The 56,709-nt window shown below is 49.3% G+C and carries 57 protein-coding genes and 1 pseudogene (2 of these 58 running past the window's edge); 20 read left to right on the forward strand and 38 right to left on the reverse strand.

Translation table 11 applies throughout. The annotated features are described in order from the left end of the window. A protein-coding gene (locus BLQ32_RS01955) for a DUF6241 domain-containing protein (RefSeq protein WP_074508889.1) crosses the window boundary here: on the forward strand, window positions 1–163 show its final stretch. Its footprint begins 344 nt before the window's first position; 163 of the gene's 507 nt are visible here — the last part of the coding sequence; its start codon lies off the left edge, out of view; its stop codon occupies window positions 161–163. Window positions 164–232: 69 nt separating this feature from the next. On the opposite strand, the gene BLQ32_RS01960 is transcribed toward BLQ32_RS01955, so the two are convergent. From BLQ32_RS01960 to BLQ32_RS01980, 5 genes are all read right to left on the reverse strand, one after another. Beyond that, a complete protein-coding gene (locus BLQ32_RS01960; RefSeq protein WP_074508890.1) occupies window positions 233–529 on the reverse strand; it encodes an antibiotic biosynthesis monooxygenase family protein in 297 nt (98 codons plus the stop codon). A gap of 140 nt (window positions 530–669) precedes the next feature. After that, complete coding sequence (locus BLQ32_RS01965) at window positions 670–1,497, reverse strand: alpha/beta fold hydrolase (protein ID WP_074508891.1); 828 nt, start codon at window positions 1,495–1,497, stop codon at window positions 670–672. Between the two features lie 98 nt (window positions 1,498–1,595). Next, window positions 1,596–2,573, reverse strand: a complete 978-nt coding sequence (locus BLQ32_RS01970; protein ID WP_074508892.1) for a catechol 2,3-dioxygenase — start codon at window positions 2,571–2,573, stop codon at window positions 1,596–1,598. Window positions 2,574–2,596: 23 nt separating this feature from the next. Beyond that, entirely contained in the window at window positions 2,597–3,805 is a 1,209-nt protein-coding gene (locus BLQ32_RS01975) for an acyl-CoA dehydrogenase family protein (RefSeq protein ID WP_074508893.1), read from the reverse strand. Between the two features lie 374 nt (window positions 3,806–4,179). Then, on the reverse strand, window positions 4,180–6,000 hold the full coding sequence (locus tag BLQ32_RS01980) for a XylR N-terminal domain-containing protein (RefSeq protein WP_083335244.1): 1,821 nt from the start codon (window positions 5,998–6,000) through the stop codon (window positions 4,180–4,182). A 419-nt stretch (window positions 6,001–6,419) separates the two neighbouring features. Between BLQ32_RS01980 and BLQ32_RS01985 the strand changes: the two genes are divergently transcribed. From BLQ32_RS01985 to BLQ32_RS02005, 5 genes are read left to right on the forward strand one after another with little or no spacing between them, the layout of a single operon-like run. Then, window positions 6,420–6,893 (forward strand): flavin reductase family protein, encoded by a 474-nt coding sequence (locus BLQ32_RS01985; protein WP_074508895.1) that lies wholly within the window; start codon window positions 6,420–6,422, stop codon window positions 6,891–6,893. 12 nt (window positions 6,894–6,905) lie between these two features. Further along, window positions 6,906–7,697, forward strand: a complete 792-nt coding sequence (locus tag BLQ32_RS01990) for a 2-keto-4-pentenoate hydratase (protein WP_074508896.1) — start codon at window positions 6,906–6,908, stop codon at window positions 7,695–7,697. Continuing rightward, window positions 7,694–8,575, forward strand: coding sequence for an acetaldehyde dehydrogenase (acetylating) (locus tag BLQ32_RS01995; RefSeq protein WP_053166488.1), 882 nt, complete (start codon window positions 7,694–7,696; stop codon window positions 8,573–8,575). Before BLQ32_RS01990 ends, BLQ32_RS01995 begins: the two co-directional genes overlap by 4 nt. Before the next feature lie 12 nt (window positions 8,576–8,587). Continuing rightward, window positions 8,588–9,595 carry a 4-hydroxy-2-oxovalerate aldolase gene (gene dmpG, locus BLQ32_RS02000; protein WP_053166489.1) on the forward strand — a complete coding sequence of 336 codons (1,008 nt, stop codon included), beginning with the start codon at window positions 8,588–8,590 and terminating at the stop codon, window positions 9,593–9,595. Window positions 9,596–9,615: 20 nt separating this feature from the next. Further along, window positions 9,616–10,398, forward strand: a complete 783-nt coding sequence (locus BLQ32_RS02005; RefSeq protein ID WP_074508897.1) for an FAD synthetase family protein — start codon at window positions 9,616–9,618, stop codon at window positions 10,396–10,398. Window positions 10,399–10,460: 62 nt separating this feature from the next. Here the strand turns inward: BLQ32_RS02005 and BLQ32_RS02010 are convergent, their stop codons facing one another. The 3 genes from BLQ32_RS02010 to BLQ32_RS02020 all read right to left on the reverse strand — a co-directional run bounded on the left by BLQ32_RS02010 (window position 10,461) and on the right by BLQ32_RS02020 (window position 13,089). Then, on the reverse strand, window positions 10,461–11,669 hold the full coding sequence (locus BLQ32_RS02010; RefSeq protein ID WP_074508898.1) for an ABC transporter permease: 1,209 nt from the start codon (window positions 11,667–11,669) through the stop codon (window positions 10,461–10,463). Window positions 11,670–11,671: 2 nt separating this feature from the next. After that, entirely contained in the window at window positions 11,672–12,556 is an 885-nt protein-coding gene (locus BLQ32_RS02015) for an ABC transporter ATP-binding protein (RefSeq protein WP_074508899.1), read from the reverse strand. 107 nt (window positions 12,557–12,663) lie between these two features. Continuing rightward, window positions 12,664–13,089 carry a hypothetical protein gene (locus BLQ32_RS02020; RefSeq protein ID WP_074508900.1) on the reverse strand — a complete coding sequence of 142 codons (426 nt, stop codon included), beginning with the start codon at window positions 13,087–13,089 and terminating at the stop codon, window positions 12,664–12,666. Window positions 13,090–13,346: 257 nt separating this feature from the next. Between BLQ32_RS02020 and BLQ32_RS02025 the strand changes: the two genes are divergently transcribed. Then, window positions 13,347–14,603: a helix-turn-helix domain-containing protein gene (locus BLQ32_RS02025; protein ID WP_074508901.1), complete on the forward strand. Its 1,257-nt coding sequence runs from the start codon at window positions 13,347–13,349 to the stop codon at window positions 14,601–14,603. Between the two features lie 110 nt (window positions 14,604–14,713). Here BLQ32_RS02025 and BLQ32_RS02030 read toward each other — a convergent pair whose 3' ends face one another. Both BLQ32_RS02030 and BLQ32_RS02035 read right to left on the reverse strand, forming a co-directional pair. Beyond that, window positions 14,714–15,286: an MEDS domain-containing protein gene (locus tag BLQ32_RS02030; RefSeq protein WP_074508902.1), complete on the reverse strand. Its 573-nt coding sequence runs from the start codon at window positions 15,284–15,286 to the stop codon at window positions 14,714–14,716. 296 nt (window positions 15,287–15,582) lie between these two features. Next, window positions 15,583–16,590 carry a GNAT family N-acetyltransferase gene (locus BLQ32_RS02035; protein WP_074508903.1) on the reverse strand — a complete coding sequence of 336 codons (1,008 nt, stop codon included), beginning with the start codon at window positions 16,588–16,590 and terminating at the stop codon, window positions 15,583–15,585. A gap of 402 nt (window positions 16,591–16,992) precedes the next feature. Here BLQ32_RS02035 and BLQ32_RS02040 point away from each other — a divergent pair, with 402 nt between their 5' ends. After that, entirely contained in the window at window positions 16,993–17,316 is a 324-nt protein-coding gene (locus tag BLQ32_RS02040) for a hypothetical protein (RefSeq protein ID WP_074508904.1), read from the forward strand. 141 nt (window positions 17,317–17,457) lie between these two features. Here the strand turns inward: BLQ32_RS02040 and BLQ32_RS02045 are convergent, their stop codons facing one another. After that, window positions 17,458–18,000 carry a dihydrofolate reductase family protein gene (locus tag BLQ32_RS02045; RefSeq protein ID WP_074508905.1) on the reverse strand — a complete coding sequence of 181 codons (543 nt, stop codon included), beginning with the start codon at window positions 17,998–18,000 and terminating at the stop codon, window positions 17,458–17,460. A 331-nt stretch (window positions 18,001–18,331) separates the two neighbouring features. Here BLQ32_RS02045 and BLQ32_RS02050 point away from each other — a divergent pair, with 331 nt between their 5' ends. Beyond that, the gene (locus BLQ32_RS02050) at window positions 18,332–18,910 is read left to right on the forward strand and encodes an ArsR/SmtB family transcription factor (protein ID WP_074508906.1); all 579 of its coding nucleotides are present in this window, start codon (window positions 18,332–18,334) and stop codon (window positions 18,908–18,910) included. Further along, the gene (locus BLQ32_RS02055) at window positions 18,907–20,133 is read left to right on the forward strand and encodes an MFS transporter (protein WP_074508907.1); all 1,227 of its coding nucleotides are present in this window, start codon (window positions 18,907–18,909) and stop codon (window positions 20,131–20,133) included. Before BLQ32_RS02050 ends, BLQ32_RS02055 begins: the two co-directional genes overlap by 4 nt. A 100-nt stretch (window positions 20,134–20,233) precedes the next feature. On the opposite strand, the gene BLQ32_RS02060 is transcribed toward BLQ32_RS02055, so the two are convergent. From BLQ32_RS02060 to BLQ32_RS02110, 12 genes are all read right to left on the reverse strand, one after another. Beyond that, a complete protein-coding gene (locus BLQ32_RS02060) occupies window positions 20,234–20,578 on the reverse strand; it encodes a hypothetical protein (RefSeq protein ID WP_074508908.1) in 345 nt (114 codons plus the stop codon). Next, window positions 20,579–20,770, reverse strand: a complete 192-nt coding sequence (locus tag BLQ32_RS19985; protein ID WP_074508909.1) for a Fe3+ hydroxamate ABC transporter substrate-binding protein — start codon at window positions 20,768–20,770, stop codon at window positions 20,579–20,581. An 81-nt stretch (window positions 20,771–20,851) separates the two neighbouring features. Continuing rightward, entirely contained in the window at window positions 20,852–21,310 is a 459-nt protein-coding gene (locus BLQ32_RS02070; protein WP_074508910.1) for an HIT family protein, read from the reverse strand. Between the two features lie 64 nt (window positions 21,311–21,374). Next, entirely contained in the window at window positions 21,375–22,103 is a 729-nt protein-coding gene (locus BLQ32_RS02075) for a hypothetical protein (RefSeq protein ID WP_074508911.1), read from the reverse strand. A 107-nt stretch (window positions 22,104–22,210) separates the two neighbouring features. Then, complete coding sequence (locus BLQ32_RS02080) at window positions 22,211–22,702, reverse strand: hypothetical protein (RefSeq protein WP_074508912.1); 492 nt, start codon at window positions 22,700–22,702, stop codon at window positions 22,211–22,213. Between the two features lie 101 nt (window positions 22,703–22,803). Then, window positions 22,804–22,950, reverse strand: a complete 147-nt coding sequence (locus BLQ32_RS19765) for a hypothetical protein (protein ID WP_175557056.1) — start codon at window positions 22,948–22,950, stop codon at window positions 22,804–22,806. Between the two features lie 150 nt (window positions 22,951–23,100). After that, complete coding sequence (locus BLQ32_RS02085; RefSeq protein ID WP_074509099.1) at window positions 23,101–23,601, reverse strand: site-2 protease family protein; 501 nt, start codon at window positions 23,599–23,601, stop codon at window positions 23,101–23,103. Between the two features lie 253 nt (window positions 23,602–23,854). Beyond that, the gene (locus BLQ32_RS02090; RefSeq protein ID WP_074509100.1) at window positions 23,855–25,456 is read right to left on the reverse strand and encodes a sensor domain-containing diguanylate cyclase; all 1,602 of its coding nucleotides are present in this window, start codon (window positions 25,454–25,456) and stop codon (window positions 23,855–23,857) included. 176 nt (window positions 25,457–25,632) lie between these two features. Continuing rightward, entirely contained in the window at window positions 25,633–25,824 is a 192-nt protein-coding gene (locus BLQ32_RS02095) for a hypothetical protein (protein WP_036811521.1), read from the reverse strand. Between the two features lie 157 nt (window positions 25,825–25,981). Next, window positions 25,982–26,356 carry a YciI family protein gene (locus BLQ32_RS02100; protein WP_074508913.1) on the reverse strand — a complete coding sequence of 125 codons (375 nt, stop codon included), beginning with the start codon at window positions 26,354–26,356 and terminating at the stop codon, window positions 25,982–25,984. A 77-nt stretch (window positions 26,357–26,433) separates the two neighbouring features. Next, window positions 26,434–26,940: a DinB family protein gene (locus BLQ32_RS02105; RefSeq protein WP_074508914.1), complete on the reverse strand. Its 507-nt coding sequence runs from the start codon at window positions 26,938–26,940 to the stop codon at window positions 26,434–26,436. A 379-nt stretch (window positions 26,941–27,319) separates the two neighbouring features. After that, a complete protein-coding gene (locus tag BLQ32_RS02110) occupies window positions 27,320–28,390 on the reverse strand; it encodes an NAD(P)-dependent alcohol dehydrogenase (protein WP_074508915.1) in 1,071 nt (356 codons plus the stop codon). 548 nt (window positions 28,391–28,938) lie between these two features. Here BLQ32_RS02110 and BLQ32_RS02115 point away from each other — a divergent pair. After that, the gene (locus BLQ32_RS02115) at window positions 28,939–29,175 is read left to right on the forward strand and encodes a hypothetical protein (RefSeq protein WP_074508916.1); all 237 of its coding nucleotides are present in this window, start codon (window positions 28,939–28,941) and stop codon (window positions 29,173–29,175) included. Between the two features lie 197 nt (window positions 29,176–29,372). Here BLQ32_RS02115 and helD read toward each other — a convergent pair whose 3' ends face one another. The 4 genes from helD to fdhD all read right to left on the reverse strand — a co-directional run bounded on the left by helD (window position 29,373) and on the right by fdhD (window position 34,860). Continuing rightward, window positions 29,373–31,703 (reverse strand): RNA polymerase recycling motor HelD, encoded by a 2,331-nt coding sequence (gene helD / locus BLQ32_RS02120; RefSeq protein WP_074508917.1) that lies wholly within the window; start codon window positions 31,701–31,703, stop codon window positions 29,373–29,375. Window positions 31,704–31,822: 119 nt separating this feature from the next. Beyond that, window positions 31,823–32,671, reverse strand: a complete 849-nt coding sequence (locus tag BLQ32_RS02125; RefSeq protein WP_074508918.1) for an HpcH/HpaI aldolase/citrate lyase family protein — start codon at window positions 32,669–32,671, stop codon at window positions 31,823–31,825. A 12-nt stretch (window positions 32,672–32,683) separates the two neighbouring features. After that, on the reverse strand, window positions 32,684–33,886 hold the full coding sequence (locus BLQ32_RS02130) for a CaiB/BaiF CoA transferase family protein (RefSeq protein ID WP_074508919.1): 1,203 nt from the start codon (window positions 33,884–33,886) through the stop codon (window positions 32,684–32,686). A 167-nt stretch (window positions 33,887–34,053) separates the two neighbouring features. Further along, window positions 34,054–34,860 (reverse strand): formate dehydrogenase accessory sulfurtransferase FdhD, encoded by an 807-nt coding sequence (gene fdhD, locus BLQ32_RS02135; RefSeq protein ID WP_074508920.1) that lies wholly within the window; start codon window positions 34,858–34,860, stop codon window positions 34,054–34,056. A gap of 176 nt (window positions 34,861–35,036) precedes the next feature. Between fdhD and fdhF the strand changes: the two genes are divergently transcribed. Together fdhF and BLQ32_RS02145 are read left to right on the forward strand one after the other, a co-directional pair. Further along, window positions 35,037–37,973, forward strand: coding sequence for a formate dehydrogenase subunit alpha (gene fdhF, locus BLQ32_RS02140; protein WP_074508921.1), 2,937 nt, complete (start codon window positions 35,037–35,039; stop codon window positions 37,971–37,973). A 6-nt stretch (window positions 37,974–37,979) separates the two neighbouring features. After that, a complete protein-coding gene (locus BLQ32_RS02145) occupies window positions 37,980–38,462 on the forward strand; it encodes a helical membrane plugin domain-containing protein (protein WP_074508922.1) in 483 nt (160 codons plus the stop codon). A gap of 88 nt (window positions 38,463–38,550) precedes the next feature. Here BLQ32_RS02145 and BLQ32_RS02150 read toward each other — a convergent pair whose 3' ends face one another. The 4 genes from BLQ32_RS02150 to BLQ32_RS02165 all read right to left on the reverse strand — a co-directional run bounded on the left by BLQ32_RS02150 (window position 38,551) and on the right by BLQ32_RS02165 (window position 42,621). After that, window positions 38,551–39,519, reverse strand: a complete 969-nt coding sequence (locus BLQ32_RS02150; RefSeq protein ID WP_074508923.1) for an aldo/keto reductase — start codon at window positions 39,517–39,519, stop codon at window positions 38,551–38,553. Window positions 39,520–39,918: 399 nt separating this feature from the next. Then, on the reverse strand, window positions 39,919–41,175 hold the full coding sequence (locus tag BLQ32_RS02155; protein WP_074508924.1) for an MFS transporter: 1,257 nt from the start codon (window positions 41,173–41,175) through the stop codon (window positions 39,919–39,921). Window positions 41,176–41,339: 164 nt separating this feature from the next. After that, a complete protein-coding gene (locus tag BLQ32_RS02160; protein WP_036811440.1) occupies window positions 41,340–42,062 on the reverse strand; it encodes an anti-sigma factor in 723 nt (240 codons plus the stop codon). Further along, window positions 42,049–42,621, reverse strand: a complete 573-nt coding sequence (locus BLQ32_RS02165) for an RNA polymerase sigma factor (RefSeq protein WP_036811437.1) — start codon at window positions 42,619–42,621, stop codon at window positions 42,049–42,051. Before BLQ32_RS02165 ends, BLQ32_RS02160 begins: the two co-directional genes overlap by 14 nt. A gap of 322 nt (window positions 42,622–42,943) precedes the next feature. On the opposite strand from BLQ32_RS02165, the gene BLQ32_RS02170 reads away from it, so the two are divergent. Beyond that, window positions 42,944–43,771, forward strand: a complete 828-nt coding sequence (locus tag BLQ32_RS02170; RefSeq protein WP_074508925.1) for an alpha/beta fold hydrolase — start codon at window positions 42,944–42,946, stop codon at window positions 43,769–43,771. 167 nt (window positions 43,772–43,938) lie between these two features. Here the strand turns inward: BLQ32_RS02170 and BLQ32_RS02175 are convergent, their stop codons facing one another. Further along, window positions 43,939–44,424, reverse strand: coding sequence for a hypothetical protein (locus BLQ32_RS02175; RefSeq protein ID WP_131544308.1), 486 nt, complete (start codon window positions 44,422–44,424; stop codon window positions 43,939–43,941). Window positions 44,425–44,583: 159 nt separating this feature from the next. Here BLQ32_RS02175 and BLQ32_RS02180 point away from each other — a divergent pair, with 159 nt between their 5' ends. From BLQ32_RS02180 to BLQ32_RS02195, 4 genes are all read left to right on the forward strand, one after another. Then, entirely contained in the window at window positions 44,584–45,915 is a 1,332-nt protein-coding gene (locus BLQ32_RS02180; RefSeq protein WP_036811430.1) for a hypothetical protein, read from the forward strand. Between the two features lie 54 nt (window positions 45,916–45,969). Beyond that, entirely contained in the window at window positions 45,970–46,929 is a 960-nt protein-coding gene (locus tag BLQ32_RS02185) for a class F sortase (RefSeq protein WP_074508926.1), read from the forward strand. A 135-nt stretch (window positions 46,930–47,064) separates the two neighbouring features. Further along, entirely contained in the window at window positions 47,065–47,796 is a 732-nt protein-coding gene (locus BLQ32_RS02190; protein WP_074508927.1) for a hypothetical protein, read from the forward strand. A 198-nt stretch (window positions 47,797–47,994) separates the two neighbouring features. Continuing rightward, a complete protein-coding gene (locus BLQ32_RS02195) occupies window positions 47,995–49,164 on the forward strand; it encodes a MalY/PatB family protein (RefSeq protein ID WP_074508928.1) in 1,170 nt (389 codons plus the stop codon). A gap of 126 nt (window positions 49,165–49,290) precedes the next feature. On the opposite strand, the pseudogene BLQ32_RS02200 reads toward BLQ32_RS02195, so the two are convergent. Beyond that, a pseudogene (locus BLQ32_RS02200) lies at window positions 49,291–49,623 on the reverse strand (hypothetical protein); the annotation flags it as partial. Between the two features lie 15 nt (window positions 49,624–49,638). Continuing rightward, window positions 49,639–49,806: a hypothetical protein gene (locus BLQ32_RS19770; RefSeq protein ID WP_175557057.1), complete on the reverse strand. Its 168-nt coding sequence runs from the start codon at window positions 49,804–49,806 to the stop codon at window positions 49,639–49,641. A gap of 258 nt (window positions 49,807–50,064) precedes the next feature. On the opposite strand from BLQ32_RS19770, the gene BLQ32_RS02205 reads away from it, so the two are divergent. Further along, window positions 50,065–51,720, forward strand: a complete 1,656-nt coding sequence (locus BLQ32_RS02205) for an alkaline phosphatase (RefSeq protein WP_074508930.1) — start codon at window positions 50,065–50,067, stop codon at window positions 51,718–51,720. A gap of 258 nt (window positions 51,721–51,978) precedes the next feature. On the opposite strand, the gene BLQ32_RS02210 is transcribed toward BLQ32_RS02205, so the two are convergent. Both BLQ32_RS02210 and BLQ32_RS02215 read right to left on the reverse strand, forming a co-directional pair. Next, window positions 51,979–53,340, reverse strand: a complete 1,362-nt coding sequence (locus BLQ32_RS02210; RefSeq protein WP_074508931.1) for a copper amine oxidase — start codon at window positions 53,338–53,340, stop codon at window positions 51,979–51,981. 142 nt (window positions 53,341–53,482) lie between these two features. Continuing rightward, complete coding sequence (locus BLQ32_RS02215) at window positions 53,483–53,719, reverse strand: hypothetical protein (RefSeq protein ID WP_036811412.1); 237 nt, start codon at window positions 53,717–53,719, stop codon at window positions 53,483–53,485. Between the two features lie 172 nt (window positions 53,720–53,891). On the opposite strand from BLQ32_RS02215, the gene BLQ32_RS02220 reads away from it, so the two are divergent. Beyond that, window positions 53,892–54,251, forward strand: a complete 360-nt coding sequence (locus BLQ32_RS02220; RefSeq protein ID WP_051413912.1) for a hypothetical protein — start codon at window positions 53,892–53,894, stop codon at window positions 54,249–54,251. A gap of 46 nt (window positions 54,252–54,297) precedes the next feature. On the opposite strand, the gene BLQ32_RS02225 is transcribed toward BLQ32_RS02220, so the two are convergent. Beyond that, entirely contained in the window at window positions 54,298–55,803 is a 1,506-nt protein-coding gene (locus tag BLQ32_RS02225) for a sodium:solute symporter family transporter (RefSeq protein WP_074508932.1), read from the reverse strand. Between the two features lie 109 nt (window positions 55,804–55,912). Beyond that, a protein-coding gene (locus tag BLQ32_RS02230) for an LLM class flavin-dependent oxidoreductase (protein ID WP_074508933.1) crosses the window boundary here: on the reverse strand, window positions 55,913–56,709 show its 3' portion. Its footprint extends 595 nt past the window's final position; only the last 797 of its 1,392 coding nucleotides appear in the window; the start codon falls outside the window, past its right edge; its stop codon occupies window positions 55,913–55,915.

Below are 56,709 nucleotides of genomic sequence, written 5' to 3' on the forward strand. Positions count from 1 at the left end.
AACCTTTTACCAGAATACACTTGAAGATTGGCAGCGCGGCGACTTTTCGAATGCCGTGGAAGTTCATAACTCCATCTGGACCTGGCACGGCGGAACGGTCGGCAAAGCGACCCGGCTGATGACTGAAGAAGAAGAACAGGCATACACCCGTTCAAACTTCTAAGCCAAACCGCCCTCTATGAAAAAAGAAGATGCTTATAACGGCATCTTCTCTTCAAGCAATAATGAAATTTTATGTAAGATCGATTTTCTCAAAATGCTCCACAACCGGAAACGGTTCATAAAAGTGGTGCAATAATCGCTTCCATTCCTGGTATTCAGGAGATTGCCTGAACCCTACGGTATGGTCCTCTAACCTTTCCCATTCCACTAGCAGCAAATACTTCCCTTTCACTTCCATGCACCGCTGCAATTCGTGGGACAAGTAGCCGTTCATCGAAGAAATAATTGCAGATGCTTGCCGAAAAGCCCCTTCGTACTCTTTCTCCATGCCCGGTTTTACATAAAGCACTGCAGCTTCCAAAACCATGTGAACCCTCCTTCGCCAATTCGGCCATTATAAAAACTATGACTTCTTTTATTGATTCCCCTTAAAATTCCCGATTCCTTCTTTTCCAAACAGAAAGGGAAGACGCCTAGAACCGGCGTCTTCCCTTTCTTGTGCTACGATCACTTGATGAACGTCAAAATATGCTCGACGAACGGTTCGGTTTTTTCGATCTGCGTCCAGTGGCCGCATTCGTTGAAGACGTGCAGCTCGGCGTGCGGCAGGAGTTCGATCAAGCGGTAGCTTGTACGCTCAATCGGAATGACCTGGTCGTTCAGGCCGTGGAACAGCAGCGCCGGAATCTGGATCTGTCGGAGTTCGTCGTCCGTCAGCGCCAGTTCATCGAGTTTGTTTTGGCGCGGTTCCGGGAACATCGCTTCGAACGACTGCTTGACGTCCGGGCGGATGCTCGCCTCGTAGCGCAGACGGACAAGTTCCTCGTTATTCGCCGCTTCCTGGTTGTACGAGAACAGCTTGATCAGTTCACGCATAGACTCCAGGCTTGCTTCGTAGCCCCATACCCGTTCTAAGCCTTCTGAAATAGGGAATTGAATACCTGCACTGCCCATCAGTATGAGTTTTTTCACTAATTCCGGCCTTTGTAAAGCGACATGCAGTGACAGGGCGCCGCCCATCGAATTGCCCACCAGATAGACCGGCCCGTCCGATACCGCTTCGATAAAGCCGATGAGGTGCTCGACCCATAAATCCACGGGATAGTCATTGCTTTCGAGCTTATCCGTTTCACCGAAGCCGATGATGTCCGGGGCGAACACATGATACTTCTCGCTGAGTGTCGGAATAATCAAGCGCCAGTTGGCAAACGCGGAAACCCCCGGACCGGAGCCGTGGATCAGGATAATCGTCTCCTCACCCGTCCCTTCCTCGTGGTAATGCGTGTTGATGCCGTTCACTTCCATGAATTTTGACGCAATCGCTGTTGTTGTCATCATCATTCTCCTTTCATTCTAGTAAATAGGCCAGAAGAAACTATTGCCAGTTTCCTCCAGCCCCTTATTAGTCGATGCCGGGAAATTCATTTTATTTATTATGCATTTTCCACTGGTGCCTTTGTTCTGACCGGTGTCGCGTATTCGAAGAATTCTGCAGGCAGACTCGAACCGTGCCAGATAACCGAATGCTCAAGGTCCACACCTTTCCACTCGACCGTTTTCCAAGCCGGGTCAAAAATCTGGTAGCCTGAATCCCCGAATAACTCAACTCGGTTGCCGCCCGGTTCGATTACATAGAGGAAGTTTGCTTGCGTGACACCATGTTTTCCTGGACCGGATTCAATCTTAAATCCAGCTTCGATTAATAGATCGGCAACATCTGCTAAGTGCTGCGGGTAGCCGTACCAGTAGCAGATGTGGTGCAGACGCCCTTTTTCACCGAGGGCATCGCCCATGACGGCGATGTCGTGCACCAAGTTCGTGACACTCAGCCAAGCCGCGACGTCTTTATCGTCCCCGTCCATGATGCGCTCGCGCACTTTAAAGCCAAGCGCTTCTTCCAGGAACTCCACGTTTTTGTTCGTTTCGCTCGCTGATAAGTTGACATGATCAATGCGGCGGACCGGCACGCCTCTTGCCGGACGCTTTTGAGGACGGTTCAACAACGGTGTTTTCTGATCTTCCGGCGCCTGGTAATATTCCACATCCCACAGAATTTCCATCTTATGGCCATCCGGCAATGTGAACTGGTACGCACGCCCGTGCCCAATATCGCCGTCGATCCAGCCAAGGCCATAGCCTGTCGCTTCGATCGCCTGCACACGGCGTTCCAGCGCCTGCGGAGAAGTGGCACGCCAAGCAATATGCCCGAGTCCCGCTTCGTCATTGGCAGTGATGATCAACGTACTGTGGTAGAAGTCCTCATAAGCGCGCATGTAAACGGAATTGCCTTCGCGGTGGGATTCTTCCATCCCTAAAATTTCTCTGAAAAACTTAATGGATCCTTCAAGGTCCGTGCTGTAAATCTCCACGTGCGCCAGTTGTGCTACATCTAAAATCGGTTCTTTTGTCATTGTAGTTGCCTCCTCAGATTTTTTTACCACGTTGGGTTTCCTTTAAAGCCGAAAATGGATTTTCCGTATGCTGCCAGTGAATCTTCGTACAGATGCGTCGGGTGGACCGCCACAGTCATGATGTCGCGGACGAACATTTCGGTCGGATCGGTTTTGAAAATCGAGTTGCCGCCGAGTGTCAACAAGACGCGCAGCGCCATTTCCGCCGCGTTTTTCGAGACGTAGCCGCGGATGGCAAACAGTTTTTCGCGTTCTTCCTCGTCCAAAGTGGTCATGCTGTTTTCCTGATAATGCGTGAGCCGTTCCAGGTACTCGTTCGATAAGCCTTTCAGCGAGCTCAGCTGAATTTTCATTTCCGCCAGGACACGCTGGCTGCTCGCCGCTTCTTTTTCGTTCTGGCCGTGGTTAAAAATGCGGATGCGGTTTTCGGTCTTGTTCTGGAAAATATCCAAGAGCCGCTCGACGCCGCCGATCTGGATAAACTGGAAGCCCATCAGGAAAAACTGCATATACGGTACGTTGGCGATCTGGTATTCCGGTTCATAATTGTCTTTTCCGAGCCCTTGGCCGGCCATGACGCGGGCCATTTTAAACACCCGGTTCGGCGGAATGTAGACATTGTCGACAAGGACGCCGTTGCTTCCTGTTCCCCGGAGCCCCAAAGTGTCCCAGTTGTCGACGATTTCCACATCGCTCTTGTGGACGATGTACATGCTGTACTCCGGTGCATCGCCGTCTTTCAGCTTCGCCACCGCACCCAGTGCGATCCAGTCGCTCCAAAGCACACCGCTGCAGAAGTTCCACTGGCCGGACAGGCGGTACCCTTCGCCATCGTCGGTCACTTTTCCGACAGGAGCGAACACGTCCGCCATCAGTTCGCCGCTATTGAATAATTCGTCCCGGCTTTCTTTCGGCAAAAACGCCGGCCAGGTTTCGTGGATGACGAAGAAATAACTTAACCAGGCTGCCGGTACGCTGTGGTACGCAATCGTCCGGATCATTTCACCGAATGTGAAGTAATCCAGGTCCTGGCCGCCGTAGACTTTCGGCCGCAGCAATTTATGGAATTCCGCTTCTCTGATCTTTTCAATCACCACATCGGAAAGTTTGGCATTCTGTTCGGCTTCTGAAGCGTGTTTCTCAGCAATCAACCCGATCTGTCTCGCCTTCTCAATGAGTTCGTCCCGGTTGGCTGCCGTTTTTCGGACTGCTGTTTGTTGATTGAGCGTCATGAAAATTCCTCCTCTTGGTAAGCGCTTTCAAACCCCTTATAGCAGCGGTATGAATTAATCACATCATAACCGGCAGAAAAATCAGAAAATAGAGACGGAATCTTTGGAAAATCCGTGGTGTTTAAAACGTTTTTGTTTAAATGATTTTTTACAATAGATTTAAGGCTAATTTGATAAGAGGGAAAACCAGGTCGTTAGAAGCTTTCGAACTTTTTCCATGTTTATAAATATTTTTTGAATATAGTCGAAAGCATTTATTTTAAATCTGTTTTTTCCGCTTGCCGGCTGAAAAGCAACTCAACTTTACCTTTTGTTCTCTCCTTAAACGCACAAAAAAGCCTTGCTGCTGTAGATGCAACAAGGCTTTTTAAATTTTAGATTGTTATCGTCCCTTTTGATTTCAGGATGTTGATCGCCAGGTAGATGGAGAACAGCGCTTCGGTGTCGGCCAGGTCCTGGTTCAGGATTTCGCTGATTTTGGCAAGGCGGTAGCGCAGCCCGCTGATCGACATCGAGGTCTTTTTCGACGTCGCGTTGATGCTATTGCCATTGCAGATATAGGCATAAAGCGTCCGGATCAAATCAAATTCCTTGTCGATGGCGAGCAATTTGCCGATGTGCTGTTCAACAAAACGGTCGATCAGCACATCGTCTTGCACTTGGAACAGTACACTTTCAAGGCCGAGCTTCTTGAAATAAGAGACGTTCGTTTCTTCGTTCGTGGCGCGCAAAGCGGCCAAGGTTTCGTTGTACAGCACGTTGAGCTCCATAAAGTTCTGGATCACCGTCGAAACGCCGACGCAGAATTTATAGCCCGAAAAGCGCTTCAGGCAGTATGTGAACAGATGATTGATGAACTTGTCCTGCGTGATGTTCAAGTTCTCGAACGACGGGTATTCAATCAGGACGATGATCTTGTCGAGCTTCTGCGACACGATTGCATTGACGTTGCGTTCGTTCAGGAACAGGTTGATGTAGCGGATGAGTTCTTCATTAAAGGCGATTTCGTTTTCGGCGTTTTTGCAGTCGCGGCCGATCGTCAGCATCCAGTACGAAGAAGCGGAATTGAAGTTCAGGTAATAGGAGACTTTGTACATCTCCTCTTCTGTCAGCCGGTTCTCGAGCATGTCGTTCAGGAAACTGCGCTTGATGTTCTGTTCGGTGCTGATCCGGATGTTTTCGTTCAACAACAGGATCGCCGACGTCAAGCCCGCTTTTTCGATGATCATGTAATCGAGTTCGTTCGGCTCTTCCCCGGCCGGGTAGACGAACGAGCAGTAGCCTTTGACGTCCTGCTCATAGAAAATCGGCGCGCGCAGCAGCGAAAAGCCGTCGGAATAAGGGCTGAACGTTGTCTGCTTGGCGTTGAACTTGCGCAAATCGAGCGGCTCTTCCAAGTGGCCCGCCTTCACCAGCACCTGGTGGTGGTCGTTTTCGATGAACGCCGTCAAGCCGGTCGTTTCATACAAAATGTCGACAATTTTCTGGATGCCCTGTTTCGACAGCAGCTCTTCGATCAGCCGCTGGTGGATGTCGTTCGCTTTGGCGAGATGGTCGCGCTCGGTTTTCAGCTTGTCGGTTACTTCATCAAGTTCCTGGATGATGCTTGTACCCTGGTAATAGCGCTGCTCCCCGGCAATTTCCTCGCCCCATTTGTCGAGCGGCATGCAGATGCATTTGCATTCCGCGTGCCCCATGCCGCGGCATTCGATTTCCTTTACGAGGACCGGCTGCCCGAGAACGGTCGACAGGTAGCCGCTCGCATAGCCGCATAAAGTATGGCAGACGGGTTCTGCGCTCTTGTCATTCGCGAGCAGGTACTGGTCCGCTTCAAAGGTGTTGATCCACAGCACTTCGATGAATTCGAGCTGGTCTTTATCCGTCCCGATTTCCAGGATTTCCACTTTGTCGAGGTAGCCGTGCAGCTGGTGGAATTTCGGTCCGGCGTAGACCGCGTCCCAGACGCTATCCCATTCGAACTGCTTGGCTTTTTCGCCGTCGTTCACGCCGCAATGCCAGCCGTAGCGGGTAAAAACCCCTTTCGTGCGGTCTTTGCCGATAACTTTGACCAATTCATTTTTCAAGGCGGTCCGCGCTTCGATCGGAATCGTGATGACCCGGTCGTATAGTTCATTGACCACCGTGTCTTTTTTTGCGTCGAATAAATCTTTCAAGTTCAGCGGTTTGGCTTCCATTCTCATTTCCCCTTTGTCTGAATAGGATGTGGGCCTTGCCCGGCAACGGCTGCTGGATACCAATAAACAATCTTTGTGAAATACCAATTAATGGCCACGGAATCGAAGCGCTCCCCTTTAGCGTCTTCCGGCCTTCGTCTTTATCATTAAAGTACACATCAAGAAAATAAACAACTCGAAATTTTCAAATAAATTACTATACTGCAAAACCATTTAGCTGTTTTGTGCTGAAATTCGGTGAAAATTGCTATGCTGGCGTTGTATTTTTCGCCGATTGGTGCTGATATTCTCAAGGTGTAAGTTTTTCATCGAATCAAACATCCATTGGCAGCTGTCACGAACGACCGCACGAAAAATAAGTAAGCGGTTACAAAAACGATACTCAGCTCAACATATCATAATGCAGAGGAGAATGTAAAATGGACGATTTGTTATTCAGAAAAGCAATGGGGAAATTCGCAACCGGCGTCACGGTACTTACGACAGCTCATGAAGGGGACATTCACGGGATGACGGCGAATGGCTTCATGTCGGTTTCATTAGACCCGAAACTGGTTGTCATTTCAATCGGGCACAAGGCACGTTTCTTGGAAAAGGTCACGCAATCGCAGCGCTTCGCCGTTAATATTTTGGCTGAGGACCAGGAACCCCTTTCCAGGCATTTTGCTGGACGGCCGCAGGGAGAAGTGGAATTTGCCACTCTGGATGGCCTGCCGGTGCTTGACGGAGCCGTTGCCAGAATTACATGTGAGGTTGCTTCCACTCATGTCGAAGGCGACCACACCTTATTCATCGGGAGAGTCACCGCGATTGAGTTTGAAGAAAAGAACCCTCTCCTCTTTTATTCCGGGCAATACCACGAAGTGAAAGCACTCGAAACCAATAAAATATAGGCAGGTGAAACCATGGAACTCCAAAAAATTGCCCAGCAATTGCGGGATGCAGAAAATACGAAACAGCCCATCGCCCCGCTGACCGAAACGGCAGCCGGCATCACGCCGGACGATGCCTACCGGATCCAGCTTTTGCAGATCGAGCAGAAACTCCGTGAAGGTGCAAAAGTCGAAGGCCTGAAAATCGGCTTGACGAGCAAAGCGATGCAGGACATGCTGAACGTCCATACGCCGGATTACGGCTTTGTCCTCGATTCGATGGTTTACAAGGAAGCGCGCGCCATCGACGCGGAGCGCTTTATCCAACCGAAAGTCGAATTTGAAATTGCGTTCGTCTTCAAGGAAGCCTTGAAAGGCCCGGACGTGACGATTGAGGACGTGGTCCGGGCGACGGATTACGTCGTGCCATCGGTCGAAATCATCGACAGCCGCATCGCGGACTGGCGCATCAAGTTTGAAGACACCGTCGCAGACAACGGCTCTTCCGCTGGCGCCTTGCTCGGTTCGAAGAAAACGAAATTAGCGGATGTGGATATCGCAGCAATTGAGATGACGGTTTACAAAAACGATGAAGCGGTCGATGCGGCATCGAGCAGCGCCGTCCTCGGCAATCCGCTGAACGCCGTCGTCTGGCTCGCCAACGAAGTGGGCCGCTACGACATCCAGATCGAGCCCGGCATGTTCGTCTTGTCCGGCGCCTTGTCGAAAGCCTTGCCGTTTGCAGCAGGCGACCGTTTCAAAGCCGACTTCGGCGTTTTGGGCGAAGTCAGTATTTCATTTCAGCCGGCAGAGGTGACAAAATGAGCAAATTAAAAGTGGGAATCATCGGTTCAGGCAATATCGGAACGGATTTGATGTACAAAATCGAACGCTGCGACTCGCTCGACATGAGCGTCATGGTCGGCATCGATGCCGATTCGGAAGGGTTGAAGCGCGCGAAAGCTGCAGGCTATACCGTCATCTCCAACGGCATCGACGGTTTGATGGAGCAATTGGACGCGGTCGATATCGTCTTTGACGCAACCAGCGCCTATGCCCATAAAGCGCATAGCGATCTGTTGACCGCGGCCGGCAAACGAGTCATTGACTTGACGCCGGCGGCGATCGGCCCGTTTACCGTACCCCCTGTTAACTTGAAAGCGAATTTCGATTCGCCGAACGTCAATATGGTGACGTGCGGCGGCCAGGCGACGATTCCGATCGTCCACGCCATCAGCCGCGTCGCGCCGGTCGAATACGCGGAAATCGTAGCGACGGTATCCAGCAAAAGCGCCGGCCCCGGAACGCGCGCCAATATCGACGAGTTCACCCATACGACGGCGCGCGCCATTGAAAAGGTTGGCGGCGCCGAGAAAGGCAAAGCGATCATCATCCTGAATCCGGCAGAGCCGCCCGTCATTATGCGCGACACGGTCAATGCGTTGATCAAAACACCACACTATGACGAAGCGGAAATCGTGGACTCCATCAACCGGATGGTGGCCGAAGTGCAGGAATACGTTCCGGGCTACCGCTTACGGGGCACGCCGCAGTTTGATGGCCAGCGCGTCTCGGTGTTTTTGGAAGTCGAAGGCGCGGGCGACTTCTTCCCTGCCTATTCCGGCAACCTGGATATCATGACCGCTGCGGCGGCACGGGTCGCCAACGAAATGGCGAAAGAATTACTGACGGCAAACGCGTGAGGAGATGGACTGATGGAAAAGAAATCATTTGAGATACTAGATGTCACTTTGCGTGACGGCAGCCATGCGATGTCGCATGCCTTTACGCCCGAACAGGTGCGGGACACAGCGCGGGCGCTTGATGCGGCGGGAGTCCGCTATTTCGAAGTGTCGCACGGCGACGGGCTTGGCGGTTCGTCATTGCAGTACGGCTTGTCTGCGCATGATGAACTCGAACTGATCGAAATCGCTGCGGATGAATGCAAGCAGGCGGAAGTATCCGTCCTGTTGATTCCGGGCATCGGCGTCAAAGGCAATTTACAAAACGCCGTGAAAGCGGGCGCGAAAATGGTGCGCGTCGCGACCCACGTCACGGAAGCGGACGTCGCCGCGCAGCATATCGCACTCGGCCGTGAACTGGGCTTGAAAACGGTCGGATTTTTGATGATGAGCCATATGGCGCCGACTGCGAAAATCGTCGAGCAGGCGAAGCTGTTTGAAAGCTACGGCGCGGAAGTCGTCTACGTTACGGATTCGGCCGGCTATATGCTGCCGCAGGACGTCACCGAACGCATTTCCGCGCTAAAGCAGTCGATCGGCTGCGACATTGGCTTTCACGGCCACAATAATTTATCGATGGCGATGGCGAACACGGTCGCAGCGGTCGAAGCGGGCGCCACGTTTATCGACGGCAGCCTGCGCGCACTCGGTGCGGGCAGCGGCAACACACAGACGGAAGTGATGGTGGCGGTCCTCGAGCGCCTCGGCTACGAGACCGGCATCGACCTCTATAAGATCATGGACGCTGCCAACGATGTGGTGACGCCTTATATGCCAAGACCGCAGGAAATCACCGGGTCAAGCCTTGTCATGGGCTATTCCGGCGTATATTCCAGTTTCCTCTTGCATACGCAAGTCGCGGCAAAACGCTTCGGCGTTGATGAACGCGACATCCTATTGGAACTCGGCCGCATGAAAGCGGTCGGCGGCCAAGAAGACCTGATCTATGACGTGGCACAGGGAATCGCGGTCCGAAACTAGCACCTAACAGGAGGGTTTTTATGCAGACGATCCATTTAACAAGTCAAAATACGGCGCAGTGGCACAAGGGGTTTCCGGAGCAGGCGGTGGCTATAGGGTTTTTTGACGGTTTGCATAAAGGCCACCTGTCGGTTATACAAGAAGCCAAGCGCTTAGCGGACAAAGCCGGCATCGCATCCGCGGTCATGAGCTTTTTCCCGCATCCGAAAACGGTGCTCGGCAAAGGGGCGGAATCGTTCCCGTATTTGATGCCGCTTGAAGAAAAGCAGGCCGCGCTTGAAGCGCTCGGCATCGACACTTTGTTTCTGGTCCATTTTGACCGGGACATCGCCGGCATTCCCCCTGCCGGTTTTGTCGAGCAGTTTCTAATCGGGCTGAACGCCGTCCAGGTCGTCTGCGGCAGCGATTTCCACTACGGCGCCCGCGGAAGCGGCAATACCGAAACGCTGGCTGCGCAAGGCGCCGGGCATTTTGGTGTGTCGGTCGTTGAACTGATGGAATTCGGCGGCGAGAAAATCAGCTCCACCCGTATCCGGCAGGCTTTGGCGCAAGGGAATATTTCCATCGTTCGAAAACTGCTCGGGAAATTCTATTCGGTCAACTGGTGCCCGAAAAATGGCCTGTTGCCATTCTACTCCCTGCCGGCACCCGGGAAATACGAAGTGACGCTGCACCATGCCGATGAAACCGTGTCGTGCAAAGCGCAAGTCCTGAACGACAAAGAAGCGAAGTTCACCCATGATTTCAAGCAATGGAGCCAGGCTGTCCGGATTGAATGGATCCGGTCGATCGGCAACCATTAGAAACGAAAAGGAAGAGACACCGCCAGCGTGCGGCGTGCCTCTTCCTTTTCTTGTGTCTATTCTTATGATTTCCTCATAATCAGCTGGCGCAGTTTCAAGTTCTCCCCGAAGTGCAGGATGCCTTTCGGGTAGACTTTGGCTGCAAAATAGCCGAATGCAAATGTGGTCAGGACCAGCAGCCCGATGGACAGGCTGATTTCCGCAAACGAAGCCGCATCTTTCATGATCAGGATAATCATATTGAATGGCGACGTAAACGGAAAGATCGCCATGAACTTCGACAGCGCGGAAGTCGGGTCATCGATGACAAACAGGATGCCGGAAAAAGCGCTGACCATCAACAGGATGGAAATCGGCATTGTGGTGCCGTTGAGTTCTTCAGGACGGCTCACCATCGAACCGAATACCGCATACAGGGAAGCATATAAGAGATATCCCAGCAAGAAGAAGATGAAGAAGTACACGCAGTGCTCGGCGGTCAGAGCCGACAGATTCAATTCAAAGTTCCCGAGGCTCTGGGCAGGTTCCACGATTCCCGATTTCAAATACAGCGCGACCGATCCGAAGAAAGCCGCAAACTGCACAAGGCTCGCCAGCGCAATGCCGAAGATTTTCCCGAAGATCATCGCCAGCGGGTTCACTTTGGTCACCATCACTTCCATGACGCGCGACGCTTTTTCCGAGGCGACGCCGGTGGCAATGGTGGTGCCGTACATCATAACCGCCATCAGGATGAACATCAGCATCAAGTAAATCACAAAGACCGAAACTTCGTTTTCTGAAGTGAATTTCCCTTTTTCCATGGCGACTGGAACAAACAGGGCTTGCTGATCGGCCGCCGATATGCCGTTGCTGTCAGCAATCCGCTGCGTATTTTTCGCTTGAAGATACTGCGACAGCGACGAATTCAACACGACGTCATTGTTTTTTGAGAAGTACGTGACGGAATAATTGCTTTCGCCTTTATCGATGATGTATAAGCCGGCAATTTTGCCTTCCTGGGCATCTTCCTTCAACGAACTCACTTGGCTGTTCGCTCCTTCTTTCCATTCCCAGTCTGTCAGCTGCCCTTCCAGTTCCGCCAACTGAATCTCCGGCGCGTTGGAGATGACCGCCACTTCCTCTTTCGCGTCTGCAAAATTCTCGAGCAGGCTCGGAAGCGAAATGGCGAAGATGGAAATCAGGATCAAGGCGAGCGTTGTCGTCAGGTACGACTTCGATGTCACTCTTTCCCGAAACGATTGCTTGAAGACCAAATAGAAGTTTCTCATCATCAATCCCCTGCCTTTTCAATGAATATTTGATTGAGTGACGGGTCCGCGATGCCGATTTTCCGGATCGCCACCAAACTTTTCAGTTTCTCGATGAGATGAAGCCCCTGTTCCATGGAACTGACCTGCAATTGATATTCTTTTCCTTTTTTCACGAAATCCGTTTGCAGCCCTGTTAAATGTTCCTCCAAAGGCTGTGCGGATTCGATGTTCACATACTTGAAGCCGTACCGGGTTTTGATGTCCGAAATCGCGCCCGACAGCACCACTTCGCCATGCTTCATCAAATACACGCGGTCGCAGAACGATTCCACGCTTTCCATCCGGTGGCTTGAAAAGATCAGCGTTTTCTTCAGCCGGATCAGGTCTTCGATTACGCCTTCGAGCATCTGTGCATTGACCGGATCCAAACCGCTGAACGGCTCATCCAAAATGACCAGGTCCGGGTCGTGCATCAGCGCCGCGATCAATTGAATTTTTTGCTGGTTTCCTTTTGATAAATCCCCGGTGTCTTTTTTGAGGTACTCGCTGATCCCCAAGCGCTCAATCCATTTCAGGGCTTCCTGTTTGGCAGCGCGCTTGCTCATGCCTTCCAATTGGCCGAAATACACCAATTGGTCGAGCATGTTCATCTTCGGATACAGCCCTCTTTCTTCAGGCAGATAGCCGAGTTTCACTTCTTTGCGCGAGAACGGCCGGCCTCCCCATTGGATGCTGCCGCTTTCCTGCTGCAATAACCCGAGAATCATCCGGATCGTCGTGGTTTTTCCTGCTCCGTTTCTTCCCAGCAGCCCCACGGCTTCGCCTTGGTTGACCGATAAAGACAAGTTCTTTACCGCGTGGTAAGGTCCGAAATGCTTGTTTAAATCGTTGATCGTCAGGTTCATCCTAATCTCCCTCTCTTTAGAAAAATGCTTTATACACGACAATGACCAGCACACCCGCCAGCACACACAATGCGTATTGCCATAGCTTGTTCATCCAAATCATCTCCTTAGTCTGTAATCCATTGAATAGCCGTTTCTTTTGAATCCACTTGTCTGCTTTCCAGGATGATTGTCAGGTCCCCATGCAGCAGAACCGCCTTTTCGTAGCTTTTAATCACTTCTTCTTCGATATTCTTTCCATGCAACAGGCCTAATCGGCAGCCGTTTTCCGCTGCCAGCTCCGAGCCGATTTCCCCTACTTTTTTTAAGTAATTGTGATCAAAGTTTATTTCGAACCGGCCGGACTGGCCAACTCCTTCTACTGCTTTATTATCGAGAATGACGATTTCAGGCTTCGGAAGAGCCGGTGCCTGGGAAAAGGCACGGAAGCAGATTTGGGCCAGTGTATTTACGTGGATCAACGGCTGGCTGCCAGTCGCATGCAGGTCTTCTTCCGTATTTTTGTAAATCGTAAATGGATAAGCAATTTCCATCTCTCTCCTCCTCTCCAGCATCTTTTCAGGTTTCTGTTTTAACTATAGAGAAAAGAGAAAGTTGAAAGGAACAGGTAAAAATCAGCTTTCTAATTTGAAATAAAGCCACTTTCCCCTTAGTCTTTTTAACTTAAATCCCTTAATTTGGAATAAAACTCACTTTTACTACTGAGAAAGATTTCCAAATATCAAATTATCGTTATATAATGGAAGTATGAACATTCAGAGATAGACAGCGACAGGAAAAGAGGGAGAGAATGGCAGTAGGAGAACGGATACGCCAGATTCGCATACATAAAGGGTTGACCCAAACAGAGCTGATCCAAGGGATTTGTTCGAATACATACATAAGCAATATCGAAAGCGGCAAAGCCAAGCCTTCCTATTCCTTTATCCTGAAAATCGCCAAGGTATTGGAAGTAGAGCCGGACTTTCTGCTGCAGTTGAACCAGCAGAATATCGAAACGGATGTACAGCGGATTTACGAGGAGTTTATTCAATCGGAGAAAATCGTTTCCCAGGACCTTGCTTTATTGAAGCTGCAAGCAAAGGAAAACCATTCAAATTCGACCTTGATTAAAATCTATTATGTCTTGATTTGGTACTACATCAAACACGATATGAAAGAAGTGCATCAGCTGGTGGAACAAGCCAAGAACATTGTTTCAACTGACCATTCCAGTGCGGAGAACGAAATTTCCTATTACTTCTATTGCATGGCGAAGTATTACTATGAAAACAAGGATTATTCAGAAGCCGCATTCTATGCCGCACTTTACACGGATTCCTTGAAGGATGAAGCAGGGTCGGTGCGGGAAGCGAAAGCTTATTTGAATTTGGCGCAAGCCCGGGGGAAAATTGATGAGGATTTAGAGCTTTCAAGAACCTATATCAGAAAAGCCCTGCAGATTTTTAAAAAACATGATGCCAAAACCGGAATTGGGCATTCCCTCTCTCAACTGGCCATTCAGCTTCACGTCAATGATTTCTACGATGAATCATTGGAAGTCCTGAAGGAACTTTCAGTGTTTGCCGAAGAGTTTAACAAAGAATATTACGCTCCAGTTATCGAATATAACTATGGAAGAGTTTATCAAAAACTTGGGAAATTCGATCAAGCCACTGAACACCTGTTAAAGAGCATGGAGTATGATTTGAAAGCCAATAGAGAAGAGCTGACCATTCACGCCAATAAAGTATTGGCAGAAATCAATATCGAACAAAAGAATTGGAAAGAAGCGGATGCGTATTTAACGAAATGTTTTCATTTGACCGCTGCCTACAATCTGCCTAATTCGCATATTCAGATTTTGCATTTAAAAGCACAAATCCATAAAGCCCGGTTTGATTTTCCATCCTATGAAAAGGAATTGCAGCAGGCGGTCCAGCTGGCACAGGAAGGAAATTACCCATTGCTCATCAAAAATATCAGCATCGAACTCGCCGAACATTATCAAGAGGCCCGTGCCTATAAGATGGCGGCCAAGTATTATCAAATCGCGCTTTTTCGCTGAATTGCTTCTTACACATGGGTATCAAAAAGCCCCCTGAAAGTTAGGCTGAAACCTAATTTCCAGGGGGCTTTTCAGTGTTCTTTTGAACGGGCTCAAATTATGGCCGCTAGTTATTTCACTGCATCTACCGGGCGGTACTGTTCGGACACGGCAAAACGGTCTTCCATTAGCACGTACGGATGGGTTTCCATCAAAATCGTTTGAAGGTGTTCCGGCATCTGCTTTTTTTCGTAGGCGCAAATCAGCGGGAACGAATATGCATTGACCGCTTCGTCCACAATTTTCTCGAAATCCTCGATCAGGTGCAGCGGCTCTTTCACGCTTTCCCACTCGACATGCGCCCAGGAGCGGAAAGCTTGGTTGTTTTCCACATAAGGCTGGATCATCTTCGTGAAGTATTCCTGGATGGCTGGCGGATGGTAGCTGCCGCTCGACCAGTAGAACTGGAAGCTGTTGACGTAATGAACCAGCTCCAATTGTTGTGCCGAAAAGCGGGTGCTCAGTTCTTTTTGGAGCACCCGTGAAACCCGCTCGTTTTCAACAAGCAGGATATGGTCGTTTGCCGCGATTCCGTCTTCTATATAGGTCAAAATTTGGTTTATGTAGTTTTCCGTTCCATTGAACGCATACAGCACATGGACATTTCGTTCATCCTCAATCAGCTGGTTCATTTCGCTTCTCATTCGCTTTCCCTTCTTTCCAACAAAGTTCGGAAACCATAAAAATCATCAATTCAAGAGACGGAAGCTATTAAAATCACCTTTATTTCATCAAATTTCCAGAAGACTTTCGGTGGATTTTTACTATACCATATTGCTTTCTTATTTAAAAACCTTTAGTTTAGGATATTTCCCGCTCCTTTATGCAGACATTAAAAAGAGAAGCAGCTTGAACCCAAGCCCTCCTCCAGTCATGTATCTTCTCATTATCCTAAATCCGGAAAACCCTTGGCCGAAACTTCACCTCAGCCCGTTTTCCATTAAACCCGCTCATATAAATCCATGGACTTTGACCGGTAAGCCGGGAAAAATTCCGTTTCTTCCTGTAGATCGAGCCCGGCACATAATTCTTGGTAGACGGTGCTGTTCCAGATTTTGCGTCCTGTATAGAATTTAAAGGCGGTCTGTCTGCCGAATTGCTTTTTGAAGACAAATAGATTGTCATCCGCACTGTTCGTTCTTCCGCCGCCGCCGTGGATGACGTCGATGCCATGTTCTTTTGCCCAAAGCGTTAAGCCATAGTTCAAAATCGAAGCCGGCGAGAAACAATTGAATTCCGACAACGTTCCCGACAAATGTGTGTGTGCCAGGTTTTTATAGACGAAGTTCAAGCCGGCGCCGATGACGCGACCCTCGTACAGCACTTCCACCAGCAGCACATTTTCACCTAACAGGTGGATCAGTTGATCGAAATACTCGTCTCCGAAAAAGTAATACGTATCGGCATGATTGCGCTCCATCGTCGCGTAATAGATGTTCTTGAATTCACTCAAGTCGCTTGGGTTTCGGGTCACGCGGTATTCCACGCCCGCTTTTAGGGCTTGGCGGATATTTTTTCGGGCAGATTTTGAGAACTCCACTTCCACCGGATGGTCATGGTCCTTCAGGTTGGTGCCGACCGTGTCGCGCACATGCGCCACATCGTAGCAGGCCAGAAAATCTTCCGCATTGTTCAGGACGGGATGGAAGCGGATAAACTCACTGACGATCCGCCGCTCGGTGCAGTATTCCTGGAAAGCATCTTCAAACGCTCCAACTAGCTCCGCCTTCCGCCCCTCTTCACAATGCAGGATTTGCGGCCCGCCGTAACCGTAAGGCGTCACCAGATCGTAGTACGTTTCGCCGCGAACCGGCAGCGGGATCTCCCGCATGATAAACGAATGCTTTACGGTTCCGTACATATGCTGGAAGGTAAAAACCTGAAAAATCCCTTTTTCGATTTTTTCAAACAACCGGCCATACTTTTCCTCAAAATAAATATCCTGCATCCCAACGCACCCCTTTTCTCTGAACATGAACGGCCTCTCCTGCATCTCCAGCTTAAGAGACTTGTCTATATTCCATATGGTACAAAAGTTAAGTGAAAATCAGGTGAAATTTAAGGGGTGCTTTAAAGTTTTTAAAATAAAATTTATTAACGTATAAAATTTCCTTACAAGGCTTATCCAGTAACCTTTTATGACTAAGTGATGATCATCGTAATATCCATCGTTCTGTTTACTCCAACTAGACACATGAGGGCGGCTCATTCAATTTATCTGGACCTTCATTGAACACTTGTAATCGATTTATTAATTGATAAAATAAAAATGAAATATTAATAATAAAAACAGAATATTAATAAAAAACATTTTCATTTGCTTGATGACAAAAGTTAAAGGAGGCAGCTCATGTATTACATTTGTGCGGCTATAACTTTAATCAGTGCGTCAATCAGTTTGTATTTTTCGGTTTTAACTGTTAGAAAAAGTGAAGGAGAAGGCAAAATTACGGCTTTATATGTAACTGCACGCAGCTTTGCTTTAATATGTGTTTCTATCGTGCCTTTCTTTGTCCTTTCAAAGGAGCTAGTGAGCATCACGGCTGCAGCAATGATCCTAGTACAGTTTTTAGATGGATGGATCGGGATTAAAATCGGGGATAAATTTGAAACGCTGGGGCCATTTATAACTGCGGCTGTGCATTTGGTCGTTTTAATTATTTATCTTTCCTGACAAGTTGCCGTCAAGAGTTAAATCTGATTAGCTACAAGCAAACGAGTGCTTTAATAAAGAACTGAAAATCAGCTCACTATAGTAAAAGGCCGTACTGCAAGTATGAAATCCGCAGTATGGCCTTTTACTTTCTGTTGCCTGTCATCGGATCACCTTATACCAAATCTCCACTTGCTTGTCGGTCTCAATGGTATGAATTTTTTCCAAATCGATTTCAAGCTCTTCCAGCTGTTCAAACAGACGGAGCCCTTTTCCAAGAATGATGGGCGCTATTGCCATTTGCAGCTCTTCCACCAATCCGGCTTTGAGCGCCTGCCGGAAAACATCCGCCCCGAGAATCAGCACATCTTTTTCCCCCGCCGCTTCCTTTGCTTGCCGGACTGCACTTTCAACGCCGTCCGTGACAAAGGTGAACGTCAACTGGTCGTTTTCCTTTGGATGCTTTTCCGGCGGGTGGTGCGTCACCACAAAGATCGGCACCTGAAACTCGTAGTCTGCGGCGTAGGAATCCGCATCTGCCAAATCAAACGTGCGGCGCCCGAATATGACCGCTCCCGTCCTTGCCATCATGTCGTTGATTTCCTCGTTTGGCTCAAAACTGGCATACAGCTTGTTCATTCCTCCCTCACGGTCGTTGACGAATCCATCAAGCGACATGACCATGCCAAAACAGACTTTTGCCATACTGTCCCCTCCCTTTTCTCCGTTTAGTTAAGACTGCGTGATTGGCTAACAGCAGCGCCTTCGTTTTATTTCTTGCTAGTAGATTCCTTGCCGCAGCCGGTTTTTCCTGCTTTGTTAACCAAAGCCATTATCATTGAAGGCAAGTGGATGCACCCTGCACTCATACTTCGACATTTTAAAGACGACCACCGTGCCGAAATCCCTCGCCCTGAAAAAATTCTGAAAAAAGGAATCTTTTAATTGATTTCTTTGAAGAACCATATTATAGTTAGTTCAATAAATTATAATTTATCGATAAATAATTTTTATAAAAAGGAAAAGAGGAAAAAAAATGAACTACGAAATGATCATCGAAACGACTGAGCAGCTTCACGCCTTGTCCCATCCATTGCGGCAGCGGATTTTATCCGTCCTGTATTTTGAGGAACTGACCAATAAAGAAATTTCGACAGCGTTGCAAGAGTCTGCGCCGAAAGTGCATTTCCATGTCAAAGAACTTTTAAATGCGGGAATCATCCGGCTTACGCGGGAAGAAGTAAAGGGTTCGATTGTCGAAAAATATTATACGGCTTCTGCCCGTTCGTTCCGCCTTTCGCCTTCCCTGGAATTGGCGAAGGCCGATGAACATATGCTTTATGAGTCCACTTTTCACGAGACCTACCGGAATCTGATTGAAAGTGTGGATTATTACGAAGGCTCTCTGCCCAACTCCTTTATCTCCCAGGAACATTCATGGCTGTCAGACCAGGACATAGCTTCCATCCACGAGCATTTGTCTGCAGTCACTGACATCATGAGCCGCTCTTCCTCGCATAATCGGAACGGTGCAGATGACCGGAAATTTTATACGTTCAGCAGCTTTTTTCACCCGGCTTCCCCGAAATCCCAAAATAGAGGACCGGAAGAATGAGAGGGTATTTTAAGAACAGCCTCTTCTCAAACAAAAATTTCTCCTTTTTCTTCTTTGGGCAGTCCGTTTCGACCATCGGAGACGGATTTCAGCAAATCGCCCTGATTTACTTGATTTTTGAGCTGGGCGGCAGCGGCAGCGAAATGGCGCTTGCCCTGTTTTTTCTGGTCTTTCCGCGTATTCTTCTGCTTCTTGTGGGCGGGGTAGCCGTCGACCGCTTAAGTGCAAAGCAGGTCATTTGGGTTTCAGACTTCGCCAGGTTTGCCATAATGGCGGCACTGATTTTATTTTTGGTTTCTGATTCCTTGTCCTTTCCCTTGCTTTATCTTTTGCTTTCTTTGTCTGGTGTTGCCAGCGGCTTTTTCTATCCGGCGTTCAATACGATAGTTCCTTCCGTGGTGGAAACAAAAGATTTGGAAAAGGCCAATGCATGGGTCCAATCGATTTCCCAAACGGCCATCTTCATCGGTCCTCCCCTGGCCGGATTGGTCGTAGGGCTTTATGGAGTAGAAGCTGGTTTCCTCATAAATGCAGTGTCTTATTTGATCGGCGCTATAACTGGAATCATGGTCAGTGTGAACAAGGAACTTTCCACTAAAGTGAAAGATTCCCGTCTCTTGGCGGATTTTGCGGAAGGGTTTCAGCAAGTCTGGAAGACCAAGTGGCTCCGAACGGTGCTGCTGGTGGATTTGGTAGGGGGACTTGTGGTCGTCGGGCCGATGCAGATCACCTTGCTGCTTTATGCGCGGGAAAGCTTTCATCTGGCACCTTCACAGATGGGATTCGTCTTGGCTGCTTTTGGAGCGGGTTCGGTCATCGGCATGATGTTCATTGCCAAATTACAGCCGAAACACAAAACACTTCGTTCGTTTTACTGGCTTGAACTCCTGCAGGGATTGATCATGTTCTTACTAGCCCTCCCTTCCGTATGGATTGTGATGCTGTCTTTGGCGGCCATCGGGATTTTGAATGGCATATCAAGCGTGATCATCATTTCAAAGATCCAGGCCAATGTCCCGAAGGCAAGGCTTGGCAGAACGATGAGCATCGTCTCGCTGGCGGCTTTCGGCGCAGTGCCGATTTCTCAGTTAGCCACAGGATGGCTGTCGGACCTTGTTCCCTATGCATTTGTTTTTGTTTTGGCTTCCACGCTGCTGTTCTTCAGCGGATTGATGGGGTTGATTGTGTACAGCAAACAACGCGTGGAAGAGGCTGTTGTTTGACCAGCTCCGTTTCCAATCATCGAAAAACCGCACCCGAATTGCCAACTGGCAGTACGGGTGCGGTTTTTCTAAATCAGGAGGGCATAATGCGGACGTCACCTCATTTTATATTAAGGAAAATCGCGAACGATAAGAGTGCAAGAACAAGTATACTTTTTACCTTCTCCTCTTTCCATTGATGGAACGTGTTGAATATGCCTCCTAAAACCACTAAACCTATTCCGATTATTTTAAGTATGCCTACACCGATCACTGATTCTGCGTGCAACAAGAAAATACCGGACAAGATAAACCCGAAGGTGGAGATGAAGCGCCATGAACTGAAATCACTCCTCACATCTTCTTTATCCTCTGCGCTCATTTTCCAGTATGCCCTGCCAACCACGATCAGCGGGATTCCCCACCCAACGAGGAAATATACGAGCGCATCCGTGTTTACATCCAATTACCGTCCCTCCCCTCCAGAAACATCCGAAATACAAGCTTCGCAAATGAATTCCCCTTCGTTCTTTAAGTAAGCTTTCACTTCAGTAAATCCTTTTCTTTTGGGAAAGCGCATTTTAATGAAGACGACTTCATCCCCTTCAATTTCCTTATCGCATGAAGCGCATTTGGGTTTTTCGTTGAACAAGGTCATCGCCTCCAGCTATTGTTCTTAAAATCGGCCTCTTAAACAAACCTGCATGTGAAGCATAACTTGATTGCACTCATAAACACTTCACAGCAACTGCAGTTCTCTAAGCGCACTGGACATTTCACTTCTTGTAACGGAAATCTTATTCTTAAGGTGTTCATTTTCCCAGACTTCGTCACTAAAAAAGCTTTTAAACGATTGGTTTTTCTCCCTTGGCACGACATGCATATGGTAGTGAGTTAATTCATCTACCCCTCCGCCGTTTTGGCAAATCGTGATTCCATAAGGGCTGTATAACTTTTTAATCGTTTTTGAAAGCAATTGAGCAGCGTTCATGACGGCAACCGCTGTTTCTGCATCAAAGTCATCCACATAGCGAAAATGTTTTTTCGGCAATATCAAAGTATGCCCTTCATTGAACGGATCGTGGTCCAATATGCACGTGACAAAGTCATCTTCGTAAACTATATTCACCGGCAACTTTTTATTTGCTAAAGAACAACCCAGACATTCTTCATCGTTGCGCACTTGATTACTTCCCATTTAATGAACCCCCCGCAGATAAATTTGCAAAACTGAACAAGAAACAATTGGCCCAGAAGGCTTTTTACGGATTCTCAGCAACGACTCGTTTTAAGTAGCCCTCCGGAACTTCCATCGTTTCCGCTAAATGCCTTGTGTGGTGCTTTCCATCCATCGTTTCAATATCCACCAGAAGCTTGTCGTCGCTGGCGAGTTGATAAGGTCCATCAAAATTCAACTCAACAGTTTCTCCCTCTTCCAATTCAATAGAAGACGGCAGTTCCTGGCCCTTGTATGAATAGCCCAGCGACGCCGCCGAATCGTAATGTCCGATGGTGGTGATGGCCATCGGTTCCGGCGCCGTAAACGCATAGCGGATGCCTTGCTGATCCATGACACCTTCCGCGGCTTCGTCTTCTTTCAAGACAATAAGCGTCGTTTCAACCGGTTCATAATCCGAATACGTAATCGTGGCAGGCGGAGCACGCCAAGACATTTTCTCGAAGTAATCAAGTTCTTCCTCTGTTAACCGGATTACGTCTTCCCGCAATTGATAGCCGTCTTGATCAAGCAGGCTTTTTGTTCCGATGGTCTCCCGCGTCGTTCCGGCTGGATAGAATCCTCTGCCGTCAATTACGGCTTCTTCCAAATGGGTCTCGTCTTTTTTGGTGGTAATATACGAAATCGTTATGGTTTTGTTTGTTTCATTCATCTGCGCAGAAACCACGACCGGTTTCTCAATGCTCGCTTTTGGCCATATTATATAAATGCTTACTGTGATAAGAACGGCCAATGCCGCTATCCATTTTTTCATGCTAAAACCTCTTTCTTTTTCCTTCTAATTGTATTAAGTGGCAGAACCTGGATATTTTCATTCCTCTTTGTAAAGAGGAATGAAACTATCTTAAAATAGAAATCAGACTACTCCACAGTCAAAGGAAAAACGTAATGGCCAGTTCCACGTTCCCAAGTCGCCACCACTTCATAGACCGTCCTCCCCCTTTCCCCGCTAAGCTGCACCTCTTTGAAAGACCCTTTCAACTTATCCGCCGCGTCCCAAATGTTCACTTTGCAGGAAATCGGCTCTTCTTCAAATTTGAGTTTAATGGAAGCAGCCGAGTTTACTGCAGGAGCTTTTCGGCTGCCGGCCAATTCAGAAGGCGGCAGCGACTCTGCTTCTATAGCGACCATGCCGCCGGCTTCCTGATCATAATAACTCCATGTATAGGCGCCCAAAACAGCAGCAATTTCTTCTTCCTGGATTGTTACTGTTAAAGAAGGCGGTTTTTGCGAAGTGGCGTTTAAGTCTTCTTCGGGATTGCTGTTTTCATCTCCGATGGTTTCCTTGCCTTGCGAACAGCCAAATAAGAAAATGAAGACCATTAAGCTTAGGCATAGAAGTTTAGCGTTCATGTCAAGTCCCCTTTTATTTCATTAGACACGCTATGTGGTAAAAAGTTACAGAAACTTTTGGTTTAAGTTGGACGAAGATAGCCAAAATATAAGGTATGGCCTCATCCTTTATTTCTTAGAAGTGAAATTATTTCTTTGCTTTGCTTAATCTGAGTTTCACTGTTAATTTTCAATTGGCGAACCCATCTAAATATAAAAGCGAGAATTAATAATGGAAGAAAGCCAAATAATACTGTAAAAAAATCCATATAAACCCCTCCTGTATGAAGTAATAAAAACAACTAGGTTTTTCCATTGTTGAATGAAATTTATCTGCACATAAATTACCTTCAGTTCCAAGCATTGCTTCAAAAGCTCTGCTTTCTTTTAGTACTTTTCCTCTGTAAGAGAGCATCTTCTTATAAAACCGCTTTCCGCTGTCTTCTATTCTCTTTTACCAGATTCAAAATCTGCAGCCCATCACTTGGACCTCCGCCTAAAAAAGAAGGATAGGTAAAGGGAATTAGCGGACTTATGAATAGGAAGAAAATCGCGCCTGCAAGATTAATCAGGATACTGCCTGGTATACCAGAGAAGAAATGAGAAATAAGGTATAGGGCGGCAAACCCCATTAATGAAGCGATCGGCCCGCCTATCAGCATCGTCAGCCTTTGTTTGTAGGTAGGAGGCGGCAACTCTTCTGAATTTATAGGCTGGCAGAACGCGTAAAGCGCTACGGTTACGTAGCAAGTGATTCTTCCAAGCTTCAGCTTCAGTTTTTTCTCTTTGCCCGGTGACCCCATATAAATCTCTGCTTCCGCTTTCTTGTTCCGCAAAATTGTTGCAACGGCATGGCCCATTTCGTGTATAAAGAGAGCCATTGAAATAATCAGTAAGACCGTAACCACTTCTAATAACATCCCCAAAAAGATCCCCCGTTTCTCTATTCGTAGCCTGCAATTGCTGAATTTAGATTATCAAATTGATGAAGCCGATAAATATCCTTATATTTACTACGTTAGAAAAAATTAAAAGATTCATCTTTCTCCAAATGTAAAACCCTTAAAACGAATTCTTGCCTTGCAGCGGCAAAAATGAAAAAGAGAAAAAGCAGTGCTTGATAGCTCTGCTTTTTCTCTTCGGATCTTCCGGTTCATAATTGCGATTGAATCGTTAAGAAGGATTGCCGGAGGAAGAAACAGTTATCCGGTTTCTTCCTTCATCTTTTGATCGATAGAGCGCTGTATCCGCCAAACGGAACAGTTCTTTCAACGACTCTGTCTGGGTTGGGAACTCTGAGATTCCGATTGAAACCGTCACGGTCTGGCCAGGAACCAACAAGGTCTGTTCCACTTCTTTGCGTATTTTTTCCGCCACTTGGTAGGCAGCTAAGCGATCGGCATCCGGCAGAAGAAGGACAAATTCTTCTCCCCCATACCGAAAACAATAATCTGTGTTCCGGATCAATGTTTGAAGCGTTTCAGCCAAGCCTTTTAATGCCTGGTCCCCCATTTGATGGCCAAATGAGTCGTTAATCGATTTGAAATGGTCGATGTCCAGGATGAGCAATGAAAAATGCCGATTCTGGCTTGACCAGACGTCCAGCACTTCTTCCAGTTTCCGGCGGTTCGGCAAGCCCGTTAGCGCGTCCGTCCGTGCTGACTGCGTGAGTTCCTGGTTGTTTCTTTCCAGTATTTCAAAAGCGATCGCCACACTCTTCGTTAAGATATCGGCTTCGCGGTTCCAATGGGGCTTCATCAGATTGTCCTTGAGAGGCTGCGATACGCCCTTTCCTTCCGCTAATCCATTCACCAGATTTCCCAGATGCATAAAAGGAGCTGCCAATCTGCGGGCGATGAAGATGGAAAACAGGAGAAGCAGCAAAGATGGCAGCAATAAATTCTTCAGCATCTGCAGAAATTGATCAACCAAAAAATCTTCAGCAAATGAATAAGGTGTCTGCTGCACGATCCCCCATCCCGCTTCAGATACGTTACTATAAGCGGCAAGCATCGGAATCCCCTCGGTGTTCGTAATTAATTCCATGCCGTCTTTTCCTTGCGTCAATTGACGGACTACCGGATTTCCAATGACGTTTTCTCCGATTTTTTCACTCTTTGGATGAAACAACAGCGTTCCGTCCGGGCCGACCACGTAATAATAGGAACCATTTTGTTCTACCGCATCATTGCCAAGAAGATGGTTCAGGACGTTCTGCTCCTGAAGAAAGATGGTTCCTCCGATCATCCCTTTATACGCACCGTCTTTGGAATAGATCGGCTGGCTCATCAAAATGATTAAACGGTTTGATAAGCCCATATAAGGGGCAGTCAATCCGGGCTGTTTCGCATCCAGCGCGTCTCTTGCTTCTCCTACCGCTATTTTTTCTCCTTTTAACCCGATGCTGTTGGGGCTGATGGCCCGGATCACGCCTGTTTCGTCTATCCAGGAAAGGGAATTGAAATACCCGCTGCTTCTTTGCAAAAGATCCAAATGTTCATGGATTTCCTGATCGCTCATCCCTTCATGTTCCTCCAGAAAATTCACGGTAGTTTCCAGATTGTTTCTCATCGAGATGAACAACGAATCGACCGAATGGCTCATCTTTTCCGCTTTGGAGTAATTTAAGGATAAATAAGTCGTCGCCAAAGAATCCTTACTGGAATGATAAGAAGAGAGGGTAAGAATCAGCAGTGTAAGAATGACTGAGGCAGAGACAAGAGAAGTCAGCAAGGTGGCCAAGTTCACTTTCCGTCCATTGAATAGTGGCTTCATACAAAATTTCCTTTCAAAACACTTTTGAGAAAAATCAACTTCTTCCATTATATAGATATCTTCCTTTATTTATCTAGTTAAAAGAAAAATACCCGCTAATTAAAAATAGAGCCTGGAATCCAGCTCCAAGCTCGTGTATCTTGCTTTCAGTTGGTTAAACGATTTCAACCCTTATCTTAAAACATTCCTCCACCTTGATTGTTGTGCCGACCAACTTCTCGCTGAGCCTCGGCTTCCGCTAAATTCTGGTTCAAGGTCTTTTCCTTCTTATTAAAGCTGTATTTCCCCCGCGTCAAAAAATCCACTAGATAAGCGCCTGCAAACACTGCAGCCAATGAGCCCCAAAAAATCCACATCATCCAATGCATACCCTTTTCCCCCTTCCGTTTTATCGTCGCTTGGATCGCCTTTCTTATAATACGGTTTCAGTTGGGATAAGTTTCAATAATCAGATTTTAAGACATGGCGCCCTGTTATAAAAATACGTGAAGACCGTTTAAGCAGTTTTACTCTTTCCCTTAAAAGCTAGCCTTTCATATCGAAGGAGTCGATTGCGCGGATTTCCATTTCCCAACCCAGCTGTTCTGCTAAACCGACCTGCACAGTCGGATGTAGAGAAGCCACTCGGATTGCTTCTTCAAAACTCGCGGCTTCCAGTATGAACGCACTTCCCATGATTTTATCGGTCTGGGTTAAATGGCCCTCACCGACTTGTATCTCCCCGCCCACCCGCTGCAATCTCTTTACTTCTTGTCCAATGCCGGCATCTACCAGCACATGGCCACTTTTGTATAATTCCTGGAGATGAGGCTGGCATTCCCGCATGATGGCATCAACTTCTTCCTTTGGCAATGTATCCATCTTCTCTTTATTCAAGTAACCCAAGCACAAGTATTTCATCTAAAAACCTCCTTTTGAAATGTTTTCTTCATCGACAGTTTTTGGGGATTTAGCGAATAGACCACCCCCCCCAAAAACTATGTTTCCATTTCCAGATACCTTTCCAGCTCTTCTTTCTGCCGCAGGTGATGGCGGGAATGCATGTGAACCAGCTCAAGCCACTCCTTCGCATTCAGCCAGCCGAACCCGCCATGCTTAACCTTATAGTCCGGGTTAATGGTAGAGACTTTCAATCCCCAGTGCTCCAGCCTATCCATTACTTCTTCCATTCTTGTCTCCAGATCTTCTTTGCTGGCTGAATTGTTGGGAGGGCCATTCATTTCATCTGGAAGCCTGATTTTGATGGGCGGAAATCCACCGTCTTTGAATAACTGCTCACCCGCTGGAGTTTTTCCCAGAGGCTGCCCTTCAGTTGATGCAGCACAAATTTGCACATTATCCAGATACTCATGCGCCACTAGAATAATGTGGTCATACATTTGCCCAATGGACCACACACCTTCTCGCGGGATATGGCGCAGCTGTTCCGGAGAGTATTTGCGAAGCTCGTTCTTGAAAATGACAAGCACTTCTTTTCCGTTCATCTTCGCCCTCCTAATATCCGTTTTAAAAATTTAAATATTCCGATTATTACCTTTTTTGATTGTATCACAGTTAATTAGGGGACTTCATTAAATCTTATTTCATTATCTTGATCTGGTCGTAAATGGTCAGTTATGGACTAAAGGGGAAGAGCGGTGCCGATCGGCACCGCTCTTCCCTTTTACACTTTGCGATTGGCATAACTGCTGCTTCTAATAATTTTAAGAAGAGAAAAGCGCTTTAATCAGCTTCTTCTCTCCCGTGGTATTTAAGCAGCTTCCGCTCTGCCAGCGACAGATGCTCTGGAACCTAAAAATAGCACCTTTCAAACAGCATGGAACTGTTTGAAAGGTGCTTTTGTCATTTTATACATTTAATTTCTTAATTCATTTTTAAAACCGGTTTAATGACCGAGCCATTCTCTGATTCTTCAAAGGCCTTATTGATTTCATCGAATTCAAAGAATTTCACCATCCGGTCATATGGGAATTGGCCTTTTTTATAGTAAGAAATCATTTCCGGAATGAATTTTTGTGGAATGGCATCGCCTTGGCTGGTCCCGACAATGCTGCCGCCTTTTAATGCTAAAGCTTCCAAAGGAATCGAAAGGTTAAAATCAGTCACGACTGTAACGATTTTCCCGAAAGTGTCCAAGGAGTCGATGGCTTGGGCGATTACGCTGTCTACGCCAGTTGTGTCCAGTACATGCTGCACGCCAGAACCGGTAATTTCTTTGATCTGTTCGGCGATATTTACATCTTTGCCGCTTTTAATCGTCGCTGTGGCACCCAATTCTTTTGCAAGTTCCAAGCGATTTTCATGGAGATCAATTCCGATAATGTTTTTGCAGCCGGCAATTTTAGCCGCCATAATGGCACTCAACCCAACGGCCCCGACGCCGATCACGGCAATGGAGCTGCCGGCTTCAGGTTTTAGCACATTTAAAACACTGCTGGCTCCGGTTTGCAGACCGCAGCCTAAGGGAGCCGCTAAAGCCAAGTCCATCTCCTCATCAATCTTCACCACATTCCGCTGGTTAACGAGCGAATAGGTGGCAAAAGAAGATTGGCCAAAGAATCTGGCAACCAACTGATTGGTTTCTTGATCGATATGGCTATTTAAATTCAAGTCGCCGTAATACCGGCAATGGGCCGGATGATTGGCTAAACAATTATCACATTCTCCGCAACTGGCAAAAGAGACAACCACATGATCCCCTTTTTGCAGTTCCGTCACTTCAGACCCGACTTCTTCTACAATGCCGGCGCCTTCATGTCCAAGAACTGCGGGCGGATTGACCATACCGGTGTCTCTTCCTGAAACATCCGTATGGCAAATTCCTGATGCGGCTACTTTTATTAACACATCGTTCGATTCAAGTTTCGGCAATTCAACGTCCTTGATTTCAAAAGCTTTTCCCGTTTCCGGGGTAACTGCGGCTTTTATTTTCATCGCATAATCTCTCCTTTATATAGTTTGCATTTTTTCTTAGGGTTCGTTTGCATTAATCGCAGAAGCATAAAAGAATCCGCTTCAGCCCCTTCTCTTCCCGTGATCCACGATAATTAAACGTTTAGCTGGAGTCCTATTAGATGGAATTTGGGGCTGGAAGTAGACTTTCCTGCTTATTAAAACCCTCCAATAAGACACTCTTCTCTCCCCTTTTTCTATTTGTGATCCTTTCCCAGTGGCATCCGTTTTAGCATGGTTTTTAGAGCTTCCAATAAAGTGGTAATTTAAAGTTGCTTTATTGACATTAAGTGACATTCGAACTGAGCGCAAAATGAAACTTTCAGATAAATCCAAACGTAGTAGAAAGTAGAGAGAATCTCCTCCACAAAATGGTGGTTATAGCAAAGCAATTGTATGGGCTTAGTTTTTAGGGGAACAGATGCCAACCGATTAATAGGCAATCAAAAAACGATTCAATTGCATCAACGAATTACATGAGCGTTTCTTGCACAGAATGATACGCAGCGTCCAAAAAAGGAGGAATTTCAATGGTGTATGTAGTTGGGTTAATTGTGTTTGTCGTTATTTTTAGTTTACTGAAAGATCGGCGTTCTACTGAACAATCAAAATCCAGAAAAACTAAAGCCGCAGTTTCCGATGGTCCGATTAATTATTATGGAAATTACGAGGATAAAGACGACAAATGGAGCAGCGACGATTCGAGCTATGACGGCAGCGGGTCAGACGGCGGAAGCGATGGCGGAGGTGGCGGTGGCGGCGAATAACTATTTCGCTTCCCAGGGAAAGGCGCAATTCAGAATCTATTAGAATTGTTTCTTGGTCTGGGAATGGACACTTTATAGTCCAAAGTAAAAGAACGTTCGTAAACGTGGCAAAACACGTTACGAACGTTCTTTTATTTCCACACAGGTTTACGAACGATCAATCATTGCTTCACCTTGATTGATATACAGAAGCCATTTCATTCCTCAACCTGAACCAGTCCTTCCTGCAGCGCTTCCTCTAGAAACAGACTTGGTTTGCCGACGGAGAAAAGCTGCAGTTCGTGCATCGCCCGCGTGCAGGCGGTGTAGAACAGCCGGCGCAGGCTTTCCTGGCCGTAAACCTGTTCCGAGGCGTCATAGAGGATGACGGCGTCGAACTCGATGCCTTTTGCCAAATACGACGGGATGACGATGACGCCCTGCTCGTATTCGGCGGAGCCGGTCTTCAGCCGCTTCAGCCCCTCAATGCCGGACAAGGCTTCATGTGCATGAGCGGCTTCGGAAGCGGATTTGCAGATGATGGCGATTGTGCCGAATTTGTCGCGAAGTTCTGCGACCCGCTCCATGATACAGCGGTGCAGTTCTGCATGATCCGCTACTTGGGTCAGAATCGGCTTTTCACCTTGCCGCTCAAAAGGGATGATAGCTTCTCCTTCCGGTACAAGCCGGCGGGTGAATTCGATGATCGGTTTGGTGGCGCGGTAGCTTTGCGCCAGGCGGATTGTTTCGGTTTGATCTGCTCCATACAGGTTGGTCAGTACGTCAAAATCGTTGAATTCACCCGCATGGGCAAAAATTGCCTGGTTGAAATCGCCGAGCACCGTCATATGAGCTGCCGGAAACAGCCGCTTCAGAAACTCGAACTGGAACGGCGAGTAGTCCTGCGCTTCATCGATGACAATGTGGCGGATCGCCGTGTTCGTCTGGAAACCGAGAATCAGTTCTTTCAACAGCAGAAACGGCGTGGCATCTTCGTAGAATAACTCCTCATCTGCGAGCTTGTCAGTTGTCTGCCGACAAATGGCTTCCCATTCCGCAGGCAGTTCCGTCTGATTGTTTTCCAAAAAGCCCTCAAAAAGTTGGCGGTACAGTGCTTTGACGTCGACAAAGTGGTAAGCCTTGATCTTTTTTCGGAGCGGTTTCAGCTTCTGGCGCACAACAAGCCGGGCCAGTTCTTCCGGCTCCATTTCGTAGTCGCTTACCGCTTTTCCTTTAAAACCTTTTTTCGCTGCCAGATAGGCATGCGCTTTCTGGTAGGAATCGTTGCTGAGCAGCTCCATTTCCTCTTCCACCCACGGTTCTTCCCATTCCTGTTTTTCAAATTCATCGAGCTCTTTCAACAGCCAGTCCTTCAAAAGCTCTAGCCGGTTATGGAAACGCAGCGTCGTGTCGCGGGAATAAAACCGCGCTTCGATGGCTTCGGCGCTTGCAATCGGATGTCCAGCGAAACGGATGCGCTTGAATATCATGCCGGACTTCTCCAACGTCCGCCGGTACGATTTGATGGCTTCGAAAAACTGGACCGATGCCTTGAAGCGGATGCCTGCCACACGGGCCGCGTATGCCGGATCGTCCCTTTTCGTCAGCACATACTCCAGCTGTCCGTACGGATTCTCAAGCTCAAACTGGGCGCTCAACCGGTGGTTCAAGTATTCCTGAAACGTCACTTGGTGCATGTTCTCTTCGCCGAGTTCCGGCAGCACATTCGACACGTAGCTCGAGAACATGGCGTTCGGCGAAAACAGGATGATCTGGTCAGCGTTCAATTGGTCCCGGTATTTGTAGAGAAGATACGCGATGCGCTGCAGCGCAGCCGAAGTCTTCCCGCTGCCGGCCGCTCCCTGCACGATGAGCAGGCGCGTGCGGTCATGGCGGATGATGCGGTTCTGTTCCTGCTGGATCGTCGCGACGATGCTGTGCATCTTCTTGTCGGCGCTCCTGCCGAGCACCTGTTGGAGAATTTCATCCCCGATGGTCAGGCTTGTATCGAACATCGACTGCAGGACGCCGCCGCGGATCAAGTATTGCCATTTCTTCTCCAAACGCCCTTTGACTTCGCCGCCCGGCGTACTGTAGGACGCAGGACCCGGCTGGTGATCGTAGTAAACGCTCGACACCGGCGCCCGCCAGTCGTAGACGAGGAAATCATCGCCTGTTGAATCGTTCAATGTCGAGATGCCGATATACACTTCCTCTTTTTCCGGCTCGCCTTCCTCCTGAAAGTCGATGCGGCCGAAATACGGCGTTCTTTGCAGGCGGCGGAGTTCCGCCAGCTTTTTGGCGGACTGCCGGTGGGTGGTTTCACTGACCGACAAGGCTTGCGCTTCCTGCCGCAAACCGATGATCGTCTCCAAGAAATCATCGAACGAATCGAGGCTTATTTTGTTTTCATCCCAGAAATGGCGGCGGATGTTCACCACTTCGTCTTTTTGGCGAGACGTGTCTGCTTCCAATCTTCGGAGCTGCCCGGTGACTTCCTGCATCACCTGGTCGACCCGTTTTTGCTCCTGTTGAAATTCCGGATTCACATGAACCACTCCTTGCAAAATGACTAATCCCTGTGCGATTTAAGAATCGGATAACGTTCGGTTTTCTTCATTAAGAGGCAGTTGCGTTTGGAATATTTTATAGCGCTTCCGCTGAAATCTCAGCCGCCGATAATGAGCTGGTAGCGTTCAGCAGCTTGGTAAATCTGTTTCGCTTTTTCGATGATCGGCCGGTCGACCATTTTGCCGTCCAACATGAAGACGCCCGCGCCTTTCTCTTCGTGTTCGGCATGGTGCAGCACCTTCACCGCCCAGTCGATGTCTTCCCGGGACGGGCTGTAGACTTCGTGGATTGTCTCAATCTGTTTCGGGTGCACCGCCATCTGGCCGTTGAAGCCGAGGGCGCGTGCTGAAACGGCGCGCTTTTGCAGGCTTTCCGTATTGTGGATGTCAGCGAATACGGTGTCGTAAATGCCTTCGACGCCCGCCGCTTTGGCGTAGGTGACGATGCGGGAGCGCGCATAAATCGCTTCAAGCCCCGCTTCCGTCAGCGTCAAATCTGCGTCCACTGCGTAGTCGATGGCGCCGAACGCGACGCCGCTGACGTTCGGATTGCTGAAGATGTCTTTCAGGCGGACGATGCCGGCTGCGGTTTCGACGAGGACAATCAGTTCGCCGTTAGCCCCCATGCCTTCCCAGGTTTCCTCTACTTGCCGGGCACTTTCCGCTTTTGGCAACATGATGCCGTTGACGTTTTCATGCCGGGCAAGTTTGACGTCGTCCTTGTACCATTCGGTGCCGTACTGGTTGACGCGCAGGAAAATGGGCTTTGCCGGTTTGTCCTCCAGTTCGTCGAGCGCTTCTTGAATGACTGCGCGGGCAGCCGCTTTTTCATTCGGATGGACGGCGTCTTCTAAATCCCACAGCAAGGCGTCTGCTTCGCTGCTGACGGATTTCAATAAACGCTCTTTGTTCGTCCCCGGTGTAAACATCAGACTTCGGTAAATCATCCCTTATCCTCCTTAAATGATGCCGTCTTTTTTCAGCCCTTCGATTTCTTCCGGAGTCAGCCCCAGCTCGCCGTACAGTGTTTCATTGTACGAACCGAGTTCCGCTCCGGTATGGCGGATTTCTCCCGGTGTGCGCGACAGCTTCGGCGCCACATTGAGCATCTTGACGCTGCCGAAATGCACATCCGGCACATCCGCGATGTTTTCCCGGTGGTTGAAATGCGGGTCATTCACAATGTCTTCCACTGTATAGACCGGTGCAATCGTCGCTTCAAAATGGACAAAGCGCTCGAGGATTTCTTCCTGCGTGTACCCTTTCATCCAGCCGGCGATGATCGCCTCCAGTTCGTCGACGTTCTCGAGGCGCTTCTGATTGGTTGCGAATTTTGGATTCGTTATCAAGTCTTCCCGGCCGATTGCCTTGAATATGCGTTCGACGATCGGTTGCGACGTGCCGGATATCGCGAGCCATTTCGCGTCTTTCGTTTCGTATAAATTGCGCGGAACGGTCCAGCCCGTGCGGTTCCCTTTCCGTCCCGGAATGATGCCAAGCTGGTCGTATTCCATGACCTGGTTGCCGAGCATCCCCATGAGCGCTTCGTAAATCGGCAAATCGATGTACTGGCCCTGTCCGTCCTCCGAATGGTCGCGTTCGTAAACCGCGACCATCGTGGCGTAAGCTCCCATTAGCGCGGTCGCGTAATCGGCGAGCGCGAAACTTGGCAGCACCGGTCCTCTATCCGGGAAGCCGTTGACCTGCGCAAAGCCGGACATCGCTTCCGCAAGCGTGCCGAACCCCGGCCTCTCTTTATAAGGGCCGTCTTCGCCGAAGCCCGACACCTTCACGACAATCAATCCGGGATTGTCTTTTGACAAGGATTCATAGGTGATGTTCCATTTCTCCAAAGTCTTCGGCCGGAAATTCGTAATGACGACGTCTGCCGTTTCGGCAAGTTTATGGAACAATTCCTGGCCTTTCGGCGTACTGAAATTCAGCGTAATCGGCTTTTTGTTGCGCGACACGAGCTTCCATTCCAGCGACTCGCCGTCTTTTTGGCGGCCGGCGTTTCGCAGCGGGTCTCCTGCAGGGTGCTCCACTTTGATGACGTCCGCCCCGAAATCGCCTAAATACGTCGCCAGCATCGGTCCCGCAAGCACGGTGGATGCGTCGATGACCCGCAGCCCTGCAAGCGGCAGCTTTCTGTTTTCTTCCATTGCTTCAGCTCCTCCAGATGCTTCTGAAAACGTTTTCAGAATTTTCTCTTATCATATAGTCAATCGGATCAATTGTAAACCTCTTGGATACAAAAACCAAAAACACCCTGCGTCCGGAATTCCATACGAATTCTTTGGTGCAGGGTGTTTGATTGAACGTGTGTCTTTTATTTTCCGGCTGCAGTTTTGATGCGCTCTGGATGCGTGTACAGATTAAACGAGCCTTTTCGGATAAAACCGACCGTCGTGATGCCGAGCTCTTCGGCAAGCGACAGCGCGAGTTCTGTCGGCGCCGATTTTGACAAGATGATTTCGCAGCCGATCTTGGCCACTTTCAGCAGGATCTCCGACGAAATGCGGCCGCTGAAGGCGATCACTTTGTCGCGCACGTCGATGTCGTTTCGCAGGCAATGGCCGTAGATTTTGTCGAGCGCATTGTGCCGGCCGATGTCCATGCGCGACAGGAAAAAGCCGTCGGTGCTGCAAAGCGCGGCGTTGTGTACGCCGCCGGTCTGCCGGAACATGTCGGCGCTGTCCTCGAGCTTCCCCATCAAGGAAAAACAGTCTTCCGGTGACAGGGTCACCCGGACGCTGTCCATCGTTTTCGCCGTCAAAGCGTCGTGGGCAAACACAAAACCTTGCCGGCTCATGCCGCAGCACGACGTAACAAAGCGTTTGTTCTGCAGATTCTCATAGAACGGATACATTTTATCCGCTTCGATGTGGACGATGCCCTGTGCGGTGTCGACGCGGATGTTCCGGATGTCGCGGTGGTTCGGGATGATGCCTTCCGACGCCAGAAAGCCGACCGCCATGTCTTCGATGTATTCCGGCGAGCAGACGATCGTGATGAATTCACGTCCGTTGATCCGGATGGTGATCGGTTCTTCGGTCACGATCCGGTCTTCCCGCTCGCTGAACCCGCCATCTGTATAGCGGAGCACTGTCCGCGTTTTTTGCTGCTCCTTTTGCATAACCGCCAATCCCCTTCCGAAAAACCATTTATTGATTGATTATTCCGTTAATTTATTGTAGCACTCTATGAAATTGATTATACTATTACCACAGAGGATAAAGCGCCGCAAAAAGACGGCGCCGTTTTTATTTTGAGGAATGCGGGAATGTTCGAGTAAAAAAAGGAGGTGCCGGCATGCCGGTCAAAATCAACGGTTCGCTGTATCCGTTCCAGGAAGGCCAGACGATTCTCCAGGTGATCAATGCACACGGCATTAGACATCCGCAGATCTGTTATTTGCCGGAAGTCGATCCGATCGAAACCTGCGACACGTGCATCGCGGAAGTCGACGGACAGCTGGTGCGGACTTGTTCCACCAAAGCCGCTTCCGGGATGGATGTCCGATTAGCTTCGGCCCGGGCAAAAGAAGCCCAAACGGAAGCGATGGACCGGATTTTAGAGAATCATATGCTGTACTGTACGGTCTGCGACAACAACAACGGCAACTGCAAAGTACATAATACCGTAGACATGATGGAAATCGAACACCAGAAATACCCGTTCGAACCGAAATGTTCAACAGATGCCGTCGATTTCACCAATCCGTTTTACCGCTACGACCCCAACCAGTGCATCGCCTGCGGGCAGTGCGTCGAAGCGTGCCAGAACCTGCAAGTCAATGAAACCTTGTCGATGGACTGGGAGCGGGACCGGCCGATTGTCTTGTGGGACGGCGGCGCGAAAATCAACGATTCGTCCTGCGTCAGCTGCGGCCACTGCGTCACCGTGTGCCCGTGCAACGCGCTTATGGAAAATTCGATGCAAGGCGAAGCCGGCTTCATGACCGGCTTGAAAGACGAAGTGCTGACGCCGCTGATTGACCTCGTCAAAGACGTCGAACCGGGCTACAGCGGCATCCTGGCAGTTTCCGATGCGGAAGCGGCGATGCGCGAAACCCGCATGAAAAAAACCAAGACGGTGTGCACGTTCTGCGGCGTCGGCTGTACGTTTGAAGTGTGGACGAAAGACCGGAAAATCCTGAAAGTCCAGCCGGTCTCGGAAGCACCGGCGAATGCCATCTCCACCTGCGTCAAAGGGAAATTCGGCTGGGATTTCGTCAACAGCGAAGAACGCCTGACCACCCCGCTGATCCGCCGCGGCGATGAATTCGTCGAAGCCACGTGGGAAGATGCGCTCGACCTCGTCGCCAAACGCCTCGGGGAAATCCGGCGGGTGCACGGCAAGGACGGCGTCGGCATCATTTCTTCGTCGAAAATTACCAACGAAGACAATTACGTCATCCAAAAATTGACCCGCCAAGTATTCGAATCGAACAATGTCGACAACTGCTCGCGCTATTGCCAGACACCGGCAACGGACGGTTTGTTCCGTACGGTCGGCATGGGCGGCGATGCCGGCACGATCAAGGATATTGCAAGTGCAGGCCTCGTCATCATCGTCGGCGCCAATCCGGCGGAAAGCCACCCGGTTCTGGCGACGCGCGTGAAGCGGGCACATAAGCTGCACGGCCAGAAACTGATTGTTGCGGACCTGCGGAAAAACGAAATGGCTGAACGCGCCGACATCTTTATCCGTCCGAAGCAAGGCACGGACCAGGTATGGCTGATGGCCGTCACCAAATATTTGATCGACCAAAGCTGGCACGATCAGCGCTTTATCGATGACAACGTCCACTATTTTGAAGATTTCAGAGACGTGCTGGAGAAATATACGCTTCAATACGCCGAACAGGAAACCGGACTATCGCCGGAAACGCTCATCGGAATCGCCGAAGCGATCCGTGATGCAGACGGCACGTGCATCCTGTGGGGCATGGGCGTCACCCAAAACACCGGCGGCTCGGACACATCCGCTGCCATCTCGAACTTGCTGCTGGCAACCGGCAATTACCGCCGTCCGGGCGCTGGGGCGTATCCGCTCCGCGGGCACAACAACGTGCAAGGCGCCTGCGATATGGGTTCCCTTCCCGCCTGGCTTCCGGGCTATCAGCATGTGTCGGATGATGCGGCGCGCGCGAAATTCGAACAGGCATACGGCGTCGAAATCAGCGACAAGCCGGGCTTTGACAACGTGTCGATGCTGCGCGCCGTTGACGACGGCATCATGAAAGCGATGTATGTCGTCGGCGAAGACATGGCACTCGTCGATTCCAACTCGAACCACGTCGATGAAGTCCTGTCGAAACTGGAGTTTTTCGTGGTGCAGGACATCTTCTTCTCCCGTACGGCCCAATACGCCGATGTTATCCTGCCGGCGGTGCCGTCGCTTGAAAAAGACGGGACGTTCACGAACACGGAACGCCGTGTGCAGCGGCTTTACCAGGCGCTGCCGGAACTTGGAGATGCGAAGCCCGACTGGTGGATCGTCCAGGAAATCGCGAAACGGCTCGGGGCCGACTGGGATTACAGCCACCCGGGTGAAATCTTTGCCGAAATGGCGAGCCTGACGCCGCTCTTTGCTCAAGCGGACTACGAGTCGCTCGAAGATTGGGAAAGCTTCCTGTGGGGCAGCCATGACGGATCGAGCACACCGCTCCTCTATGTCGACGGCTTTAACTTTGACGATAAAAAAGCGCGTTTTGCCTTGTCCGACTGGGTCGAACCGGTCAAGTTCGCGGCAGAATTCGACCTTCACATCAACAACGGCCGCCTGCTCGAGCATTTCCACGAAGGCAACTTGACGGACCGCTCAACGGGCATCCACGAGAAGATTCCAGAAAACTTCGTCGAAGTGTCGCCGGAACTCGCAGAAGCGCGGGACATTTTGGACGGTTCAATTGTCCGGCTGATTTCTCCTTACGGCGCCGTCAAAGTGCCGGTCGTGGTGACTTCGCGGGTACAGGGCAATGAACTCTTTTTGCCAATGCATTCCACCAATAAAGAACGCGCCATCAACTTTTTGACCGGTCCGGCAACCGATCAGCGGACCAACACGCCGGCCTTCAAGCAGACGAAAGTCCGCATGGAAGTGCTGCAAAAGGACGGCCACAACCCGCTGCCAAAATCGAACCACCGCACCAAAAAGCGCCATCCGACTCGCGGCGTGGAAGTCGAACGCAAATGGCGGCGGCCGGATCACGTGCCGCTGACCGACCAACCGAAAGAAAGGTGATGTGCTTTGGCAACACCGATTACGCGAATCAAGAAAAAACAATTCACACCGGAAGAGCTCAAGCTGCAGCGGCTTTTTGAACTGGAAACCCAGGTGGCCAAACAGCAGCAGTCGCTCAAAAAGGTGCTGGAAATTACCGGGGAACTCGACAAAGCGGGAATCCTGGATGCGGTGAATGCAATGGTCAAGGCACGCGAAGATTTGATGGATATCACAGTCCAGCAAGCCACGCGCGAACCCGTCACGACGCTTATCAATAATTTGATGAACGCGGCGGGCGCGTTGACGGCCATTGACCCGGCGACGACGGCGAAACTATCGGCCAGCGTGCAGAGCGGCCTCCAGAACGCGGAAGCCGGCCAGTCCGATCGCCGCAAACTGAGCATGTTCGGCCTGTATAAAGCGCTGCGCGACCCGGACATCAACCGCTCGATCCGCTACGGCCTGCATTTTTTGAAAGGCATGGGGAAAGAGCTGGAGCGGAAGTAGAACTCTTCCGTAAGGTGCGGGTTCAGAGTATGCATAAGAAAAGCACTCCTGACGGGAAGGTCGGAGTGCTTTTTGTATGGATTCTTTTTTATACTTCTTCCGAACGGTCCGTGGCCGGCGGCGGTGTGATGGAAAGGTCCGAGATTTCCTGGCGCCATTCCGGCGTCATCTTGATATCAAGTGCACCGAGAGACGGTTCCAATTGTTCCAGGTTGCGGGCGCCGATGATCGGCGCGGTGACGCCTGGATGCGACATGACCCAGGACACGGCAAGTGACGCCGGGTGATGCCCTTTGTCTTTCGCATACTGCGCGAAGCAGTCGGCCGTTTCGAAATAAGCGGCATCGGCGTAGCGCTTTTCGTAGTTTTTCTGTTCGACGAGGCGGCCCTGTTCCGGCTTTTTGCCGCCGGCGTATTTGCCTGTCAAAAGCCCGCCGCCGAGCGGGCTGTACGTAATAACACCCATATTTTCTGCTTCTGCGAGCGGCAGAATCTCGACTTCCGCTTGCCGCTTCACGAGATTGTACATCGGCTGGATGCACTCGAATCGCGCCAGGCTTTCCCTGTAGGAAATGCCGAGAGAGGTCGCGATTTGCCACGCGGCCCAGTTGCTGACGGCAGGATACAGGATTTTGCCCTGGCGCTGGAGATCGTCCATCGCCCGCAGCGTCTCCTCAATCGGTGTTGCCGGGTCGAAGGCATGGACAAAATAGAATTCAACGCGGTCGGTGTTCAGCCGCTTCAGGCTCTTCTCCACTTCGAGCATGATGTGGCGGCGCGATAAACCGCGGTTGTTGACGTCCGTTCCCGTCGGCCCGTTCACTTTTGTGGTCAGCACCAAATCATTGCGGCTGTCTGCGATGCACCTGCCGAGAATCTCTTCTGACACCCCTTTGTTGTAGACATTGGCGCAGTCGAAAAAGTTGATGCCTGCTTCCCGGCAGCGCTTGAACATTGCCTGCGACGTCTCTTCATCGGCATTTCCCCCAAATGACATCGTCCCAAAGCAAAGGCTTGAAACGTTGATGCCTGTTTTCCCTATTGTGCGGTATTCCATTCGGTTTCCTCCTTTATGGATGGCGGATTGGTTTGGACTTCACGTGGTGTTTAAAACAAATGTGTAAGTTCATTATTGCGGAGTTGAATTTTTCAGTCAATTGATTCAAGCCATTTCCGGCGCAGTCTCTTCCATAAAAAGAGCTTGCCTATTTCCCAGGAAATAAAACGGGTGCCTGCCGTAATGTACAAAAATAAAAACGTGCCAGAAATTATTCTTTCTGGCACGTTTTTTATATAAGCTCATTTAAATACATTTGGAATGCAGCGGCCATATCGTGTAGCGGCTCGCGTATCCGGCACCGCCACGTTTCTGTAACCGCTGCATTGGTATTCTGTACCCGATTATAACGTATGAAAACAAAAAATTCAAACAATTTGAATCGCGGTTTGATTTATTCTATTTATCCGCTCTTTCCACATTTTCTTTCTTCACTATCCTCATCGCCGCAAGCAGCAGCACGATCACCACGGTGAGGATGCCGGCCATGAACAGCCAGGCGTATGTAAACGCGCCGGTCGCATCGACGATGTAGCCGAACAACGGTGGGCCGATGATGACGCCCCACGAACCGAGCATCAAACTGAAGCCGCTGGCAATGCCGGCTTGCCCGATCGGCACCAATTCCGTCGCGGCATTCATCCAGATTCCGTTAAAGCCGGAAATGCAGAAGCCGAACAGGATGGTAATCGGGACGAGCACCCAGAACGGCGTCCCCGGCGGCAGCAGCGCCATGCCGAGAGCTACTCCGATGGAAACGGCGGCCACAATTACGAGCACGATGATCCGCTTGCCGTGAAAGATGCTGTCGCTGATCATCCCCCAGGACACCCGGCCGAACGAACCGCTGACTTCGGAAATGACGAGCAGCATGCCGGCAAGGACCAGCGGGATGCCAAGTGATTCATAAGCGAACAGTACAATATAGGTGTTCAAAATCAGCTGGCTTCCGCTTAGGCCCATCGCACCGAGGCTAACCAACACGAGCGGCTTTTCTTTGAACAGCTGCAAAATCGAAGCGACCAGGCGGGCCGGTTTCTCCGAAGCGCCGCTTTTTTCCTGCTCGGCTTGCGGGTCGAGATAGAATCTATAGGCAAAGATGCCGGTGACAATCAGAAGTGCACACGCGCCGATCATCACGGGGCGCCACCCAAAAGCCACAGCAGCCGGCAAAAGCAGCAGCGCAGCAAGCGCCGACCCGAGCGTTACGCCCATCTGCTTGATGCCCATGGCGGTTCCCCGCCTTTCGGAAAACCAGTAAAGGATGCCTTTGTTCGACGTCGGATGCATGGCGCCGTAGCCCGCTCCGCCGAGCACGACCAACAGGAGGATCAGCCAGTAAAATGAAGTCACAGCCATCAGAATAAAGGAAAGGCCAAGGCATAGCGACAACAGGAACAGCAGCCTTTTCGAACCGACGCGGTCCACCAGAAAACCGGCCGGAATCGCAATGAGCGACTGGCCGAGGAACAAGGCAGCCGGCAGCATGCCGATCTGCGCTTTCGTCAAACTCATGTCGTCGCCGATCAAAACGCCAAGAGGCGCGAGGCTTCTGCCGACAAACGCCACCATGATTTGGGCAATCAGCAGCCAGGTCAGCATGCGCCACGGATTGACCGAAAGAAAAGCCCCATTATGCAGGATTGTCTTGTTCATCTCATCATCTCGTTTCAAGCCTGGAGCGGCCGTTTGCTTGCCCCTTTAAGCAAAGTGTATTTCCATGGATGCCCAGACCATAAAAAAAGCCTGTATAGAATGAATTCTATACAGGCCATGAAGTTCCTTGTTTTGCAGCTTATTCAATTGAATCGTTCTCGCTCTTAAATTTCGGAACTCAGGACGATTTCGCCTTCCGGGGTTTCATTGCCGGCTTCCGGTTCACGGGTGATGGCAATCGTGTCCCAGCCTTCCGTGTTTTCTGTCATCGAGTAATAAGCGGAGCCTTGCTGGTCTGCATCCGGTGTGAATGCACCCGCCGGCACCGGCTGCCCTTCTTTCAGGAGCCAGATCTGGTACACTTCATCGCCTTGGAGCTGTTCAAGCTGTTCTGCCTGCACCACGACTTCGAGGGAACCCTCTTCCTGGATGATGGCGGCTTTCGCCGATCCGCCAAAGGCTTCTCCCGGCTGGAGTTCAATTGACTGGAACGCACTTTCCGTTGCCGGCTGCTGTTCGTCTGCCAGTTTGAAAAATGCATAAGCATTGCCGAGAAGCGACAGCAGCAATACGGCAGCAATTAACGGCGCCCAAGAGCTGCGCCGGGCTTTCGGTTTTACCATCGGCACCGTTTTTTCTTTTTTCACCTGACGTTCAGGTTCCGCCTGCTTTTGCGGTTCTTCTTCAAAAACATTGGCGAGGATCCGGGATTTCATGCCCACTGGCGGTTCTGCAGGTTCTGCAAGATACGGGAGCTCGCCGACTGCATCCACCAGTTCACGGCAGTCTGCACATGTTGCCAGATGCTGTTCAAATGCCTGTTTTTCTTCCGCTGTCAGCGTTCCGTTCAGATAGTCCACTACGTGGTCACAGTTAGTATTCATCATCGATAGCCCCCCTTTCTTGCACTCCGTGCAGTGTTTTTTTCAATTTGCTTAACGCCAGCCTAATCCGGCTTTTAACCGTGCCAAGCGGAATGTCGCACATCGTCGAAATTGTTTCATGGGTCATGCCTTTAAAGTAGAACAGCTGGATCATTTTTTGCTGTTCACTTGAAAGCTCCGACACCGCTTCTTGGATCTGGTCTTTTTGTTCCTGCCATTCGGCCAATTCCTCAACGGCCGTTTCAGGGCTTACCAAATCGCCGATTTCATCAAGCGGCACCGAAGGCTTTTTCTGCTTGCGGATCAAATCAATTGCGGAATTGCGGGACATCGTAAACAGCCAGGACGTGAATTTGCCTTTGCTTTCATCGTACTCCCCTTTGCCCCGCCACAATTTGATGAACACTTCCTGCAGCGCTTCTTCCGCCAAATCCCGGTCTTCTGTCATTTTATACAGAAACGAGAACAGGATTTTCTCATAGCGGTCATATAATTGTTCAAGTGCAGCTTTCTCTTTTTGCTGTATACGCGTGTATAGCATAAAGTCGGAACTTTTCTCCATGGATGTTCTCCTTTTTTCCGCTGTCATTTCTCAAGCTTACTACAAAGAGAACGGCAGGAGAATGCCTACGGATTGAAAATGCTGAATTTATGGAGAACACGTGAAAACAGATGTCCAGCCATCCCTTTTATCACGGTTCTACTGACTAAACGCTCCGAAACCGATTCTAGTTCACTTTCAGGACAATTAAAGACCTTTTGCTTGATACGCTTGCGCCATACAATTGCCTTTTTTATTTTTTCGAATTGTTTAACAAGTGGTTAGAGGGGAATCCTAGCTATTAGGAGTAGACAGTTTGTTTATACTTAAAGGAGGAAAAGATTTGGGACATTACGTGGAAGTGGAAAGCGGCGTCAAGGTATTCGTAGAAGATGTAGGGATTGGGCAACCGGTGGTATTCATCCATGGCTGGCCATTGAACAACAAATCGTTTGAAATGCAAATCAGCGAAGTGGTGCAGGCAGGATTCCGCTACATCGGAATCGATCTGCGCGGATACGGAAAATCGGATAAACCGTGGTCAGGCTACGACTACACTACGCAAGCGGCGGATGTGAAAGCGGTCGTCGACCATCTCGGCCTTGAACAGATTGTGCTGGCCGGCTTTTCCATGGGCGGACCGATTGCCATCCGGTATTTAACCAAATACGGCACCAAAGGCGTGGACAAATTATTGCTGATGGGTGCAGCAGCTCCACTCTTCACGCAGCGGGACGATTTCAATATCGGTATGCAGCCGGCTGAAGTGGATGACATCATCGCCCAGATCCAAAAAGACCGCCCTGCTTTTCTGGCCCAATTTGCCGATATGTTCTTCGAGCAGGAAAAGTCGGAGGAATTTCTAAAGTGGTTCCAGCAGCTTGGCCTTGAAGCAGCGGCGCATTCGACCATCCATTCCGCCATTGCCCTGCGGGATGAAGACTTGCGAGATGAACTGGCCGGCATTTCCCTGCCGACTGCCATTTTCCACGGACAGAAAGACCAGATCTGCCCTTATGAACTGGGAGAAGAATTGGAACGGCAAATCCCTAATGCTTACTTGGTGCCTTTTGCAGACAGCGGCCACGGCATCAATGGCGACGAGCCCGATAAATTCAACGAAGAATTGGTCCGGTTTTTGAAAGGTGCCACTGGCCCAAAAACGGACTGATTTGGTGAACCCTTATCAGTTCAAAAAAACAGGATGCAAGGAGCAATAGTATTACCACACCTTTTTTAGAAGCAAGGGGCTGTCCAATAAGTCTATTACTCGACTTATTGGACAGCCCCTTCTTTTGTTCCCATTTGTAATGTCCAAACAATATGGCATGGACTGGCTTATCTTCTGATTTTCTGGAGAGCCCCTGCAGAAACAGCAAGAATGGCGCCCAAAAGAATGGCCAACTGCCAGCCGGTTGGGTTGTTTTCAGCACTTTGTAAAGCAAGCTCCTCTTTGTCGGCAAACACTGCATCGGCCAAGTCGGTATCGGCGGTCGTCGGTGAACAAAGTGGATGCACCCAGTTCTCTCCTTCTTTATTAAGGAAAAACAATAGACTCGAGTGAAGCTGGCTTTGCCCCCAGGTCAAATCTTCTTTTACAGTGATGATTTCCCGGTCGACGCCTTTAAAGCTTTTTTCAACCCTTACCGTCATTGTTTTTGCACTCATGCTTTCGCTAATTTTTTCTACGGTGCCGATTATGACCGCGTCGTATTCATCGTAAGCAATCTCTGGAGGCGGCGGTTCTTCACAGGATAACGCCTGGCTGTGTGCCGGCAATAAAAACATGGAGAGGAACAGCACGGCGATTAGTAATCTTTTCATATCGGCATTCCCCATTTCCTTTTAGCCTCTATTAAATGAAGTAGACGGTGTCTTGATGGTTTCCGTTTCGCTCTTTGTTATTTTATTTTCATAAAAAGTGATCTAAACCCAAAACCGCCCCGTTAGGTGTGTAAGAAATTAAAAACGAGGAGTGGTTTTATGAAATGGAGAAAAATTTTAGCACCGGTACTAGGGGCAGCTTTGCTGATTCCCGGAATGGGCACAACCGCATTCGCGGATGAAATGCCGAAAACAGACACAACAGGCGTGGAGCTTCGCACAGCACTCGATTCCCTGCTATCTGAACACTATGTGCTTGCAGTCGACTCGATGATGAAAATCTATGACGGAGACCCTGCTGCTGAAGCAGCTTCCGCAGCGCTTGAAGCCAATGCGAAAGACATGGAACCGGTCATTGCATCGGTATACGGCGAAGAAGGCGGAGCGGCTTTCGGGGACATTTTCAATAAGCACAACCTTGGAACCGATGACTACGCGATGGCCGTAAAAGACGGCAACAAAGACATGGAGCAGCAATCACTCGATCAGATCCAGGCATTTACTGAAGACATGGCGGCATTCCTTGCTACTGCAACCGAAGGCAAACTGCCGGAACAAGCAGCCCAAGCTGCACTTCGTGAGCACGAAGATTTCGTCCAGGATACATTCGACCTATACGCAGCCGGCGAATACGAAGCGGCTTATACATCTTACCTGGCCGGCTCTAAGCAAATCTTCGGCGCTGGCAGTGCCATCAGCGGCGCAATTGCAGCGCAATTCCCGGACAAATTTACCGATCCGAACACAGCAGCCGGTGATTTCCGCTCAACTGTGAACCGCATCGCCGCTGAACATTTTGCCTTGGCACAGCTCAGCATGGCAAAAGGCTTTAACGGAGCCGAAGACTTCGACTTTGCCGATTGGGCACAAGACCAGAACACTGAAGAATTCCGTGCAGCCATTGCATCTCTTTACGGCGAAGAAGCGGGTACACAATTCGTCCAGATTTGGGACAATGAACACATTTCCATCCAAAGCGAATTAGCGGCAGCCGCGGCTTCAAAAGACCAATCGGCTGTGGACCAGGCGACAACAGCTTTGACCGGTGACTTTGCTGAATCATTAGGAACATTTCTGAGCACAGCTACGGAAAACCGTATGCCAAAAGACGGCACAGTTGCCGGAATAACAGCTCACGAACAATCAGTTGCCGACACGTTCAATCAGTATGCAGCCGGTGACTACGATGCTTCCTACGAGTCTTACCGTGCCGGCTACGCTATCATGTTTGATATCGGAAAAGGCTTGAGTGCAGCGGTTGTTGATCAGTTCCCGGACAACTTCCAAACGGCAGCACCGGAAAAAATGCCAAAAACCGGCTTTGGCGGCACTGCTGAAGAGTCCAATACCATGATGCTGTGGGTTGTATTGAGCAGCTTGATCTTAGCTATTGCTGGAACTGTTACGTATCGTCAAAGCAAACAATCTTAAGTGGATGAGAGAGCGATTCGCTCTCTCTATTCCCGTTTGGAAGGAGAGCTGAAAATGAAGCCTTTTGTGACCATGGGCATCGCCGTTTTCTTATGCGGCGCCCTGTTTTTCCTGCTGAACCCTTTAGCAGAGGATTCTCTTTTAAATAAAACAGCCAGCCCCTCGGAAGAAACCGCGAGTGGCTTGGCGGCAGAAACAAAAGAAGAGCCGGCTGTCGATAAAATTGCTGAATTTCCGGTCTTTCCTGAACAACGGGAAAAACTGAAAGCCTTGCAGCAAAGCCGCCTCGAAAGCACCAAGGGCATGGAACCCGTTTCCATTGATATCCCTTCAATTGACGTGAAAGCGGCCATTGAACCGACGGGCGTTTTGGATAACGGCGAAATGGGCGTGCCGGAAAATGTGGATCAGGTCGGCTGGTTTGAACCGGGATATAAACCCGGCGCGAAGGGCCATTCTGTATTTGCAGGACATGTCGACAGCTTGACCGGCCCAGCTATTTTCTATGACTTAAAGAAAGTGAAAAAAGGCGAAAAAGTGGTGTTAACGGACGCCGATGGGCGAAAGATGGTGTTCAACATCACCGCTATCAAGAGCTACGAAACCGATGAGGCACCAATTGAAAAGATTTTCGGAAAATCGGATGCGCGCATGATCAACCTGATTACATGCACCGGGGATTTCAACCGTTCGATCGGTTCGCACGAAGAGCGGCTGGTCGTCACGGCGGAGCTTGTTTCGGACTCCGCTACTGCCGAAAAGCTCCCTGCTCCGCCGTCGCAAGTGACGGCCACTTCTTCCAATCTTTCATGGCATGCGGTGCGGGATGATGCGATTATCGGCTACCGCGTTTATGAAGAAGATCTCGAAACAGGCGAGATCAAGAAAATCGAAACGGTTTCCCTATTTGACCGCAAAAAAGTAGCCATTCAAAATACCGATGGCAAACGCTATTTCATCACTTCCGTCGATGTTGATTTGAACGAATCGGAAAAAGCGGAAGCCGTTCAATAACTGAGTTTCATTTAATAGTGCCGGACCATTTGCTTGAAAAAGCAAATGGTCCGGCTTTTTTATTTTACTGTCCAGTGTATAACAGGAAATTTATGTTAATCTATAAGGACATCTAACAAGACAGGAGAGTTTCTTTTGAAAAGAAAGTTCGCATTAGCGATTTTCGCTCTTTTATTAGTGGTTTTGTCTGCTCCGCTTGCTGCCAAAATGGTTCTTGAAAAATTCCATATGGCTTCAATGGAGCGGCAGTTTCAGATTGAAAGTCCAGCGTACTTGTCCGGCAACTACTCCTGGCATGGCACGGATGTTTCTGTCTCCCATGATAATGTGACCGACTCTTACCAGGATCCTTGGGGCGAATCTTTTCTGGCAGCTGATATTCAATTGGCAATTAATGAAGAGATTGCCGTCGAACTGCCAAACTATGCGGTGAGAGCAGATTATGCAGAGAGAGGACAGTACAGCAGCCATATTGTCCACTTTCTCGTCCGGGAAAAGAACCTCGAAAAACTGGTTATTTTTTTGAATATGTCCCGGCAGCATATTGTCGAAAACGAAAACGGAGACCATATCGGCTACGTATCTGATGAAGAATTGGCATTTCGCACTTATACAATTTCCCCAGATGGCTCCATCGAAAAAGAAGATTTTCTATTTACAGAACGCGATGGTTTTCAGACCGAGCTGATTAACTACAGCGCCATGTATCCGGCTATGATTGGCTATTATACAGACGCCTGGCATTCGTTTCCGCTCTTCCTTTTTCCATTTAGCTATCCTTTTTTCACATTTATACTAGGGGGAGCAATTTTGATTGCCCAGGTCATTGCATTCTTAAAGAACCGTTTTTTAAAAATTACGGGATAATATGAAAGGCATGCTTTCCCGACTTGAATATGCAAGAGCTGAGAAAGTTAATATAGGCTGAACGACAGCTTGAAAGATTCCCGGCATCGGGCTATGCTACCCTTAGTAAACTAATCTTTGCATCGGTGTTATTGTCCCTGCTTGCTTATCCAGCAGTTTGGAATTAGAAATAATTGAATGCATAAAGGGGTTGTAACGATGAATTCTTTTGAGGAGATCTACGACCGGAAAAATAGCCGGTCCGTCAAATGGGATGCGATAGCAGACATCTACAAAGTGGAGGATGCTTCCGGCATCTTGCCGATGTGGATAGCGGATATGGATTTTCCTGCTCCGCCGCCGGTCCTGAAAGCTTTGCATGACCGGGTTGAGCATTCCATTTTTGGCTACTCCATCATGTGCGAAGGGTGCCGGACTGCCGTGATCAATTGGCAAGCCAAGCGAAATGACTGGAAAATCGAACCGGATTGGATGATGTTCCATCACGGCATCATTCCGGCGATTGCATCAATCATTGAAACGTTCACGGAAAAACACGACAAAATTCTGGTCACTCCGCCTGTTTATCCGCCATTTTTCCAGCTTGCCGAAAATCAGGACAGGGAAGTTTTGTATTCCGCATTGCTGGAGCAAGATGGCCACTACACAATCGATTTTGAGGATTTCGAGGAAAAGCTGCAGAGTGCCGCTCTTTTCATTTTCTGCAATCCGCACAATCCCGGCGGCCGTGTATGGACACAGGAAGAACTGCAGGAAATCATCCGGCTGTGCACCAAGCACGATGTCCTGATTATTTCGGATGAAATCCATGGCGACTTGATCCTTGGCTCCAACCGCCATATTCCCTTGGCGAAAATTGCCGGCGAAGAAAGCGGACGGATCTTCACTTGCCTGTCACCTACGAAAACCTTTAACTTAGCCGGCATCCAAGTCGCGATGATCGTGGCCACGGATCAAGAGAAACGCGCCAAGCTGGAAAAGCATGCCCTGGCTCATGGAACCGGCATACTGAATGCTTTTGCCCCAGTCGCGTTGACCGCTGCCTATAACGAAAGCGAGCCTTGGCTGGAGCAGGTGCTGCAGGTGATTTCGGATAATATGGACTTTGCGATCCAGGAATTGGCGCAGAAAATCCCCGCCCTTCGAGCAGTAAAGCCAGAAGCCACTTATTTGCTGTGGATCGATTACCGGGCATTGGGGTTATCCGAAGCTGACATTATGGAGAAATTGCTCGGCACCGGGAAAGTCGCTTTGGAACCCGGCAGCAAATACGGGGAAGCCGGCCTCGGGTACTTGCGCCTGAATGTAGCTTGTCCGCGGGCTGTACTAGCAGACGGAATCAATCGGATGGCCGCTGCATTAGCTTAAGCGAAAAATTTAAACTGTTTTTTAAAAGCCGGTCTCAACGACCGGCTTTTTCATGTCCTGTTTGTGCCGAGGGACTTTGAAGCATGATAAAAAACCGCAGAAATTCTGCGGTTTTCGCGCTTCTTGTTAGTTGTTAAGCAAGTCGTTGTATTCTTTCTTGATTTTTTCCATTGTTTCAGGCAATTCCTCGCCCCACCGGTCGTTCGCTTCATTGAACACGACATTGCCTTCAGTATCCAGCATGCCATATCCTCTGTACGGAACGTCTCCATTTTTCATATTGAGCAAATCCACAATTTCCAAATCCGGATCCGATACGAACGGAAGGCTTTCCCCGTATTCGTTCTTCAAGGCGGTATACAGTTCCAATTGTTGTTCAGGCGTATCGCCGCTGATAATATACGTGTTTACATCCAAGCCCTCTAACACGTCCAAGTTTGAGTGCAACTGAACCAGTTGCTGTTGGCAGTGGCTTCAGGTGTAAGTCGTGATAAAGAAGAAAAGAACAGGCTTTTCTTGCGGGAACGCCACTTCTTGCTTGTCCTGATTCAGCAATGTGGTGGGTTCGCTCATTTTCTCCGTACCACAGCCCGAAATGACAACAGCAGAAATCAATAAAAGAAGGAGCAGTTTTAATTTCATCGAAAATTTCTCTCCTTTCTGTCCGTTAAATTAAATTCATCCCATTCTATCACTGAAATGAGCCATATTCTTTGAAATTGAGGAAAAGTTGATAAAACGCCATAATTTATACTAAAGAATAAGCGGTTAAGTTCCGCTAGAAATTTACATGATTTTACAAGATTTTTTCAAGAAATTCATACCGCTGAAACATTCCCCCTCTACACTGATAGGGAGCAGATTTCCCAGGCTTACATTATGTTAGAGGAGGACAAGAACATGAATCGCAATTTGAAAAAGAAGGCAGCTGGAATTTCAATCGCCGCTGCTGTTGCCATTTCTTCTTTAGGACTTGCAACAAACGCTAATTTGACCGAAGCAAAGGACAAGAAAAATGAGCCAACCAACGTCATCATGATGGTGATGGATGGAACAAGCGCGGGCGCCACGAATCTCGCAAGATGGTACAAAGGCGGAGACCTGGCCATGGATGAAATCCTGGTAGGCGGCATGCGCACCCATTCAGCAGAATCTGCCATTACCGATTCCGCGCCGGCAGCAACGGCTTTGGCGACTGGCAACAAATCCAACGACAAGGTTGTTGGCCTTCTTCCTAAACTCGTAAATACGCCTGGAGTCGACCCGATCGATCCGGAAGATACATACAAACCCATTGCCAACGTACTGGAAGGTGCTAAATTATCCGGGAAATCCACAGGGATTATCTCGACTTCCGAAATTCAGCATGCAACACCGGCAGGCTTTTCTTCCCATGCCCTTCACCGCAGCAACTACCAAGACATTGCGGAGCAGCAGGTATATCAAGGGATTGACGTCGTGCTTGGCGGCGGGAAAGAATCACTTGCTCCAGGGTCTACGAAAAACGCACGCGTGGACGGTGAAAACCTGATCGATGTGATCAACGAAAACGGCTACGATTTCGTTGAATCGAGAGAAGACCTTTTAAGTTCAAACTCTGACAAATTGTGGGGTGCATTCGCTCCTTCTGCTCTTGCCTATGATTTCGACCGAAAGGCAACAGAAAACAGCGAACCTTCCCTTGCAGAAATGACCAAAAAGGGAATCGATACGCTTTCCAAAGATAAAGACGGCTTCTTCATGTTTGTTGAAGGAAGCAAAGTCGACTGGGCAGCACATGCAAATGATACAGTCGGGATCCTCAGCGATGTGCTGGCTTTTGATGATGCCGTAAAAGAAGCAGTTGAATTTGCGAAGAAAGACGGCAATACAATGGTAATTGCAGTCAGCGACCACGGAAACAGCGGGATTACGATGGGGAACGTCAATACAAACGCCAATTACCCGGAAATTCCGGTTTCAACATATATCGACCCACTGAAAAAAGCGACGATGACGGTTGAAGGCGCATTGAAGCAGCTTAAATCCGACCGCTCGAATATGAAAGAAGTGGCAGCGCTATACGGCCTTGATAACTTGTCTTCAGACGAGCTCAACAAATTAAAAGCATCCAAAACCTTACAGAGCGATATGACCAAAATGTTGGCGAACCGCGCGAACATCGGCTATTCGACCGGCGGGCACACCGGGGAAGATGTCTTCCTATACGCTTACGGCCCTTCTAAACCAAATGGTCTGGTCGATAACACGGACATCGCCAAAGCGATGGCCGGATTCATGAAGTTTGACCTTGAAAAAGTTTCGGACAAACTGTTTGTCAATGCCCGTGAGTCTTTCGAAAGCAAAGGCTATACAACCCGCATTGATGTAACCGATGCGAACAATCCGGTGTTCATCGCCGAAAAAGCGAAGATTAAAATCGAATTGCCGGTCAATAAAAACATTGCTCACGTAACACAAAACAAAAAGTCTTACACAAAGACACTTGATGGGGTAACCGTCTATAACGGAACAGATTTCTTCGTATCCAAAAAAGCCTTGAACCTTTCCAAATAATACGCATGCCCGCTGTCTCCCGGCATTTTCATCACCGGGAGACAGCTTTTTTTATATTATGGGATGCCTGGCTTCCTCTAAAGCGTATTTTAACGTTATCCGAGCGTATTTCTTTCATCGTTGAGCATATTTCTTTCATTGCTGAGCATATTTTCGAAAATCGCCTAAAACCGAGTTGTACAATCAAACATCTGTGAGCGCAGCGATTTCAACAGCAAAAAAGCTAGCCATTTGCGGCTAGCTTTTCACATTCTTCAATTAGTTTTGTTTGCGTGCACGAAGCCCGATGGTTGTTGCCAAGCCAGCAAGCATCAGCCCGCCAAGGATCCACATGAATGGCATTGACGATTCTTCGGCTGTTCCGCCCATGCCGGTTTTTGGCATTTCTGACGGCATTGCCGCTTCACCGAACTGATCCGGGAACTGATCGACAATCGCTGCCGATAATCCAGCCGCCGGCATTGTCATATGCGCGTACGCTTCGCGGATCGAGTTGTAAGCTGTATCGTAATCACCCGCTGCGTAAGAATCGAACGCCACCAATAATTGGTCCACGTGTGCAGTCAAGCCTTCTTCCAACGCATCGGCCGGCACTCGTCCTTCAGTTGCCGCGTCCAATAGGGCTGCTTGTTCTTTAATGTACTCGTCCAAGTCGGCTTTCGCCTTTTCCTGGCCTTCTGCATTGCCTTCACCTGTCGCCACTACGTAATCCACGAAATAGCCGATATGCGATTTCCAGATTTCCGAAAACTGTGCGCCGGCTTCTTCGCCGTAGACAGAAGCCACTGCTGCTGATAAGTCATCCGCATTGGCAATCAAAGCCGCAGATGCCTGGTCGAAGCTTTCTGCGCCATCAGCGCCGTCCTGCATCGCCATCGCTGCCAGTCCAGCATGTTCCGTAAATGTCATGTTCAACTGGGCACGAAGGTCAACAGCCGGTGTGTCCGGGTTTGTGTTATCGAATTTCTCCGGGAATTGGTCCGTAATTGCAATGGAAAGTGTTTCCGCGAACATGCTCATGTGATGGATGGATTCGCGCTCCAACCCATAAGCTGTTTCAAAGTCTCCTGCAACGTAAGCGTCAAACGCTTTGACTAGCTGGTCGACGTGCATGTCCAAGCCTTCCTGTACTGCAGCTGCCGGCAATCGGCCTTCTGTTGCTGTATCAAAGAATTCGGATTGAGTTTTCTTGTATTCTTCCAAGTCGGCCAGCGCTTTGTCTTTTCCAGCCTGGTCTTCTTTAGCCGTTGCCGTTACATAATCAACAAAGTAGCCGATATGCGACTTCCAGATTTCATCAAACTGCGCCGCCCCTTCTTCGCCGTAAACAGAAGCAACTGCCGCTTTCAAATCATCTGCGTTTGCCAACAGCGCGCCGGATGCCTGATCAAAATCTTCCGCTCCGTCCACACCTTTTCTCATCGCTTCAACTGCTAAAAAGGCATGTTCCGTTAAAACCGTGTCTAGTGCAATGCGAAGTTCAGCAGCCGGTGTTGCTGTGCCGCTTTCCATGGAAGCTTCGTTTGAAGAATGCGCGCCGTGCCCGTCCGCCAGTGCAGCCGTCGGTACCAGTAAAGAAAGCGTTAATGGAAGTGCCACCAATAATTTGTTCAGTTTCATCTAAAACATCTCCTTTTTCCTGTTTAATTTTGTTCTGACTACTAAACGGGGCAAGGATCAGTTTTAGATCACTTTTTTTAAAAATAAATTAAATAAATAAAAAAAAGCTTTCCGGTCAGCTGGAAAGCTTCATTATTTCAGTTTAATCCTCTTCAGGTAAATTCAATATTTTAATCGTTTTAAAGCCCAGGATCACTTTGTAATTAAGCCCCCAGTTCGCTGAGAACACTTCAAATTCCGAATCGCTGACGGAGAAGTGCATGACGGTGTCGTTCTCGTCGTCCAGAATGACGTAGGAATTGGCATTTGAAAAAAGTTTAAATGATTTGTCGATAATCAATGTCCAGCCGTTTTTCAGGCCGTGGCTTTTGTTTGCCATTTCAACACCCCTAGTTGGATTATAACGGAGAATTGAAAGATTGGTCACGCTTTATTTTCCTTTGCTGAAAAAGCGGCAGTTCGCTGTTACACAAATGAAATGGCTAAAATGGTTTTCTTCCCTACGCAATTCTCTTATAATGAAAGAAGTCTCAAATAGAAGGAAATGACTTATGGAACAAACACTTTGGTTTATTTATGCAGCATTACTCGGCACAACGACAATCGGTTTTCTCTTGCATAGCCGCAAGGCAGCTTTTCCGGTCAAATTTGATTTGGCCGTTTCCATTGTAACGTGGATCGGGTTGTTCGGGTTTGTGACCAACAACCAGATCCTCGATCCGCTTGTGTGGAAAATCGTCTTTTTCGGCGCCCTGCTTTGGGATGTCCTTTTTGCGTTTAAATTAAAAAGCCAGTTTGAAGCCGAAGAACCGGAAGCGGCAACCGGCGCGGCCGGCACGATTTTCATGGCGGTCTCGACTGTCATCCTGCTGGGGCCTTTGTATTACGGGCTATTCCAGTACGCATTTTAACTAAAACAAGGAACTCTCTTTTACCCGGGAGTTCCTTGTTTTTATTTTAAACAGCCTGCTGCGCGGTTTTTTCGCGTTTTTTAGCCGCTTCTGCCAGCAAGCTCACGGAAATCATCGAGAAGAAACCGAGCGCAGAGCTGAAGAACATGGCCTGGAAAACGTGTTCGACCGTACCGGAACCCGTCAGGAACATATAACAGCCTGCTCCGCTCAAGACAGAGGCGATGGCGCCCGATTTATTGGCATGCTTCCAGAAATAGCCGAGGCCGATCGGCGCCACGATTCCGCTGATGATGGCCGACGTGCCGAAATTGGTCAACAGCGCCAGGGATTCCGGCCGGCTGAATGACATGTACAGCGACACCAGGCCGATAAAAATCAGGGAGACTTTCGACGCTTTCAGCACTTTGCCGTCAAGTTCCTGTTCTGTTAGGTTTTTGTTTTTGTACAGCACCGGAACCGCGAGCACTTTAAACAAATCATTGCCGATGCTGTTGGTGATGCCAAGATACAGGCTGTCGGTCGTCGACAGGATGGCGGAAATCAGGCCCATCACCATCAAAGCGACGATGACCACCGGGAAAGCTTCCAGGATATACGCAGGAATGGCGCTGTCCGCTGAAGCGAGGCCCGGCAGAATGACGCGTGCGGCAAGGCCTGCAAATACGGAAAAGACGGAAAGGACAAACAGCGAGACGCCGGCCGTTAAGGTGAACGTCCGCAAGTCTTCTTCTTTTTCGACCGTCAGCACTTTGTTCATCAAATGCGGCAGCAGCACGAATGAAAACAGCAACCACTGGATGCTCAAGATGGCAAAGCCGCTATAGAACGGGCCGCCGGTCGAAAGCGGCGCCACCAGCGCCGGATCGATTGCCCGAAGTTCCGTATGGAGCGTGCCGAAGACATTCCAGCCGCCGCCGATGGTCCAGAGGAGCGACACGAACAGCAGAATCGAGACCAATGCCATTGCCGTACCTTGTATGCCGTCACTGACAATCTGGGCAAACGCGCCGCCGAGGCTCACGTAGACAATCGTGATGCCGACGCCGATGGCAATGCCCCACATATACGGAATGCCGATGACCGTTTCAAACATTGTCGCCAGTCCGACGTTCTGCCCGACAATGTAGTAAATGTTGAACAGCACCAGGAGCGCTACGAGCACTTGCAAAGTTTTGCTTTTGTAGCGGTTCCCGAGCCACTGCGGAAGCGTCAGGCTGCCGCCGTTTTTCTGGCCGTAGCGCCAGAAAGTTTTAGTGAACAACAGGAGACCGAGCCACGTGACGCCAAAGCAGCCGATCGTGTACCAGAGCGTCGACAATCCGTATGTATAAGCCCAGCCCGGAACGCCGAGAAATAGATTTGCGCTGGCATAGGAAGTGCCAAAGCTTAAGCCGACAATGGCCGGGCTGATTTTTCCTTTGGCAAGGGCGAAGCCTTTCATCGAACCGCTATGGACTGCTCCTTTTCGGCCAAGCCATGTGGTCCAGGCAAAGTAGCCGATCAGCATCACGATGATAAACGGCAAAAGCCATGTTGTGTCTTCACGCATTGCCATCCTCTCCTTTCCGTTTCGGATAGATTTTATTCCATAACGCCAGTCCCGCAATCCAGAAAACCGCGACGCCGATCCAGTAAGCTGTCATCATTCCATTCCCCCTTCAGTTTTTCACCGGTTCGTTCAATTGCTTATAGCCTGCGCCAGGGTGCGATTCTTTCAGTTTGCTTTGGCCTTGGCCGTAGATTTTCTCGCGGTACGTTCCTTCTACATATTCTTTTTGGACGAGCCCGCGCTCCTGCAGGACGGGAACTACCAGTTCCACAAAGTCCACGAAGCTTCCCGGTGCCAGCGTATAGGCAAGGTTCAAACCGTCTGCGCCTGTTTGTTCCACCCAATTTTCAACTTCGTCGGCAATCTGTTCCGGTGTTCCGACCGCTACCGGCCCCCGTCCGCCGATTCCGACAAACGTGGCGAGTTCCCGGATGGTCCATTTGCGGTCCGGATCCGCCCGTGTGAACACTTCAACAGCCGACTGCATCGCGTTGCTTTGGATGTATTCCAAGGTATCGTCGGGATCATAGCCCGAAAAATCGATGCCCGTCCAGCCGCCAAGCAAGGCAAGTGCGCCTTCGTAGCTGACATAGTTTTTCAGTTCTTCGTATTTGGCCTGCGCTTCTTCTTCTGTCTTGCCGACAATGGCGGTGAACGTCGTGTAGACGATGACATCTTCCGGGTCTCTTCCGTTAGCCACGATTCGTTCACGCAGTGCATCGATACCTTTTTTCACCACTTGGACGGTCGGACCGGCTGTGAAGACGGATTCCGCATGCTTGGATGCAAATTCACGGCCGCGCGGCGAAGCGCCTGCCTGGAACAAAACAGGGGTGCGCTGCGGCGAAGGCTCCGATAAATGCGCGCCCGGCACTTTGAAATATTCCCCTTCGTGGCGGATGTCAT

The organism is Planococcus glaciei (assembly GCF_900099655.1).
Classification (GTDB): domain Bacteria; phylum Bacillota; class Bacilli; order Bacillales_A; family Planococcaceae; genus Planococcus; species Planococcus glaciei.

Excerpts from the sequence above, each read along its gene's own strand:
- BLQ32_RS01960 (WP_074508890.1), bottom strand. The coding sequence starts at position 529 with ATGGTTTTGGAAGCTGCAGTGCTTTATGTAAAACCGGGCATGGAGAAA.
- BLQ32_RS02105 (WP_074508914.1), bottom strand. The coding sequence starts at position 26,940 with ATGAACGGAAAAGAAGTGCTTGTCATTTTCAAGAACGAGCTTCGCAAA.
- BLQ32_RS02185 (WP_074508926.1), top strand. The coding sequence starts at position 45,970 with ATGAAGCCTTTTGTGACCATGGGCATCGCCGTTTTCTTATGCGGCGCC.
- BLQ32_RS02220 (WP_051413912.1), top strand. The coding sequence starts at position 53,892 with ATGGAACAAACACTTTGGTTTATTTATGCAGCATTACTCGGCACAACG.
- BLQ32_RS01980 (WP_083335244.1), bottom strand. The coding sequence starts at position 6,000 with ATGGAAGCCAAACCGCTGAACTTGAAAGATTTATTCGACGCAAAAAAA.
- BLQ32_RS02010 (WP_074508898.1), bottom strand. The coding sequence starts at position 11,669 with ATGAGAAACTTCTATTTGGTCTTCAAGCAATCGTTTCGGGAAAGAGTG.
- BLQ32_RS02165 (WP_036811437.1), bottom strand. The coding sequence starts at position 42,621 with ATGGAGAAAAGTTCCGACTTTATGCTATACACGCGTATACAGCAAAAA.
- BLQ32_RS02155 (WP_074508924.1), bottom strand. The coding sequence starts at position 41,175 with ATGAACAAGACAATCCTGCATAATGGGGCTTTTCTTTCGGTCAATCCG.
- BLQ32_RS01975 (WP_074508893.1), bottom strand. The coding sequence starts at position 3,805 with ATGACGCTCAATCAACAAACAGCAGTCCGAAAAACGGCAGCCAACCGG.
- BLQ32_RS19985 (WP_074508909.1), bottom strand. The coding sequence starts at position 20,770 with ATGACCTTGTTCAACGAAAAACCCAAATGCGCTTCATGCGATAAGGAA.
- BLQ32_RS02005 (WP_074508897.1), top strand. The coding sequence starts at position 9,616 with ATGCAGACGATCCATTTAACAAGTCAAAATACGGCGCAGTGGCACAAG.
- BLQ32_RS02090 (WP_074509100.1), bottom strand. The coding sequence starts at position 25,456 with ATGAAGCCACTATTCAATGGACGGAAAGTGAACTTGGCCACCTTGCTG.
- BLQ32_RS02115 (WP_074508916.1), top strand. The coding sequence starts at position 28,939 with ATGGTGTATGTAGTTGGGTTAATTGTGTTTGTCGTTATTTTTAGTTTA.
- BLQ32_RS02175 (WP_131544308.1), bottom strand. The coding sequence starts at position 44,424 with ATGAAAAGATTACTAATCGCCGTGCTGTTCCTCTCCATGTTTTTATTG.
- BLQ32_RS02075 (WP_074508911.1), bottom strand. The coding sequence starts at position 22,103 with ATGAAAAAATGGATAGCGGCATTGGCCGTTCTTATCACAGTAAGCATT.
- BLQ32_RS02100 (WP_074508913.1), bottom strand. The coding sequence starts at position 26,356 with ATGAAATACTTGTGCTTGGGTTACTTGAATAAAGAGAAGATGGATACA.
- BLQ32_RS01970 (WP_074508892.1), bottom strand. The coding sequence starts at position 2,573 with ATGACAAAAGAACCGATTTTAGATGTAGCACAACTGGCGCACGTGGAG.
- BLQ32_RS01965 (WP_074508891.1), bottom strand. The coding sequence starts at position 1,497 with ATGACAACAACAGCGATTGCGTCAAAATTCATGGAAGTGAACGGCATC.
- dmpG (WP_053166489.1), top strand. The coding sequence starts at position 8,588 with ATGGAAAAGAAATCATTTGAGATACTAGATGTCACTTTGCGTGACGGC.
- fdhD (WP_074508920.1), bottom strand. The coding sequence starts at position 34,860 with ATGCAAAAGGAGCAGCAAAAAACGCGGACAGTGCTCCGCTATACAGAT.
- BLQ32_RS02215 (WP_036811412.1), bottom strand. The coding sequence starts at position 53,719 with ATGGCAAACAAAAGCCACGGCCTGAAAAACGGCTGGACATTGATTATC.
- fdhF (WP_074508921.1), top strand. The coding sequence starts at position 35,037 with ATGCCGGTCAAAATCAACGGTTCGCTGTATCCGTTCCAGGAAGGCCAG.
- BLQ32_RS02225 (WP_074508932.1), bottom strand. The coding sequence starts at position 55,803 with ATGCGTGAAGACACAACATGGCTTTTGCCGTTTATCATCGTGATGCTG.
- BLQ32_RS02025 (WP_074508901.1), top strand. The coding sequence starts at position 13,347 with ATGGCAGTAGGAGAACGGATACGCCAGATTCGCATACATAAAGGGTTG.
- BLQ32_RS02050 (WP_074508906.1), top strand. The coding sequence starts at position 18,332 with ATGAACTACGAAATGATCATCGAAACGACTGAGCAGCTTCACGCCTTG.
- BLQ32_RS02130 (WP_074508919.1), bottom strand. The coding sequence starts at position 33,886 with ATGGAAGAAAACAGAAAGCTGCCGCTTGCAGGGCTGCGGGTCATCGAC.
- BLQ32_RS02195 (WP_074508928.1), top strand. The coding sequence starts at position 47,995 with ATGAATTCTTTTGAGGAGATCTACGACCGGAAAAATAGCCGGTCCGTC.
- BLQ32_RS02110 (WP_074508915.1), bottom strand. The coding sequence starts at position 28,390 with ATGAAAATAAAAGCCGCAGTTACCCCGGAAACGGGAAAAGCTTTTGAA.
- BLQ32_RS02150 (WP_074508923.1), bottom strand. The coding sequence starts at position 39,519 with ATGGAATACCGCACAATAGGGAAAACAGGCATCAACGTTTCAAGCCTT.
- BLQ32_RS02070 (WP_074508910.1), bottom strand. The coding sequence starts at position 21,310 with ATGGGAAGTAATCAAGTGCGCAACGATGAAGAATGTCTGGGTTGTTCT.
- BLQ32_RS02020 (WP_074508900.1), bottom strand. The coding sequence starts at position 13,089 with ATGGAAATTGCTTATCCATTTACGATTTACAAAAATACGGAAGAAGAC.
- BLQ32_RS19770 (WP_175557057.1), bottom strand. The coding sequence starts at position 49,806 with ATGAAATTAAAACTGCTCCTTCTTTTATTGATTTCTGCTGTTGTCATT.
- BLQ32_RS02035 (WP_074508903.1), bottom strand. The coding sequence starts at position 16,590 with ATGCAGGATATTTATTTTGAGGAAAAGTATGGCCGGTTGTTTGAAAAA.
- BLQ32_RS01985 (WP_074508895.1), top strand. The coding sequence starts at position 6,420 with ATGGACGATTTGTTATTCAGAAAAGCAATGGGGAAATTCGCAACCGGC.
- BLQ32_RS02015 (WP_074508899.1), bottom strand. The coding sequence starts at position 12,556 with ATGAACCTGACGATCAACGATTTAAACAAGCATTTCGGACCTTACCAC.
- BLQ32_RS02080 (WP_074508912.1), bottom strand. The coding sequence starts at position 22,702 with ATGAACGCTAAACTTCTATGCCTAAGCTTAATGGTCTTCATTTTCTTA.
- BLQ32_RS19765 (WP_175557056.1), bottom strand. The coding sequence starts at position 22,950 with ATGGATTTTTTTACAGTATTATTTGGCTTTCTTCCATTATTAATTCTC.
- BLQ32_RS02045 (WP_074508905.1), bottom strand. The coding sequence starts at position 18,000 with ATGGCAAAAGTCTGTTTTGGCATGGTCATGTCGCTTGATGGATTCGTC.
- BLQ32_RS02210 (WP_074508931.1), bottom strand. The coding sequence starts at position 53,340 with ATGAAACTGAACAAATTATTGGTGGCACTTCCATTAACGCTTTCTTTA.
- BLQ32_RS02085 (WP_074509099.1), bottom strand. The coding sequence starts at position 23,601 with ATGTTATTAGAAGTGGTTACGGTCTTACTGATTATTTCAATGGCTCTC.
- BLQ32_RS02095 (WP_036811521.1), bottom strand. The coding sequence starts at position 25,824 with ATGCATTGGATGATGTGGATTTTTTGGGGCTCATTGGCTGCAGTGTTT.
- BLQ32_RS02040 (WP_074508904.1), top strand. The coding sequence starts at position 16,993 with ATGTATTACATTTGTGCGGCTATAACTTTAATCAGTGCGTCAATCAGT.
- BLQ32_RS02030 (WP_074508902.1), bottom strand. The coding sequence starts at position 15,286 with ATGAGAAGCGAAATGAACCAGCTGATTGAGGATGAACGAAATGTCCAT.
- BLQ32_RS01995 (WP_053166488.1), top strand. The coding sequence starts at position 7,694 with ATGAGCAAATTAAAAGTGGGAATCATCGGTTCAGGCAATATCGGAACG.
- BLQ32_RS02160 (WP_036811440.1), bottom strand. The coding sequence starts at position 42,062 with ATGATGAATACTAACTGTGACCACGTAGTGGACTATCTGAACGGAACG.
- BLQ32_RS01990 (WP_074508896.1), top strand. The coding sequence starts at position 6,906 with ATGGAACTCCAAAAAATTGCCCAGCAATTGCGGGATGCAGAAAATACG.
- BLQ32_RS02125 (WP_074508918.1), bottom strand. The coding sequence starts at position 32,671 with ATGATTTACCGAAGTCTGATGTTTACACCGGGGACGAACAAAGAGCGT.
- BLQ32_RS02180 (WP_036811430.1), top strand. The coding sequence starts at position 44,584 with ATGAAATGGAGAAAAATTTTAGCACCGGTACTAGGGGCAGCTTTGCTG.
- BLQ32_RS02055 (WP_074508907.1), top strand. The coding sequence starts at position 18,907 with ATGAGAGGGTATTTTAAGAACAGCCTCTTCTCAAACAAAAATTTCTCC.
- BLQ32_RS02205 (WP_074508930.1), top strand. The coding sequence starts at position 50,065 with ATGAATCGCAATTTGAAAAAGAAGGCAGCTGGAATTTCAATCGCCGCT.